The 54,977-nt window shown below is 47.7% G+C and carries 65 protein-coding genes and 2 tRNA genes (2 of these 67 running past the window's edge); 26 read left to right on the top strand and 41 right to left on the bottom strand.

Translation table 11 applies throughout. The features are described 5' to 3' along the window. The 3 genes in view from VFT49_04065 to VFT49_04055 are tightly spaced (at most 43 nt apart) and all read right to left on the bottom strand, a layout consistent with a single transcriptional unit that may run on beyond the window. A protein-coding gene (locus VFT49_04065; protein HEU5005232.1) for a ComEC/Rec2 family competence protein crosses the window boundary here: on the bottom strand, positions 1 to 112 show its 5' portion. Its footprint begins 1,319 nt before the window's first position; only the first 112 of its 1,431 coding nucleotides appear in the window; the start codon lies at positions 110 to 112; its stop codon lies beyond the left edge, outside the window. 43 nt (positions 113 to 155) lie between these two features. Beyond that, entirely contained in the window at positions 156 to 1,127 is a 972-nt protein-coding gene (locus VFT49_04060) for an AAA family ATPase (protein HEU5005231.1), read from the bottom strand. Next, positions 1,120 to 1,818, bottom strand: coding sequence for a nicotinamide mononucleotide transporter (locus VFT49_04055; protein HEU5005230.1), 699 nt, complete (start codon positions 1,816 to 1,818; stop codon positions 1,120 to 1,122). The genes VFT49_04060 and VFT49_04055 overlap by 8 nt, the downstream gene beginning before the upstream one ends. Before the next feature lie 130 nt (positions 1,819 to 1,948). Between VFT49_04055 and VFT49_04050 the strand changes: the two genes are divergently transcribed. Further along, a complete protein-coding gene (locus VFT49_04050; protein HEU5005229.1) occupies positions 1,949 to 2,617 on the top strand; it encodes an NUDIX domain-containing protein in 669 nt (222 codons plus the stop codon). Here the strand turns inward: VFT49_04050 and VFT49_04045 are convergent. Then, a complete protein-coding gene (locus VFT49_04045) occupies positions 2,614 to 2,913 on the bottom strand; it encodes a hypothetical protein (protein ID HEU5005228.1) in 300 nt (99 codons plus the stop codon). The two genes, VFT49_04050 and VFT49_04045, sit on opposite strands and share 4 nt — an antisense overlap. 156 nt (positions 2,914 to 3,069) lie before the next feature. Between VFT49_04045 and VFT49_04040 the strand changes: the two genes are divergently transcribed. Further along, positions 3,070 to 3,146 (top strand) — tRNA-Lys (locus VFT49_04040). A 66-nt stretch (positions 3,147 to 3,212) separates the two neighbouring features. Beyond that, the gene (locus VFT49_04035) at positions 3,213 to 3,407 is read left to right on the top strand and encodes a hypothetical protein (GenBank protein ID HEU5005227.1); all 195 of its coding nucleotides are present in this window, start codon (positions 3,213 to 3,215) and stop codon (positions 3,405 to 3,407) included. Here the strand turns inward: VFT49_04035 and VFT49_04030 are convergent. Genes VFT49_04030 through VFT49_04010 form a run of 5 tightly spaced genes read right to left on the bottom strand, consistent with a single transcriptional unit; the run spans position 3,404 to position 6,327 of the window. Next, the gene (locus VFT49_04030; protein HEU5005226.1) at positions 3,404 to 3,868 is read right to left on the bottom strand and encodes a hypothetical protein; all 465 of its coding nucleotides are present in this window, start codon (positions 3,866 to 3,868) and stop codon (positions 3,404 to 3,406) included. The genes VFT49_04035 and VFT49_04030 overlap by 4 nt on opposite strands. Positions 3,869 to 3,891: 23 nt before the next feature. After that, positions 3,892 to 4,350, bottom strand: a complete 459-nt coding sequence (locus VFT49_04025; GenBank protein HEU5005225.1) for a DUF192 domain-containing protein — start codon at positions 4,348 to 4,350, stop codon at positions 3,892 to 3,894. Between the two features lie 29 nt (positions 4,351 to 4,379). Further along, positions 4,380 to 5,291 (bottom strand): RimK family alpha-L-glutamate ligase, encoded by a 912-nt coding sequence (locus VFT49_04020; GenBank protein HEU5005224.1) that lies wholly within the window; start codon positions 5,289 to 5,291, stop codon positions 4,380 to 4,382. 5 nt (positions 5,292 to 5,296) lie between these two features. Next, positions 5,297 to 5,719 (bottom strand): RimK/LysX family protein, encoded by a 423-nt coding sequence (locus VFT49_04015; GenBank protein HEU5005223.1) that lies wholly within the window; start codon positions 5,717 to 5,719, stop codon positions 5,297 to 5,299. A gap of 41 nt (positions 5,720 to 5,760) precedes the next feature. Next, positions 5,761 to 6,327: a gamma-glutamyl-gamma-aminobutyrate hydrolase family protein gene (locus VFT49_04010; protein HEU5005222.1), complete on the bottom strand. Its 567-nt coding sequence runs from the start codon at positions 6,325 to 6,327 to the stop codon at positions 5,761 to 5,763. 165 nt (positions 6,328 to 6,492) lie between these two features. Here VFT49_04010 and VFT49_04005 point away from each other — a divergent pair, with 165 nt between their 5' ends. Then, a complete protein-coding gene (locus VFT49_04005; protein ID HEU5005221.1) occupies positions 6,493 to 7,287 on the top strand; it encodes a GGDEF domain-containing protein in 795 nt (264 codons plus the stop codon). On the opposite strand, the gene dnaJ is transcribed toward VFT49_04005, so the two are convergent. From dnaJ to VFT49_03965, 8 genes are all read right to left on the bottom strand, one after another. Then, a complete protein-coding gene (gene dnaJ / locus VFT49_04000; GenBank protein ID HEU5005220.1) occupies positions 7,284 to 8,393 on the bottom strand; it encodes a molecular chaperone DnaJ in 1,110 nt (369 codons plus the stop codon). The two genes, VFT49_04005 and dnaJ, sit on opposite strands and share 4 nt — an antisense overlap. A gap of 98 nt (positions 8,394 to 8,491) precedes the next feature. Then, entirely contained in the window at positions 8,492 to 9,004 is a 513-nt protein-coding gene (locus VFT49_03995; GenBank protein ID HEU5005219.1) for a hypothetical protein, read from the bottom strand. Further along, positions 9,004 to 9,159 (bottom strand): hypothetical protein, encoded by a 156-nt coding sequence (locus tag VFT49_03990; protein HEU5005218.1) that lies wholly within the window; start codon positions 9,157 to 9,159, stop codon positions 9,004 to 9,006. The genes VFT49_03995 and VFT49_03990 overlap by 1 nt, the downstream gene beginning before the upstream one ends. Next, positions 9,160 to 11,064: a molecular chaperone DnaK gene (gene dnaK, locus VFT49_03985; protein HEU5005217.1), complete on the bottom strand. Its 1,905-nt coding sequence runs from the start codon at positions 11,062 to 11,064 to the stop codon at positions 9,160 to 9,162. Continuing rightward, positions 11,064 to 11,285: a hypothetical protein gene (locus tag VFT49_03980; GenBank protein HEU5005216.1), complete on the bottom strand. Its 222-nt coding sequence runs from the start codon at positions 11,283 to 11,285 to the stop codon at positions 11,064 to 11,066. The genes dnaK and VFT49_03980 overlap by 1 nt, the downstream gene beginning before the upstream one ends. Further along, positions 11,285 to 11,749, bottom strand: a complete 465-nt coding sequence (locus tag VFT49_03975) for a nucleotide exchange factor GrpE (protein ID HEU5005215.1) — start codon at positions 11,747 to 11,749, stop codon at positions 11,285 to 11,287. Before VFT49_03975 ends, VFT49_03980 begins: the two co-directional genes overlap by 1 nt. Next, entirely contained in the window at positions 11,742 to 12,443 is a 702-nt protein-coding gene (locus VFT49_03970; protein ID HEU5005214.1) for a transcriptional regulator, read from the bottom strand. The genes VFT49_03975 and VFT49_03970 overlap by 8 nt, the downstream gene beginning before the upstream one ends. Positions 12,444 to 12,627: 184 nt before the next feature. Further along, the gene (locus tag VFT49_03965; protein HEU5005213.1) at positions 12,628 to 13,008 is read right to left on the bottom strand and encodes a hypothetical protein; all 381 of its coding nucleotides are present in this window, start codon (positions 13,006 to 13,008) and stop codon (positions 12,628 to 12,630) included. 227 nt (positions 13,009 to 13,235) lie between these two features. Here VFT49_03965 and VFT49_03960 point away from each other — a divergent pair, with 227 nt between their 5' ends. Beyond that, positions 13,236 to 13,850, top strand: coding sequence for a nucleoside monophosphate kinase (locus VFT49_03960; GenBank protein HEU5005212.1), 615 nt, complete (start codon positions 13,236 to 13,238; stop codon positions 13,848 to 13,850). On the opposite strand, the gene VFT49_03955 is transcribed toward VFT49_03960, so the two are convergent. The 3 genes from VFT49_03955 to murJ form a co-directional block, all read right to left on the bottom strand. After that, entirely contained in the window at positions 13,837 to 15,072 is a 1,236-nt protein-coding gene (locus VFT49_03955; protein HEU5005211.1) for a hypothetical protein, read from the bottom strand. The genes VFT49_03960 and VFT49_03955 overlap by 14 nt on opposite strands. A 163-nt stretch (positions 15,073 to 15,235) precedes the next feature. Beyond that, the gene (gene lepA, locus VFT49_03950) at positions 15,236 to 17,014 is read right to left on the bottom strand and encodes a translation elongation factor 4 (GenBank protein HEU5005210.1); all 1,779 of its coding nucleotides are present in this window, start codon (positions 17,012 to 17,014) and stop codon (positions 15,236 to 15,238) included. Between the two features lie 24 nt (positions 17,015 to 17,038). Then, a complete protein-coding gene (gene murJ, locus VFT49_03945) occupies positions 17,039 to 18,658 on the bottom strand; it encodes a murein biosynthesis integral membrane protein MurJ (GenBank protein HEU5005209.1) in 1,620 nt (539 codons plus the stop codon). 170 nt (positions 18,659 to 18,828) lie between these two features. Here murJ and VFT49_03940 point away from each other — a divergent pair, with 170 nt between their 5' ends. Continuing rightward, positions 18,829 to 19,149 carry a hypothetical protein gene (locus tag VFT49_03940; protein ID HEU5005208.1) on the top strand — a complete coding sequence of 107 codons (321 nt, stop codon included), beginning with the start codon at positions 18,829 to 18,831 and terminating at the stop codon, positions 19,147 to 19,149. Between the two features lie 382 nt (positions 19,150 to 19,531). Here the strand turns inward: VFT49_03940 and VFT49_03935 are convergent, their stop codons facing one another. From VFT49_03935 to VFT49_03925, 3 genes are all read right to left on the bottom strand, one after another. Beyond that, complete coding sequence (locus tag VFT49_03935; protein ID HEU5005207.1) at positions 19,532 to 20,758, bottom strand: ABC transporter permease; 1,227 nt, start codon at positions 20,756 to 20,758, stop codon at positions 19,532 to 19,534. A gap of 3 nt (positions 20,759 to 20,761) precedes the next feature. Then, positions 20,762 to 21,523 (bottom strand): ABC transporter ATP-binding protein, encoded by a 762-nt coding sequence (locus tag VFT49_03930; GenBank protein HEU5005206.1) that lies wholly within the window; start codon positions 21,521 to 21,523, stop codon positions 20,762 to 20,764. 83 nt (positions 21,524 to 21,606) lie between these two features. Further along, complete coding sequence (locus VFT49_03925; GenBank protein HEU5005205.1) at positions 21,607 to 21,804, bottom strand: hypothetical protein; 198 nt, start codon at positions 21,802 to 21,804, stop codon at positions 21,607 to 21,609. 181 nt (positions 21,805 to 21,985) lie between these two features. Here VFT49_03925 and VFT49_03920 point away from each other — a divergent pair, with 181 nt between their 5' ends. After that, positions 21,986 to 22,648 carry a hypothetical protein gene (locus VFT49_03920; protein ID HEU5005204.1) on the top strand — a complete coding sequence of 221 codons (663 nt, stop codon included), beginning with the start codon at positions 21,986 to 21,988 and terminating at the stop codon, positions 22,646 to 22,648. Between the two features lie 44 nt (positions 22,649 to 22,692). On the opposite strand, the gene VFT49_03915 is transcribed toward VFT49_03920, so the two are convergent. Beyond that, positions 22,693 to 23,274: a hypothetical protein gene (locus tag VFT49_03915; protein ID HEU5005203.1), complete on the bottom strand. Its 582-nt coding sequence runs from the start codon at positions 23,272 to 23,274 to the stop codon at positions 22,693 to 22,695. Between the two features lie 99 nt (positions 23,275 to 23,373). Between VFT49_03915 and VFT49_03910 the strand changes: the two genes are divergently transcribed. Next, positions 23,374 to 23,985 carry a hypothetical protein gene (locus VFT49_03910; protein HEU5005202.1) on the top strand — a complete coding sequence of 204 codons (612 nt, stop codon included), beginning with the start codon at positions 23,374 to 23,376 and terminating at the stop codon, positions 23,983 to 23,985. Positions 23,986 to 24,015: 30 nt separating this feature from the next. Continuing rightward, positions 24,016 to 25,473: a Mur ligase domain-containing protein gene (locus VFT49_03905; GenBank protein ID HEU5005201.1), complete on the top strand. Its 1,458-nt coding sequence runs from the start codon at positions 24,016 to 24,018 to the stop codon at positions 25,471 to 25,473. Here VFT49_03905 and VFT49_03900 read toward each other — a convergent pair. Continuing rightward, complete coding sequence (locus VFT49_03900; GenBank protein HEU5005200.1) at positions 25,470 to 25,976, bottom strand: hypothetical protein; 507 nt, start codon at positions 25,974 to 25,976, stop codon at positions 25,470 to 25,472. The genes VFT49_03905 and VFT49_03900 overlap by 4 nt on opposite strands. Further along, positions 25,976 to 26,623, bottom strand: a complete 648-nt coding sequence (locus VFT49_03895) for a hypothetical protein (protein ID HEU5005199.1) — start codon at positions 26,621 to 26,623, stop codon at positions 25,976 to 25,978. The genes VFT49_03900 and VFT49_03895 overlap by 1 nt, the downstream gene beginning before the upstream one ends. A gap of 60 nt (positions 26,624 to 26,683) precedes the next feature. Here VFT49_03895 and VFT49_03890 point away from each other — a divergent pair, with 60 nt between their 5' ends. Then, positions 26,684 to 27,319, top strand: coding sequence for a DNA-3-methyladenine glycosylase (locus tag VFT49_03890; GenBank protein ID HEU5005198.1), 636 nt, complete (start codon positions 26,684 to 26,686; stop codon positions 27,317 to 27,319). 121 nt (positions 27,320 to 27,440) lie between these two features. Here VFT49_03890 and VFT49_03885 read toward each other — a convergent pair whose 3' ends face one another. The 3 genes from VFT49_03885 to VFT49_03875 are packed head-to-tail and all read right to left on the bottom strand — an operon-like array spanning position 27,441 to position 30,515. Further along, the gene (locus VFT49_03885) at positions 27,441 to 28,016 is read right to left on the bottom strand and encodes an L-threonylcarbamoyladenylate synthase (GenBank protein HEU5005197.1); all 576 of its coding nucleotides are present in this window, start codon (positions 28,014 to 28,016) and stop codon (positions 27,441 to 27,443) included. 29 nt (positions 28,017 to 28,045) lie between these two features. Beyond that, positions 28,046 to 29,776: a hypothetical protein gene (locus tag VFT49_03880; protein ID HEU5005196.1), complete on the bottom strand. Its 1,731-nt coding sequence runs from the start codon at positions 29,774 to 29,776 to the stop codon at positions 28,046 to 28,048. 40 nt (positions 29,777 to 29,816) lie between these two features. Further along, positions 29,817 to 30,515: an NUDIX domain-containing protein gene (locus VFT49_03875; protein HEU5005195.1), complete on the bottom strand. Its 699-nt coding sequence runs from the start codon at positions 30,513 to 30,515 to the stop codon at positions 29,817 to 29,819. A 121-nt stretch (positions 30,516 to 30,636) separates the two neighbouring features. On the opposite strand from VFT49_03875, the gene VFT49_03870 reads away from it, so the two are divergent. Beyond that, the gene (locus tag VFT49_03870; GenBank protein ID HEU5005194.1) at positions 30,637 to 30,759 is read left to right on the top strand and encodes a hypothetical protein; all 123 of its coding nucleotides are present in this window, start codon (positions 30,637 to 30,639) and stop codon (positions 30,757 to 30,759) included. A 46-nt stretch (positions 30,760 to 30,805) separates the two neighbouring features. Here VFT49_03870 and VFT49_03865 read toward each other — a convergent pair whose 3' ends face one another. From VFT49_03865 to VFT49_03855, 3 genes are read right to left on the bottom strand one after another with little or no spacing between them, the layout of a single operon-like run. Continuing rightward, positions 30,806 to 31,603, bottom strand: a complete 798-nt coding sequence (locus tag VFT49_03865) for a hypothetical protein (protein ID HEU5005193.1) — start codon at positions 31,601 to 31,603, stop codon at positions 30,806 to 30,808. Positions 31,604 to 31,618: 15 nt separating this feature from the next. Continuing rightward, positions 31,619 to 32,719 (bottom strand): YHYH protein, encoded by a 1,101-nt coding sequence (locus VFT49_03860; protein HEU5005192.1) that lies wholly within the window; start codon positions 32,717 to 32,719, stop codon positions 31,619 to 31,621. A gap of 52 nt (positions 32,720 to 32,771) precedes the next feature. Beyond that, positions 32,772 to 33,605: a DUF1295 domain-containing protein gene (locus VFT49_03855; protein ID HEU5005191.1), complete on the bottom strand. Its 834-nt coding sequence runs from the start codon at positions 33,603 to 33,605 to the stop codon at positions 32,772 to 32,774. 53 nt (positions 33,606 to 33,658) lie between these two features. On the opposite strand from VFT49_03855, the gene VFT49_03850 reads away from it, so the two are divergent. The 3 genes from VFT49_03850 (at position 33,659) to VFT49_03840 (ending at position 34,517) form a co-directional block, all read left to right on the top strand. Next, a complete protein-coding gene (locus tag VFT49_03850) occupies positions 33,659 to 33,883 on the top strand; it encodes a YdeI/OmpD-associated family protein (protein HEU5005190.1) in 225 nt (74 codons plus the stop codon). Between the two features lie 133 nt (positions 33,884 to 34,016). Further along, positions 34,017 to 34,193 carry a hypothetical protein gene (locus VFT49_03845; GenBank protein HEU5005189.1) on the top strand — a complete coding sequence of 59 codons (177 nt, stop codon included), beginning with the start codon at positions 34,017 to 34,019 and terminating at the stop codon, positions 34,191 to 34,193. Positions 34,194 to 34,304: 111 nt separating this feature from the next. Further along, positions 34,305 to 34,517, top strand: coding sequence for a hypothetical protein (locus VFT49_03840; GenBank protein ID HEU5005188.1), 213 nt, complete (start codon positions 34,305 to 34,307; stop codon positions 34,515 to 34,517). 13 nt (positions 34,518 to 34,530) lie between these two features. Here the strand turns inward: VFT49_03840 and VFT49_03835 are convergent, their stop codons facing one another. Continuing rightward, complete coding sequence (locus VFT49_03835) at positions 34,531 to 35,064, bottom strand: GNAT family N-acetyltransferase (protein HEU5005187.1); 534 nt, start codon at positions 35,062 to 35,064, stop codon at positions 34,531 to 34,533. A 48-nt stretch (positions 35,065 to 35,112) separates the two neighbouring features. Between VFT49_03835 and VFT49_03830 the strand changes: the two genes are divergently transcribed. Beyond that, positions 35,113 to 35,925, top strand: a complete 813-nt coding sequence (locus VFT49_03830) for a nucleoside-triphosphatase (protein ID HEU5005186.1) — start codon at positions 35,113 to 35,115, stop codon at positions 35,923 to 35,925. Positions 35,926 to 35,943: 18 nt separating this feature from the next. Next, a complete protein-coding gene (locus VFT49_03825) occupies positions 35,944 to 36,363 on the top strand; it encodes a hypothetical protein (GenBank protein ID HEU5005185.1) in 420 nt (139 codons plus the stop codon). A gap of 27 nt (positions 36,364 to 36,390) precedes the next feature. Here the strand turns inward: VFT49_03825 and VFT49_03820 are convergent, their stop codons facing one another. The 5 genes from VFT49_03820 to VFT49_03800 form a co-directional block, all read right to left on the bottom strand. Continuing rightward, a complete protein-coding gene (locus tag VFT49_03820) occupies positions 36,391 to 36,939 on the bottom strand; it encodes a hypothetical protein (GenBank protein HEU5005184.1) in 549 nt (182 codons plus the stop codon). Next, complete coding sequence (locus tag VFT49_03815) at positions 36,893 to 37,099, bottom strand: hypothetical protein (protein HEU5005183.1); 207 nt, start codon at positions 37,097 to 37,099, stop codon at positions 36,893 to 36,895. Before VFT49_03815 ends, VFT49_03820 begins: the two co-directional genes overlap by 47 nt. Before the next feature lie 39 nt (positions 37,100 to 37,138). Further along, on the bottom strand, positions 37,139 to 38,878 hold the full coding sequence (aspS, locus tag VFT49_03810; GenBank protein ID HEU5005182.1) for an aspartate--tRNA ligase: 1,740 nt from the start codon (positions 38,876 to 38,878) through the stop codon (positions 37,139 to 37,141). A 159-nt stretch (positions 38,879 to 39,037) separates the two neighbouring features. Next, positions 39,038 to 39,565, bottom strand: a complete 528-nt coding sequence (locus VFT49_03805) for a hypothetical protein (protein ID HEU5005181.1) — start codon at positions 39,563 to 39,565, stop codon at positions 39,038 to 39,040. A 64-nt stretch (positions 39,566 to 39,629) separates the two neighbouring features. Then, positions 39,630 to 40,706, bottom strand: coding sequence for a CBS domain-containing protein (locus VFT49_03800; protein ID HEU5005180.1), 1,077 nt, complete (start codon positions 40,704 to 40,706; stop codon positions 39,630 to 39,632). 167 nt (positions 40,707 to 40,873) lie between these two features. On the opposite strand from VFT49_03800, the gene VFT49_03795 reads away from it, so the two are divergent. The 4 genes from VFT49_03795 (at position 40,874) to VFT49_03780 (ending at position 46,225) form a co-directional block, all read left to right on the top strand. Then, entirely contained in the window at positions 40,874 to 41,869 is a 996-nt protein-coding gene (locus VFT49_03795) for a hypothetical protein (GenBank protein HEU5005179.1), read from the top strand. A 46-nt stretch (positions 41,870 to 41,915) separates the two neighbouring features. Then, positions 41,916 to 42,632 (top strand): thioredoxin domain-containing protein, encoded by a 717-nt coding sequence (locus VFT49_03790; GenBank protein ID HEU5005178.1) that lies wholly within the window; start codon positions 41,916 to 41,918, stop codon positions 42,630 to 42,632. A gap of 254 nt (positions 42,633 to 42,886) precedes the next feature. Continuing rightward, positions 42,887 to 44,254 carry a divalent metal cation transporter gene (locus VFT49_03785; protein HEU5005177.1) on the top strand — a complete coding sequence of 456 codons (1,368 nt, stop codon included), beginning with the start codon at positions 42,887 to 42,889 and terminating at the stop codon, positions 44,252 to 44,254. 213 nt (positions 44,255 to 44,467) lie between these two features. Next, a complete protein-coding gene (locus VFT49_03780; protein HEU5005176.1) occupies positions 44,468 to 46,225 on the top strand; it encodes a cation:proton antiporter in 1,758 nt (585 codons plus the stop codon). On the opposite strand, the gene VFT49_03775 is transcribed toward VFT49_03780, so the two are convergent. After that, a complete protein-coding gene (locus VFT49_03775) occupies positions 46,222 to 47,772 on the bottom strand; it encodes a hypothetical protein (protein ID HEU5005175.1) in 1,551 nt (516 codons plus the stop codon). The genes VFT49_03780 and VFT49_03775 overlap by 4 nt on opposite strands. Positions 47,773 to 48,131: 359 nt before the next feature. On the opposite strand from VFT49_03775, the gene VFT49_03770 reads away from it, so the two are divergent. Both VFT49_03770 and VFT49_03765 read left to right on the top strand, forming a co-directional pair. Beyond that, positions 48,132 to 49,196 (top strand): hypothetical protein, encoded by a 1,065-nt coding sequence (locus tag VFT49_03770; protein HEU5005174.1) that lies wholly within the window; start codon positions 48,132 to 48,134, stop codon positions 49,194 to 49,196. 435 nt (positions 49,197 to 49,631) lie between these two features. Next, positions 49,632 to 49,706 (top strand) — tRNA-Asn (locus VFT49_03765). 221 nt (positions 49,707 to 49,927) lie between these two features. On the opposite strand, the gene VFT49_03760 is transcribed toward VFT49_03765, so the two are convergent. Beyond that, positions 49,928 to 51,331 (bottom strand): hypothetical protein, encoded by a 1,404-nt coding sequence (locus VFT49_03760; protein HEU5005173.1) that lies wholly within the window; start codon positions 51,329 to 51,331, stop codon positions 49,928 to 49,930. Continuing rightward, positions 51,328 to 52,050 (bottom strand): EndoU domain-containing protein, encoded by a 723-nt coding sequence (locus VFT49_03755; protein ID HEU5005172.1) that lies wholly within the window; start codon positions 52,048 to 52,050, stop codon positions 51,328 to 51,330. Before VFT49_03755 ends, VFT49_03760 begins: the two co-directional genes overlap by 4 nt. A 281-nt stretch (positions 52,051 to 52,331) precedes the next feature. On the opposite strand from VFT49_03755, the gene VFT49_03750 reads away from it, so the two are divergent. The 4 genes from VFT49_03750 to VFT49_03735 form a co-directional block, all read left to right on the top strand. Continuing rightward, positions 52,332 to 52,982: a Crp/Fnr family transcriptional regulator gene (locus VFT49_03750; protein ID HEU5005171.1), complete on the top strand. Its 651-nt coding sequence runs from the start codon at positions 52,332 to 52,334 to the stop codon at positions 52,980 to 52,982. Positions 52,983 to 53,030: 48 nt separating this feature from the next. Next, the gene (locus VFT49_03745; GenBank protein HEU5005170.1) at positions 53,031 to 53,762 is read left to right on the top strand and encodes a PH domain-containing protein; all 732 of its coding nucleotides are present in this window, start codon (positions 53,031 to 53,033) and stop codon (positions 53,760 to 53,762) included. A gap of 418 nt (positions 53,763 to 54,180) precedes the next feature. Next, the gene (locus tag VFT49_03740) at positions 54,181 to 54,732 is read left to right on the top strand and encodes a hypothetical protein (GenBank protein HEU5005169.1); all 552 of its coding nucleotides are present in this window, start codon (positions 54,181 to 54,183) and stop codon (positions 54,730 to 54,732) included. A gap of 29 nt (positions 54,733 to 54,761) precedes the next feature. After that, positions 54,762 to 54,977: the 5' portion of an NUDIX hydrolase gene (locus VFT49_03735; protein ID HEU5005168.1), read on the top strand. It continues 198 nt past the right edge of the window; only the first 216 of its 414 coding nucleotides appear in the window; it begins with the start codon at positions 54,762 to 54,764; the stop codon falls past the right edge of the window.

The raw sequence follows: 54,977 nt of genomic DNA, 5'->3' as shown, positions 1-54,977 counted from the left end.
AAATAAAAATCCACTCCGGCGGAAAGAATTGCAGCTTGCGCGCCAGACCCAGCCCGGCTAGCGCCGCCAGGCAGCCAACTGTTATCAAGGTGGTTCTTTTGTACCGCCTCATCTTGCTTTAAATCATGGCACGAAGCGGACTATAAATTAACTGCTTAAGCTTTGATGATTTTTTTAACTTGCTCTACCCGCTCTTCTACCGAGCCAGATACTTGATAATATTTAATTCCTCGCTTATCGAGATCCTTTATTTGTTCTTCGTGAAAATCGAGGGCCTTTCTGCCATGCAGTTCGCGGATGCCGTCATCAACCCAGCCAAAGTCGGGCGCGCAAAGAATCCAAACGTATTCATCTTTGGTTTTTTCTACCAGATCTATTAGCCGGCCGTCGGCCGCGTTGTAGGCCATCAGCGACCACTGCAGCGTAGTCCAGGCGTTGGTGTCACAAAACACAAAGCCGTGGGCCTGATGCATAGCTGCCTGTTCGCGGGCATACTGGCGATGAGCCATAGGCAAATGATCATGAAAAGTTCCACCTCCCTGCGCCGTCCAGAGCTCGCGCCCGTATTCGTGTGTCCAGACCGTATCGAGTTCTTCGGCCATTCTTTTGGCCAGCGTTGATTTGCCTGTTGACTCGGTGCCCACGAACACAACCTTTTGAATTAGAGTGCCGTATACTCTAGGATCCATCCAGCCGCGGTGCATATAAACGTCTTCGCGGATTTTTGTACCGGATATTGGCACCAGCTCGCGCGCGGCATCAACAATTACATGCCGCGCGCCTAGCGCCTGAGCGAATTTTTCATAGCCGGGTTCGCTGGTAAAAACCAGATCGAATTTACCCAAGAACGCCAGACCGTTGGCATATTCTTGAGCGTACTTTTCGTCGTCGGCGTCCGGCTGGCCACCATGCGGATCATACACGGCAACAATTGCGCTAGCTTCTGGATAGAGTTCGCCCAGCCATTTCAACCTCTTTGATACTGGCATCGGTGGATAGTCGCCTTTAGGCTTAGAATCGTAAACCACAATTGTTACATCGTCTGCTTGAGACAGCGCTGCATTGATTAATAGTTCGTGCCCGCGGTGCAGCGGCATAAACTTGCCGAATACTAATCCCCTACGCATTTTCAGCTACCTCCTCGGCCAAAATATTCTTTTCTTCGTTGAGCCAGACAAACCAACCCAAGACGTTTATTGCCTGATACATGAACAATGTTACGAACGGTCCCCACATTTTGCCATGCAGGAATAGCGGCGCAGAGAAAGCATTAGAAATCGTCCAGGCTAACCAGTTAAGTTTGTAACGATACGAGTCCATAGCTATTGCGGCTATCGAGGTAGCTACGCTGCCAAACTCCACCCACCACCAACTTGTCAGTCGATAACCCGGCATATTCCAATAAGCCGCAATCGAAGCTACAAAGACAACCGTCGCAAACAAAACTCCCCATTTATCTAAGTTGGTTCCCAGGTAGCCGATTATTTTACGCGAAACTAGCGCCCAGCGGGCCATGCCATAAATAGACAGTAATAGAATGCTTAGCTGCAGCCAGGCCAACATTGGAAGACCCTGGTGCAAGAATAATGTCATCCAAAGGCCGGCATTCACAATCATCCAAAACCAGTAACCCTGCGATTTGGTAACCAAGAAAGCGGTGGCGATCACCGCCGCGAACGACCCTCCCCAACTTTGCACAAAATTAAGGCCACCGAGATATAAATATCCCAGAATATTCCCCGCAACGAAGGTTGCCAGAGTGGAAATATGCAAGGCCCTATTGTGGGTAAATTCTTCTATCCTTTTTGACGTTTTCATCTTATGTCTCCTTTTCTTAGTTAGTATATTTTTTACACTAACTCTACATGCATTATTGTGTATATAACACTAAGTGTCAATTAGTTTTTGTATATTTTACATTAAGTACATTTTTGTTAAGATAATTAATATGGATCAACGACCGCCAAAAGCGAATCCAGAAATAACTGTCGATGTGGCTGTTTTTACTATCGACGACAGCAACTTAAAAGTTGTGCTGGTTAAACGCGATCAGTCTCCTGGCAAAGACAAACTTTCTTTGCCTGGTGGTTTTTTGTGGCAAAAAGAAACTACCGCCGAAGCGGCAGAACGAATTTTAAAACACAAGGTCAGTGTTAGTGGATTGTTCATGGAACAGCTATACACGTTCGACAATCCCAAGCGCGATCCAAGAGGACATATTATAAGCGTCGCCTATTTCGCTTTAGCTCCGATTGATAAGTTAAAGCACCTGCAGCCGGGAGTTGAAATTCTGAGTATAAAAAAAGGGGTCAAAGATCTTGCTTTTGACCACGACTCTATTATGACTTACGCTACCAAAAGGTTGCGCGCCAAACTTGGCTATTCCAATGTGGCCTATTCGCTTTTACCCAAACTATTTACACTAAGCCAATTGCAAGAAGTTTACGAGGTGATTTTAGGGCACCCGGTTGACAAGCGTAACTTCAGAAAGAAAATTCTATCCTTGGATATAATTGAGCCGACCGCCCAGCAGTTAACAGGCTTGCGCCATCGCCCTGCCCGCTTGCATAAATTTAAAAAACGAAGTTACAGCGAGCTAGAAGAGCCAATTTTTTAGCTATCTTTGTTAATGGTTTTGTTAATTAAATGACCCAGACTTATGCAGCTTAACGTAAGCCAAACTACCATATTGACTAAGGCTACCCACCAGATAACAATATAAACTCTGTCTATCGAAGTAACTTCTGCCCAGCTTCCGAACCTTTCGGCGTGATCCTGGCGAAGTAAGGCAAAAGAACTGCTAGCCGCCAGTACGGAAAGTAGTAAGGCAAGAAAAAATTTATTCAGGCGCATGAATAAATCATAAGTTGGCTTAAGCGTTTTGAAAAGCCGGACGGTTGACTTTTTGCCCAAAAAACAGATAATGTAAGGTGTTATTTTGCAGGCTCTGCAGCTAACCCAAGATTTTAAACCAAGTGTAGCTGTTTAAAATCTTGAGAGGAGAAGCGTAGCCATAAACCGAAGCTTTTGCCCACGGGCAAAACGAGGTAGTGGCGCAAGCTTCGACGAGGGCCCATAGCTCAGTTGGTTAGAGCAGTGGCCTTTTAAGCCACGTGTCGTGGGTTCGAATCCCACTGGGCCCTCCAATAAATACGCTCACCTATAGAGGTGGGCTGTTTTTTATTAGATAAACATAGTGGTAAAATATTGATATGAAAAAGACATTAGCAATTGCACTCATACTAGGATTTTTAGCAGTAGATTTCTTATTCTTTCATGACATCTTTAAAGCAGGAGAAAACATAACTGTCGCTCAGTACCTAACAGGAATTCTAAGCATTCCTGTTATTTTAGTTTCCGCCCGGCAATTCCTGCCGCCCACCCTCATAAAAACTCTAGATAATTAATGTTTTTTGTGATGACGGCCTGACCAAATCATAAGTAGGCTAAGTCCGGCGCCGGCGCCGATAATAGCAGCTTGGTAATTAGAAAGTTGTGTCCAAAATTTTGAATCAACAATATCAAAGTTGGAAGACGAACCGAAAAGCGGTCCGGCGCTTAGGGCCAGTAGTCCGCCGCCCAGTAAGGCGATTATCAAATTTAAATACAAAAATAGCCCTTTTTCGTGAACCTTACGGGTAACTAAAAGCGTCAACAAATACGGAGCAATTAAAAGCACCAGCGCCAGTGTATCACTGGTGACACTCAAGTTCGTTTCGCTTAAAAGATGTTTTAGGTCGCCAATAACAGACGTACTCAAAACAAAGCCGGCGCACAACGCCAGATAACTTAGCGCAGCGTTGCTTTTAAGAAAGAATGTGATGGCCGCCGGAACTAATATCAGGACGGCCAAGGCAATATCCGGCATACCGCCATTTTAGCATGAGCTTTTTAGAAATTGATTGTCTGTCCGTCTTGAAGACCCAGCTGGACGGCGCGGCCGACCTTCATTTCTAGAACATATTGCACCGGCTCGTCGGCACTAAAAGTTTCCGGGTAGGTACCCGGAGTAACGTTAGCGTTAATCTGTACCACCCGGTGGTCGGCATCCATCCAAACGATATCAATTGGAAACTTCATGCCCTTCATCCAAAAACGATAGTCTGCCGGCTTGCCAAACTCAAAAAGCATAGCTTGATTTTCGCCAATACAACTGCGACCACCCAGACCTTTGGCTTGCTCCTTAGTGGTATCGGCTATTTGAAGATTCATGGTTTGGTCGTTGATTGAGATAGTCTCGTCAGTACGAAAGCCCTGATTGCAATTTAGCGAAGCCAAGCTTACCGAGAGCCCAACTATCAAACCGGCAACGAGCACAAAAATCAGACCCATCAATACCGTGTTTTTCATGGGCAACCGGCGAGCCCCTTCCATGGCTTTTAGGCCCCTACTCTGTCTTTTTTGTGCCGGCCTTTGGCGTTGCGCTCAACATAATCAATAATCTTTTCGGCAACATTGCGCTTAGTGTACTTTTCGATACCAAAACCAGGACTAGAATTAACTTCGAGTACAAGCGGGCCACGGTTAGAGCGCATCATGTCAACACCGCAGATCGAAAGGCCCATGGCGCGAGCGGCTTTTACGGCAACCTTTTTCTCTTCGTCGGTCAGTTTAACAATTGTGCCTTCACCGCCTTGGTGCAAGTTCGAGCGGAAATCATCTGTTAGGCTTTGGCGCTTCATACTAGCGACTACTTGGCCGCCAACCACAAAAGCGCGGATGTCCGTGCCAGCCGATTCTTCAATATATTCTTGCAAAAGAATGTTTGTACCGTCGTCGTCCATTAAAGAAAAGCCTTGTAATACTGAGCGGGCGGCCTTTTTGGTCTCGGCCAAAACTACACCGCGACCATGCGTGCCACGAGCCAATTTGATAATTACGGGCGGGCCGCCAATCTCTTCGACAATGCTGTCCGAGTCGGCTAAACCACGAGAAAAGATAGTTTTAGGAATACCGATACCGGCGCGGGCTAGTAACTGAATTGAGCGCAGTTTATCGCGCGAACGCACAATAGCGATGGAGCTCGCCGTAGTAAAGACGCCCTGCATCTCAAACTGGCGCACAATCGCCGAGCCGTAACGCGTGTAGCTGGAAGCAATGCGAGGAATGATGGCATCGTAGCCTCTTAACTCTTCGCCGTTATACATGACGACCGGATTGTTCTTTTCGATTTGGGCCTCACATTGGACATAGTTAATAACATCAACCTCGTGGCCGCGCTTGATGGCTTCTTCTTTTAAGCGCTTAGTCGAATAATTTCCAGGACCCTTAGATAAAATCGCGATTTTCATAAGCTTTACTTTACCTCGTAACGATACTCAGCTCCGCCACTCGCGTCAACCAGAAAACCATGCTGTCTCAAAAAGCGGCGGCCAACGAGCACGCCTTTCATCATGTTACTGCGATCAGACAGGCTGATGTGAATGGGATACTGCACACCCCGAATAACAACTGTGGTTGCGATAACATAGCGTTCTTCGGATTTGCCATTAGAGCTTTTGACTAGTTTTTTCTCAAAATCGGCTACCTCAACGCGTGGCTCACGGCCGTATGGCAAAAAACTAACGGCTTTCTGGCCCGTAGGTAAATCTACCTCGGTAATACCAGTAGCGTGCAAAGCGCCGCTGAGCGCGCCTGTATCGATTTTGGCCACAAGATCAACCAGCCCGAAATCCGGGAAGCTAACTTTCTCAAAAGCACCTATGATTTTGCTATCCATAACCCGCAGACTATAACACTTTTTTGATAAAAAATCAATATCTAGATCACCCGCGCAATCAGATGATCTAAACCTATGGTACCGTCCTTTACTTCTGGATGAAACTGGCTGGCGATTAGCTTTCGCTGCTTGTGCTTGATCATCTCTATGCCCGTGTCAGAATAAGCCATAACCTCGAAATGCTTTTCGGAAACCGCCGGAATGGCGAATTGGTGATGTTCGTACTGTTTTAGCTTAGGGTGAATAAGGTGTTTTTTGCCTACCGGCGACACTCTGTGAGTGTGAAATCCGGTTACCCGGCTGCCAAGATCGGTAACCCTGGAACCAAAAGCGGCGCTGATAACTTCAAAACCCATACAAATGCCAACCAGTGGTTTGTTGCAAGTAAGCACAAAGTTCATCTCGTCTTCGTACCAGTACTTGTTACCGCGCTTATCTTTAAGTTCGTAGCCTTCGCCGCCGCCCCCCGATAAAACTATCAGGTCTTTGCCTTGCCAATGAAAATCTAAGCCAGGTTCGTATTTTTGAACTTCAACTTCATGGCCGGCAAGAGCATTAACGACATTGTGGAGGTAATCGGTGTGGTTGTTGATTAAGAGAACTTTCATTTTTGAACACTGGAAACATGTTTGTAGCTGAGCCAAACTACGGCGACTATAACCAGGGCTGCGAGAATGATCAGTGTAAAGAAACCGTTTTGGTTTTTAGCTTTTGTCATTGCTCTTATTTTATTACCGTTAGCATTAAGCTTCAATAGAGCTATAATTAAAGTAATGACCGAAAAACAAACAGAAATATTCGGCGGCGAACAACAAGGCCCAGCTCTGGTGCCATTTAAAGCCTATGTCGATAAAGAAAGGAAGCTGGGTGAAATAGAAGCGAGAGCCACTATCGACGCTCCGACAGGCTTGGTTAATAAAACTGCTTTTGAAGATATTCTCTCCAATAGAATTACCGAGGCTAGCGAACAGGTTGAAGACGAGCCAACCCTGGCGCTTATCAAAACCGATACCGACGGCTTTAAAAAAATTAACGATACGTTGGGTCACGAAGCCGGCGATAAATACGTCGCTGATTTAGCGGCTGCGCTGCCAGGCTGGTTCAGGCCAGAGGACGCCATCACCATTATCGGTCGTGTTGGCGGCGACGAAATTGATATCGTTTTAGACCTAAAACCCCGTGAAATTTATGAAGCCGAGCACCAGGAAGAAGTTGAGCGCACTAAAAAATATAGTCCTGAGGAGCGTTTAGTCGCTGTTATTGAACGTTTTAACGAGTGCAAAGAGGCTTTCTTCGCCACCCAACCGGAGGGTATTCAGGAGTTACACCGAAAAAAAATAGTCGATTTAGCTATCGGCGCGGTGCTTTGGAAACCGGGTCAAGACGCAGGCGAGCTTTCGCGCGAGGCTGATGTTCTTCTTTACAACGCAAAGAACAGTCACCACACTGCCAGAGACGAATTAGAGCGCCAGGAGCCTAATTTCGAAGCTGAATCCATTGCCCGGGCAAAAAAAATGCTAGAAGATGCTGGCCGACACGATTTAGCCGAAAGGCTAAACGACAGCTAGAGACCAAACCGTTTTTTGCCGCTCTGATCGCGTAAGTCTTCTAGCAGTTCTTTTTGTACTTTGGTTAGCTTGGTTGGCGTATCTACTAAAATTGTCACAATGTGAGCACCGCGGCTAGATTTATTCATGTGCGGCACGCCGTGGCCAGATAGCTTAAAATCGCTGCCGCTCTGGGTACCCGCTGGAACCTTCATGCGAACCAGGCCGTCAACGGTTTCTACCTCTACCTCCGCCCCCAATGCGGCATCTACCATGCTGACGTGCTCGTTAGATAAAATCAGGTCGCCTTCACGGGTGAATTTTTTGTGTGGTTTGACGCGAATATTTACATAAAGATCACCCTTGGGGCCTTCGGCGATCGCTTCGCCGTGTTCACGCAAACGAATCACCGCGCCATCATCAATGCCCGCCGGAACCTTCAGAGCAATGGTTTGAGTTTTGCGTTTAGTGCCAGCTCCGCGGCAAACACTGCATTCTTTTTCTGGGATTTTGCCACGACCTTTGCAGACTGGACACGGCGCGGCCTGCTGAATGTTGCCAAAAACGGTGCGCATGACATTAGTAACTTGGCCGCTGCCTTTACAATTATCGCAGGTTTTCAGTTCGTAGCCGGGTTCGGTACGGGTGCCTTTGCAATGTTCGCAAACATCTTCGATATCAAGTCTTAGATCTACTTCTGTACCAAACACCGCTTGTTCAAAACTGATTTCTATATCTGTTTCTACATCGCGCCCACGGTTGCGCTGTTGGGATCGGCCGCCACCCTGTTGGCCGCCAAAAAAACTACCGAAAATATCGCCCAGACCAAGATCGCCAAAGTCAAAGTTCATGTTCTCTGCATTAAAGCCGCCGAATCCGCTACCGAATGGGTTGCCGTCGCTGGCCGCGCTTGAACCTACGCCGGCGTGACCGAACTGATCGTAGCGCTTGCGCTTAGATTCATCTTTTAAGACTTCGTAGGCTTCGTTGACCTCTTTGAATTTTTCTTCGTCGCCACCACGGTCAGGGTGGTGCTGCACGGCTAAACGGCGAAATGCCTTCTTGATTTCGTCGGCGCTAGCGCCTTTAGGTACACCAAGTACCTCGTAGTAGTCTCTTTTAGTCACTTGCCCCTCCAAAACTTCGCCTGCCCCGCACTAAAACCTGAGCGAAGCAGTCTGCAATCAGATTGCGAAACATCAAGTTTTTAGTGCTGGGGTAATAATCACGCTTTGCCATCAAGCCCATCCTCCTCTACTTTGCCGGTGGCTTTGAGTGTTTTAGCAATCCACTCTTGGCCGGCTAGAGCGCCAGGGTACGATTTTTCGATTAGCCTACCCTTTTTATAGCGCCCGAACCAATTGGTACCATCCACCCGGCGGCCCACCCATTCGGCATCTGGCAGACTGTTGATGCCCCACCTGGCAGTATGGACTACAAATTTGCCGCCAGTAGACATAAGCGGATGCCTTTCTACGGAAATTTCTCCAAAATCTTCTACGAAATGTTCGCCTGTGCCACGAGGCAAGCCAAATTCGCTAACCGTTAGTCCGTAGTGAACTCCATCAACAACTACATTATCTTTGTACTCGCGGGCGACGCCGGCAATGCATCCGTGATAAAGGGCCGCGAAGACAGCTGCGTCCGCCAGGATATCGTGGGCATAAAAAGTCAGCCGATCCACATGCGAAGCAACTTCTAGCTGTTCGGTAAAAGTTTGCCTGTCTCTTTCGGGCATTAGTCTATTCTATCCTTATTTACTACTTTACCTTCGATAAACTTTTTATCGCGAACCACGTAATGATCTTGTGAGTATTTGAAACCTAGCTTAACTCCCGCGGCTAGCGCCGCTATTGGCAGCAGCACATAGCGCAGAAAGTTGGCTGGCTTCACTTAGTCTTCTTTCTTGTCGTCGTCGACGACTTCGCCTTCAATCGGTTCTTCCTTATCGGATTGTTTCTTGTCGTCGGATTTTTCTTCGGTGGACTCGCCTTTTTCAGCTTGTTCGTACATCTTGGCGCCAATTGGCATGATTGCATCAGTCAAGGCCTTAGCGGCAGCCTCTAGCTCTTCTTTGTCGGTGGCTTCCAGGTGTTTCTTGGCCTCTTCGACTGCAGAGTCGATCGCCTTTACATCGTCTTCACTGATCTTGTCTTTGTAGTCAGACTTCATTTTATCGGCTTGGTAGATTGAGCTTTCGAGCTGGTTCTTGGCCTCGATAGCCTCGCGCTTTTTCTTATCTTCTTCGGCGTGCGCTTCGGCTTCTTTGGCGGCCTTTTCTACCTCGTCTTTATCGAGATTACCGCTACCTTGGATAGTGATGGACTGCTCTTTGCCGCTGCCTTTATCTTTGGCGGTAACGTTCAAAATACCGTTAGCGTCGATGTTAAAGGTAACTTCGATCTGCGGAACGCCGCGCGGGGCCGGCGGGATGCCGTCGAGCACAAAGCGGCCAAGACTCTTGTTGTCGGCGGCCATTTCGCGCTCGCCCTGCAAAACGTGGATTTCTACACTGCTTTGATTATCGGCAGCCGTGCTGAACGTTTCGTTCTTACTGGTTGGAATAGTTGTATTGCGTTCGATCAGTTTGGTAGTGACGCCGCCCAGAGTTTCAATACCTAAAGAAAGCGGAGTCACATCAAGCAGTAGAACGTCTTTAACATCGCCCTGTAACACGCCTCCCTGAATGGCGGCACCTACGGCAACAACTTCGTCTGGGTTAACACCTTGCAATGGGTCTTTGCCAAAGATGCTTTTAACCTTTTCGATCACGGCTGGCATACGGGTCATACCGCCGACCAAAACAATTTCGTTAACGTCTTTCGCGTCTAATTTGGCGTCTTTCAAAGCCTTTTTGACCGGTTCGGCAGTCGCATCAATCAGATCTTGGACCAACTCAACCAGCTTGGCGCGGGTCAATTTATATTCAAAGTGCTTCGGGCCTTCGGCGTCAGCGGTTAGGAACGGCAGATTGATGTCGGCCGTCTCGGTTGTAGACAGTTCTTTCTTGGCCTTTTCGGCCTCTTCTTTAAGACGCTGCATAGCAGCCTTGTCGTCTTTGACGTCAATACCGGATTCCTTTTTGAACTCTTCTACGAAGTGATTGACGATCCTAAGATCGAAGTCTTCGCCGCCGAGGTGAGTATCGCCGTTTGTCGAAAGAACTTCAAAAACACCATCTCCAAGCTGGAGAATTGAAACGTCAAAAGTACCGCCGCCAAGGTCGAAGACGGCAATCTTTTCTTCTTTGGCTTTATCTAGACCATAAGCTAAGGCAGCTGCGGTTGGCTCGTTGATAATACGCTTAACTTCCAGGCCGGCAATTTTACCAGCATCTTTGGTGGCCTGACGTTGGGCGTCGTCAAAATAAGCGGGCACTGTAATCACGGCTTCGGTGACTGGCTCGCCTAAGAAGCTCTCTGCATCGGCTTTGAGCTTAGATAGAATCATAGCGCTGACTTCCTCAGGACTGTAATCTTTATCGGCCATGGTGACTTTTACGCCACTGCCGCTTTTAACGATCTTATAAGGCATCAGCTCGATGTCGCGCTGGACTTCTTTATCTTCGAACTTGCGGCCAATCAGACGTTTGACGCCAAAGATCGTGTTGGTCGGATTGGTGACGCGCTGACGATTGGCCACTTGGCCAACTAAACGCTCGCCGTTTTTATTAATCGCAACTACGCTTGGCGTTGTGCGATTGCCCTCGGAATTAGCGATGATTTCCGGCTTGCCGGACTGCATTACCGCCATCGCGCTATTAGTCGTTCCTAAATCGATTCCAATAATCTTTGCCATTATTCCTCCTTTTCAATTAATCGTTGCCAGGCTGGATCGTCAGCAAGGTCCAGATCGCTAATTTTTCTGTTGTCGACATTTATCAAGTTTAAAATTTCCTCTTCAGGCAAACCAGTTTGCTGAGCTTGAAGAATCAATCCGTAGTATTCATCATCATCTCCCGACTCTTCCGCTCGCTTTAATTCTGCCGCCCAATCTCGTATCTGAATTTTCCTCTCCATTACTCCTTCTCCATCTTTACTTTGACCATGGCGTGGCGGATGATTTCATCGCCAAGTTTGTAGCCGGGTTGAAGTTCCTCGCAAACAATTTCAACGTTGCCGTCGCCATCTTCCATATGCACAGCCTCGTGCAGTTTGGGATCAAAAACTTCGCCGACAGTTTTGATGCGCTCTACGCCAAGCGAATTTAGCACTGAGTCGAACTGCTTGACTACGCCCTGCACGCCTTTAACATAATCATGCTCAGTCAGATCCTTAGGCGCATGTTTCAAGGCGCGTTCTAAGTTGTCCAGCGCTGGCAAGAGTTCACGTACAACCATCGCTTTGTAAAATCCCGCCATTTGGATTCGCTCTTCTTCTGTGCGGCGGCGAACATTAATTGCATCAGCCCGCTCGCGCTGCAGCGCCTCGGTCAGTTCGGCGATTTTTTGCTCAAGTTCAGAGACCGTCGGGTTTTTAGACATAAAGCGTTTCCTCCAGGGCGCGGCCGGCGCGGCCAACCAGGCTCATCACATCACGATAGCTTTGGCGGGTCGGGCCTAAGACGCCGATGTAGCTTCTATCAGAAAACGGACTGCGGAACCGGCTGATAATTAAGCTGGCACCGGCACTGCGGCCGATTGGATTTTCCTGCCCGATGTAAACAGAAAGTGGTTTGTTGGGGGCGGCTTCGTAAAGCCAGGGCTGCAGATTATCTAGCAAGCGAGCAACTTCTTGAACCTGGCCAGGATGCATAAATTCAGGCTGGCCAAACAAATTAGAAAGGCCACTCATATAGAACTGGTCGCCAATGGTGGCCAGGCCAAGGTTGTGAGTTAGTTCCACTAGAGTATCCACGGCATTGCGGATAGTTTGATCGGCTGCGCCAGCCGACTGTACGCGTGCGGTCAACGCCCGTTGCGCGCCCGGTGAATCACTCAAGTGAGATTCACTGAGGGAGTTTACATAATAACGATAGCCCTTGTCGGTCGGCACGCGGCCGGCACTGGTGTGCGGTTGATGGATATAACCCAAACGTTCCAGCTCGGCCATCTCGGCACGTATGGTAGCGCTAGACACATCAAAAGCCTTGGCAAGCAAACTTGAACCTACCGGAGCGGCGACTTCGGCATATTGTTCAACTATGGCCTGTAATATTTTTTCTTGTCTTGGGGTCATTTAGCACTCTACCCTTCTGAGTGCCAGTTTACTTTTTTAGCAATTGTGTGTCAAGACTGCTACAAGGGTCCCTAAGCTTTGAGAATAAAGCTTAGGGGAAGCAGAAACCGCCCGTAAGGACAAAAGCCGAGAATATTTTTCGAGGCTTTGTCATAAAGGGCGAGTTTCTGCGCGGTCAAGAGTGCTAGTAATAAGTTCTGTGGGCCGGATCTCGAGTTAAGTTTAAATAGTGAACGCCCGTATAAACTCGACTGGATCTTTCGATAGCCAACTCGGTTTCAGCTATGGCGTCCAGGCAAAAAAGCAGGGCCTGAGGCGGAGCCGAACCGGAATCTGGCAATACTAGTTCGACAGTAGTGCCGGAGTCTTTCCACTCCATGAATATTCGATCTATTCCTTCTTCGCTCAAACCCACTCGGGCTTTTGCCTCAAAGCTTCGACCGTGCTCCATTTTGAGATGCATTCCTACGCCGTTGAATTCTGTTTCGGGCCAAATAAATATACCTTGATCAGCTAATTTTGTTATGGTCGGATCTTCGTCGGCAAGTTGCTTTGTTAATTCCAAGCACGCTTGAGTCGCCAGTAACCGCTGCCTCGGGAGGGGCCTTTGCAGCTCAAGAGCGGTCGGGTGACGGCGAGCCTCCCGGTAGCGTTTTTCTTCCGGCGAAAGCATCCAGGGAGCAGCAGACTCTGCTCGTAACGGCCTCATAATTTCTAACAATAGTCCTGCTCGCTTATAAGCGCAAGCGTTTTGCCGTGGCACGACTTCTAGCCGGCTGCTATAGTTAATAAATGGAAAAGCAAATACAAAATATAAAAGACTGGCTCGGTGAAGGTTCGGTAAATATTTTCGGTCGACCGTTCACCGGCAAAGACACCCAAGGCAAAAAGTTAGCCGAACTGCTTGGCGGCGTATTGCTGGGGGGTGGAGATATCTTGCGTGGCAGCGAAATCCCTGAGCATGTAAAAGAACTGATGCATGCCGGTAAGCTAGTGCCTACCGAAGATTATCTAGAGATTGTGCTGCCTTACTTAAAGAAGAATGATTTTAGAGGCAAGCCTTTAATTCTGAGCTCGGTTGGCCGTTGGCACGGCGAAGAAGCAGGCTTTTTAGAGGCCATGGCGGCGTCTAATCATTCCCTGCGGGCCGTTGTGCACCTAAAGATGGAAGAGGCTGAAGTCTGGCAACGCTGGGAAGTGGCCCCGCCCCGCGAAAGCCATGGTTTACGTGCCGATGATACGCTGGAATCTTTACAGATCCGTTTGCAAGAGTACCGCGAAAAAACTCTGCCAGTAGTCGACTTTTACCGTAACCAAGGACTGTTAATAGAAGTAGACGGCACAACCCCGCGCGACGAGGTCACCGCGGCAATTATCGCCGGTCTGGATGAATTTAGTAGAAGATAGTCGCTTTAAGCTCACCAGCTGGAGTTTTGATTTGGCTAACGTTGCCGCCCAAGCTTAGTTTGTCAATTTGGACCTGAGGGTTAGAAAAGTCATTAGCTTTGGTTGAGGTATCTTGTTCATAAACAACCGCATCGTCGTTAAGCCAAGCGGGATTAACTACTTGGTGATGGGTAGAATCTTTAACAGATGGAAGTTTGGTTATCTGATTACTAGCCGCATCTAAATATCCAAAGTTAACATCATATGTCGAAGTAGTTTGCGCGCCAGGCAATAAGGCATTGGAGCCAACAATCAAAACTTTTCTGCTGTCCGGTGACCAAACAAGCGAATCTGGCGTGTCAGAAATTTCGCCGCCCGTCCATTTGGCAGTAGACGTCTTATTGTTGCTTAAGTTTAGGATACTGATGCTTATGCCAGATTTGGCCTCAGTTATAGATCCGCTGATTTTATAGACAATTTGTTTGGTATCTGGCGAAAGCACTGGAGTGTAGTCGGCATTGCGCGGCATCGACCAGCTGTTCGATACTTTGCCCTTTGAGTCTACGGCATAAACGGCGGCGGCCGTTTTGCCGAGTTTGTTATCCACCGTTGTTCTAAGATAAATAGTTTTGTCATCGCTACTCACACCCAGCGGATAAATCGGTGGCAGACCGGTGAATGCTGGCTTAGCACCCGTATCGATAACTTGCTTAGCTTGGTTACTAGATAAATCAAGATTCATAAGTTTGCAGGTGCCGGTCTGCGGGCAGGTCACGTAAACCAAGTTATCTTCGCCTAAGAAGAAAGAATGATGAGAGTTGTCTAAAACAATCGCTTGGTGCAAAGCTTTAGTCGCGGCGGCCGATAAGGTCTGCGCCTTGCCATCAGAAATAATCGAAAAGTCCTCGGCAGCGGTGGTTATGCCGCGCGACAAAAGCACTTTGCCTTTGGGTGAAGAAGCTTCAAAGTTCAAGTAACTGAACTTGGGATAGCTCTGCTTGTACTGCTGTTTGCCGTTAGCGTCGCTCAAATATAGAGTGCTGGAATTATAGTCGTCAATAACTAAGTGTGGTGATCCAGACGACGCAGAAGAGCCATCGTCACGGCTGGCCAACCATAGCCCGCCTATCACAACGATAATCAATAAGATAAAGGGCAAAATAACGTGAATAATATGCCGCTCGGGCCAAGCCGGCGACAAAGATTTAGTGGACGGTTGCAACGATTCCTTAGCTTTTGGCATAACGCTAATGCTATCATAGCATTTTTTTAATCTCTGCGGAGCATCACAGCGAACGCCTCGGCGGAAATATCAACCTTTCCAAACCTTTTCATGCGCTACTATCACCCCACAAAATAAATTTTGCGGGGACCCCGATTGAAAGAACGCATAAAATTATGTCTTGTTAGTCCCGTTTTAACATCACAGCGAACGCCTCGGCGGGGATATCAACCTTTCCAAACCTTTTCATGCGCTCTTTGCCTTTTTTCTGCTTGGCTAAAACTTTTTTCTTGCGCGATACATCGCCACCGTATAGGCCGGAAGTAACATCCTTGCGATACGCGCTAAGGTCTTCGCGGGCGATAAATTTGCCGCCAATGGCCGCCTGCAGGGCTACTTTAAAGTTTTGACGCGGAATAACTTCTTTGAGTTTGGCCACAGCCGAACGAGCGATGCGATCAGCTTCGGTTCGATGAGTCATAATGCTAAGCGCGTCGACCCGGTCGCCGGCCACGTAGAAATCGAGACGCACCAGATCTTCGGGCCGATAATCAGCCAGTTCGTAATTAAACGACCCGTAGCCGCTGGTTATACTTTTGAGCTGGTCGTAAAAATCGGTCAGCAGGTTGGCCAGCGGCGCCTCAAAATCAATCACCGCCAGGTTGTCCATGTAGCTGATGTGCTTTTGCCGGCCGCGGGCACCAACCACCAGCTGCAAAATGGCGCCGACGTAAGTTCCGGGTGTCACGATTTCGCCTTTGACCCATGGCTCACGAATTTCCGCGACTTCGCTCATATCAGGCAATTCGGCAGCTGATTTAATATCCAGTTCGGCGCCACCAGAAGTCGTCACTTTATAGTCCGTACTCGGATTGGTAACGATTAATTCAAGGTTATATTCCCGCTCCAACCGTTCGCGAACGATGTCCATATGTAGCAGTCCAAGAAAACCAATGCGGAACCCAAAGCCCAAGACCGGCGAATTTTCCGGAGAGAACTGCAGTGACGAATCACTTAAGCTGAGTCGCTCCACGGCGTCTTTTAATAACTGATAGTTTTCGTGACTATCAGGGAAAAAGCCCGCATAAACAAATGGCGTGACGTTTTTATAACCGGGCAGTGGTGAAATAGACCCATGGATACCTAAGCTCACCGTATCGCCAACCTTAGCCTCACGCGTAGTCTTGAGGTTCGTGACAATATAGCCGACTTCGCCAGCCGATAGCTTATCAGCTGGTTTCATTTCTGGGCTCAAAGATCCAACTTCCAAGGCAATGCCGGTGGCACCAGTGGCCATCATTTTAATCTGCGAATTTTTCGCGATTTGCCCATCGACTACGCGCAAATACAAGATTACTCCCCGGTAATCGTCATAGTAGCTATCAAATATTAGCGCTCGGGTTGGTGCCTCGGGCTTACCCATTGGGGCTGGAACCTGCTTCACGATTTGATCCAACAGAATGTCTACGCCCTGCCCGGTTTTGGCGCTAACCTCTAAAATATCTTTGCGTTTGCAGCCCAGCAGGCTTATGATTTCAGTGGCCACGCGGTCCGGGTCGGCGGCCGGCAAGTCGATCTTGTTCATAACGGGGATAATTTTTAAATCGGCTTCCATAGCCAGGTAAACATTAGCAAGTGTTTGAGCCTGAATGCCCTGACTGGCATCAACAACCAGGATGGCTCCTTCAACCGCCTCTAGGCTGCGGCTGACTTCATAACTAAAGTCCACATGCCCGGGCGTATCAATTAGATTCAGCTCGTAGTCTTTATATTTCATACGGACCGGCGCTAGTTTGATGGTAATTCCCCGCTCCCGCTCCAGTTCCATCTTGTCGAGCACCTGAGCCTTCATTTCCCGCTTCTGCACCGTATTAGTTAATTCTAAAAGCCGGTCGGCCAAGGTCGACTTGCCGTGATCAATATGGGCTATTATGCAAAAATTCCGGATATGGTCTTGAGTCATTAGCCTAGATTATAACAGAGGTAGTTATTGGATACGAACAGGAGTTAGAACAAGTTTGCGGAGCTTGCGGATCACTGGCCGCACCTCATCCAGTCCAAATAGCGACGAAATCGCAATGTGCACCACCAGCGTAGGCACGACTATAAACAATACCTTGGCCGTTAGAGTTATAAAGCCTTTGTCGGACGTCTCCAGCGGCACCAGACTGATCATTATGTAGGCTGTTATAACGGTAAACCCTGTTACCGAGAATATTCTGGTCAGGTCGCTCCAAAACTCCGCCGTAAACAAACGGTGATCACGCCAAATCATAATAACCAACAATGCAAAAACCTCCACCATAGCCACTAGCGACTGAGCCATAGCCAGGCCCTCCACGCCGTAAGCGCTGGGCTTGCTGAACAGGTACACTAAAACTACGTTAAGACCAATCGAGAATAGCGAAACATATAAAGGCGTGCGGGTATCTTTTTGGGCGTAAAACCACCGGCTGATGATTGCGTAAAGTGTTCTAAAAATAATTGCACCTGTTAAGTATCCAAAAATGCGAGCAATAACTGGCGCGTCGTTGGCAAAGATCAGGCGGGCCAGATAGCCGCGACAGAAGAAACAAAGGATGGCTACCGGCAAAATTATCCAAATCATAGCTCTAAGTACCATCAAAAAATCCCGTCTGAACAGATCTGGGCGTCCTTGCGCCAGACGGTTGGTCAAGCGCGGAAAAGCAGCCGTTGAGATTGCTGTACCAATCAAAATTATCGGAGCCGTCTGCAGAATGTAGGCATTGTAGTAGTAACTAATATTTCCCTCGCCGAGCCGGCGAGCGAAGTTAGTTTCTACAATTGACTCAATCTGATCCATGCCTTGGTCAATACTGCGCGGAGGCAAGTTGCGCAAAATCACTCGAAAATCCTGATTGCGCCACATGATTTTTGGTTGCCAGCGGAATCTTAGGCCCAGCACACCAACGGCTATCACTAAAAGTTGTAGTACGGCACCAATTAGGGCGCCTATGCCCAAGCCTTCTATGCCAAGATGCCCCGGACCGCCATAATGGCCGCGCGCCTCACTAAAAACCATGGTGCTAACAATGATGCTGGCGTTATAAAATAGCGGCGCGATGGCAAAAAAGAAAAACCGCCCCATGCTTTGCTGGCTGCTGGCTAAAATACCGGAGATTGTGAACAAGAGCGGATTGAGCGCCAAAAAACGCATGATAGTCGCCGCTGTGTGCAACTGAGCGGGCGAGAGGTCAGGTGCCACGATGTAATGAATTAGCTGATTTGCGAAGACCAAGACAATAATGGCTACGACGCCCATAACTATAGCCAAGAGATTGAGCAAACTAGAGGACAACTCCCACATGCCTTTGCGATCGCCTCTTTCTAGACGTTCAGCGAGCACCGGCATAAAAGCTACGCCCAAGGCACCGGCTGCCAAGGTGTAAAAGAAAAAGTCCGGGATGTTAAAGGCAGCAAAGTACGTATCAGTGCTATGCGGGCCAACGGCTGAGAAGTTGGCGTTAACCAGCTTGGTTCGGAGGAAACCCAAAATTTGCCCCAGGAACGACGAGGCAATAAGTAATGTAGCAGCGCTTGTGAGCGATAAGCGCCCCGTGGCACGACTTTTGAACCAGTTAGCCATTACCAATCAATTATAAAGACAGGCGTAAGCTTTTAGAACCCAAAAATCTCCTTAATTTTATTGCTATTTAAGTAAATTTATTGTAGAATAAGTATATCACCTCGATTCGTCAACCGAACTAATCTTCGGCTTCGGTCGAGGTTAGTTCATCTTCAAGCGGAGGTTCTGTGTTGGACTTGGTAGAAACTCTCGAGCACAGCGTTCGCGAGGGCGGTGTCTTCACGCTCATCGGTCAGGGACCGTCATCGGACGGCAAGGCTGACACGGTGATGGTGCTGAGGTCGACCAAGAACGCGTGCTCAAGAGAGGCGTTCAGAGAGGCGATCATCGCCAGCTCGCCGGGAGACGGTTCGTTTCGCTGGCGCGAAGACCCCGAGCTGAACAAGGACGGCTTGCTCGTCGCAACGGCTCTTCATGCCAACGACAAGCAGCGTGTGATGTTGCACTTCTTCGTGCCTCGGCCGAGACGACGTAGCCTGCCAGACGACTGATCGCCAACGACTCCTCACGAAGAATCTGGCGGGAGACCAAATCTTGGTCTTCCGCCACAGCGCCATGGGCGCGCCTGCATTTTATGCGGCCGCGGCGCCACCTATCATGGCGCTTACTTCATGCCTAAAGAATACTTAACAAGTCAAGTAATAATTTACTTTCTCAAACATCTGGCTTATAAACAGCTCCTGTTCGGATAGTGGGTCCGGGCGTGCTTTAGCGGCCTGAAAGGTTGCGTAAAACAAACAACTAATTAGGCGAGGACTGCTTGAGGGCAAAAGCCCGAGTTCCGCAGCCTGTTGTTTGTTTGACTAGCAAGCTTATCAAGCCAGGAAAGCGCCCGGCGGCTTTGCTACTTTGGCCGCCCAAAGTATAGTTGCCCTACTCCCAGCGGAACACTCGGAAAGCAATCAAGTAAACGATTACCAGCCAGACCGTCATAATTCCTAGCTGGCTACCCAAATCAAGCAACCCTTTACCTTCGGTCAAAATCATACGCGCGCCATCAATTACTGGTGTTAAGGGCATGTAGGTCGTAATTCCCTGCAGCCAATGAGGCATCAAAAACCTTGGGAAAAACACACCCGTCAAAAACATCATCGGAAAGACAATGATATTACCGAGAGGCGCCGCCTGGCGCTCGTTCTTTGCCCAGCCGCCCAGAGCTAGACCAATGCCTAAGATTACGATTATTCCGTAAGCCAGGAAGACCGCCAGCTCAAACAAGTTGCCGACGACTTTAAGATTAAAGACCGCCATAGCCACGACGAACATTACGGCTATGCTCATGAGTCCCGTAACGGCGTTGCCTAGCATATTGGCCAAGAAATACTGCCAAACGCGGATAGGCGTGGTGTGCAAACGTCGTAAAATACCCATTTTCTTTAGCTCTGGAAAAACGTTCATTGGACCGAATATGCCAGCGCCCAAGATAGAGAAACCTAATAGGCCGGTAAAGGTATAGTCAAAAGCGCTTAGAGCGTGTTCGTTATTTTGCTTACCGACGACTTTTAGGGGGTCGGCGGTTTTTACGTATTTAGCGCTAATACCCTGGAACTGACTGGTTAGCACGGATATTAAGGTCGTAGCCGCCGATTGATTATTGTTGGTGTAGTGCACTATGGCCTGGCCGCTTGGTACGCCATTTTTAAAATCGCCAAAGCTAGGCGGCAGTTCGATGGTGGCATCAATTTCACCGCGGCTCATTTTTTCGTTAGCTTGAGTAAAGTTAGCCACGTCTTTATCTACCTTAAGTAGTTTTTGATCCTTAGACTGCGCGTTAGCGACGAACTGGCTAGCCAGTTGCGACTTGGATTCGTTAATTATAGCCACATTGAAAGATACATCGGAAGTATGGCTATTGAGCGAACCAAAAACAAACAAAAAGATTAACGGGAACAAAAAAGTAAAGAACAGCGCCAATCGGTCTCGAAACAAACGACGCAAGTTGATCGTGAAAAATGTCCAAACCGTGTAGAGTTTTTTCCAACGGGCGTCGATTGGCTTAAGGCCCTTGGTTTGCGGCTGTTTGCCCCGCGGAAAAACCTTAAAACGCATTGCCAGCCTGATTATTACGAATAGCGCGATTAATATCCAAAGCCATTTCATAGATTATTCCTCGTGCAAGCCTTTCCCTGTCATATCTATAAACACATCCTCTAAGTTAGCTTGTTCGACCCGCTGCTCTTTCTTAAATCCACGCTTTAAGAGAGCCTTGATTAAGTTTTTTGGTGTATCCAGGGCGATAATCTCGCCTTGATCCATGATGGCTATTCGGTCACAAAGGACTTCGGCCTCGTCCATGTAGTGAGTCGTTAAAATCACGCTGATACCACGGTCGCGGACCTCTTCGATTAAGCGCCACAAGTTACGACGGGCCTGCGGATCGAGGCCAGTAGTTGGTTCGTCCAAGAAAAATACTTTAGGATTGTGCACCAGCGCCGCGACGATCGAGAAGCGTTGTTTCTGACCACCAGACAGGTTCTCTACGTAACTGTCGGCCTTGTCGCCCAGGTTGACTTCGTCTAAGAACTTCCTGGGGTCTACTCGTTCACCATAAGCAGCGGCAAACATTTGAATAAGCTCGGTTAGCTTGGTTTTGTCCTGAAAGCCCGGTGTTTGCGGCTGAACGCCGATCATGCCGCGAATTTCATAAGGGTTCGTCGCCACATCCACGCCGGCGATTTCGGCGCTGCCGCCGTCAATCGTGCGCAAAGTTTCGATCATTTCTAGCGTGGTAGTTTTACCAGCACCGTTGGGGCCCAAGATTCCAAAGATCTCGCCCTTTTTGACCTCGAAACTTATGCCTTTAACAGCTTCGTGCTCACCGTATTTTTTTCGCAGGTCTTTTACTTTTAAGATTACGTCGGACATATGCCCTTTATGATAACCAACTCAGTCCTTAAAACCAAAACCCGCCTCATTTTGAGGCGGGCCAGGTTCTAAAAAGGCAAAAACTATTTGCGCTTTAGAGTCAAGAAACCGTTGCGTGGATTCTCGTTGACAGTGCGGTCAGCTGGCAGATCTACGCCAGTGTCAGCACGCTCGTCCTTAGAAAAGTAATAGATTGTTTGTGTCTTGCCCCCGCGCAGTGTAACCTGCTTTGCGTTCAGGTAGTAGGTAACACCCTTACTGTTAGTGTGTTTATAAGCCATTGCTTATGTCCCTCTCCGTTAAAGTTAATGGTACCCCTAAAATACCCCTATAAGAATTTTCTTGTCAACAAGTATTTAGTACAACAACCTCTTTTGCGTATTTCGCTAATGGCTATTGCAAGGCAAAACGCTTATGCGTTAATATATGGGGGTATTTAAGTAAATAAGGTGGAACAAACATATGGAATTTATGTCCCGCGGCAGGGGTAATGTAGCGCCTCAGCCATCCGGCCCAGCTCCTCAGGGCGCACGCGGCCGAAGCCGACACATCGACTGGGAAACCCGCTCGGTGCGTATTGAACTATTTATATTAACTTTGGGCTGTGCTTTGATCTTGGCTGTAGTCATTTTGTGGGCAATCTTTGCCGGTAACGTTGGCTACACCGAAGGTAATCAAGTAGATAAAGGCAAGTATCAAGCAGTCTTCTTAAATGGCGGCGCCACAAGTGGTTCGGTTGCTTATACGACCTACTTTGGCCATGTCACAACTTTGAACGACAAGTACATGATTTTGAAGGATGTTTACTACCTGACCACCGACAATACCAGCACCAGCTCTAGTGCTAACCCACAGTTGACCAAGCTCGGCTGTCAGCAATTGCACTCACCGTTGGATGAGATGGTCATCAACCGCAATCAGGTGGCCTTCTGGGAGAACCTACAAGACAGCGGTAAAGTGGTACAAGCTATCAAGCAGTTCCAACAGCAAAATCCAAATGGTCCTAACTGTAACCAAGCAAGCAGCTCAACTAGCAGCAACTCCAGCGCTCAGAACAGCACCAACACCAACAACAACGCTACAACCAACACTAGTACTAACAACAGCACTAGCAACAAGCAGTAATTTAGAACTTGCTTGAGAAACAACCCTGGGAAACCGGGGTTGTTTTATTTAATTAACCGATTAAATCGGCTGGCTGTAAAGGTTATAAGAAAACCAACTAAAGTAAGTGCGCTGACTACCAAGCTCCAGCCAGCAAGGTCGGGACTCCAGCTAGGGCTGGCAAAATCAAATTCGTAAAGGCCAGCCGGTATGGCCGCGGCCTGGGAGCCGCCATGGCTCATAATGTAGTCCTGGACGCAGCTTATGCGGTAGCGGCCAGAAAAGCCGGTAGGAATTTGGCTTTGGCAATAATTTTCGGCCGCGGTATAAAGCCCGCTGTTGTTAGCCGCCGCTTGGGCTTGGGCCTCTAGCCGCTCGTAGGTGTATTTGAGCTGGATTGGAGGCTTAACGGCGTTGCCGCCACTGGAAAGATTAGTGTTCATATGGCCGTACACGTATTTGCGCAGGTTATTTAGGGCGGCATTCACATCGCCGCCGTCTTTGTCGGCAGCATAGACTTTGTCGCGCAAGCTAATCATTGTTTCGTTATTGTGGCGTAAGGCAAAGATGGCAGTTAAGCTACTAATGATAAGAAGTAGTAGGAATAATTGATAAGTCGCACGACGGGAATGTCTAAAGTTACTCATGTTTATTTTTATTTTACTGCCTTAATGTTTACACGCGAGCGTCAAAACGTCAAAAAGCTGATACTTGCAGTTTGTAAAAAGCAGACTTATTATTAGCAAGTGATTTACAAAGATGGTGTTATAGGACGAAAGCTGTTCCAGGAACTAGAATCAACTGAAGCTGGATTAAGCGAAGTCGCTTACCGTTTTCCCAAATCGCGTGAAGAATATATGGCGCTTGACGTCGAACAGCGCATGCGAGTTGCCATGTCTATACTGGAACAATACGCTAATAACTCCAACGCTCCATATCGTTATAACCACGCCGAACCCTCTGCGAGCGAGTCGGCCCCAGCCACTATTGAGACTAGTGAGCCAGGAGTCGTGGCGGAGGTGCGGGTGGAATATAAAATCCACTCAAATAGAGATATATTGAACACCCCGTGGACGCGACGCGAAATATTACCGTGGGTCAGCCTAGTAGACAAAAATAAGGGTGTTGCTACTCCTTATAAACAAGCCGGAATAGTCCTTTCAGAGATAGGGTTAGCTAGGATGGACGGCAGGCCTTTCTATCGGACGGATCACTCCGACTTCGGCAGTCACTCTCTAGAAGAAGGAGAAACGGCAGGAATAATTGCAATAGTCGACGAAGCTGTCTGCGGTTTGATTGACAGAATAATTAGCAAGCATCAAAATCTGGGGCAAGTTGCAGTCGAAACAGCTGGCTAATTATCTGTTTTAGTTGGTAAACTTTAAATTATGCATATTTATGTTTCTGGTATTGGCGGCACGGCCATGGCATCGCTGGCCCTAATAGCACACGAAGCCGGATTTGAAGTAAGCGGTTCGGACGCCCGGCCCAGCGGGTACTTAGAGTACTTGCGCGATCATGGAGTGACCGAGACGCATATAGGCGTTGACGATGAGTTTATCGAGCAGATTCATGCTAAAAATCCTATTGATTGGTTTATATATGGTTCGGCCCAACCGATTGATTTTCCAGACCATCCGGAATTTAAATTTTGCAAGACCCACCGTATTAAGCAGTCCAAGCGCGATGAATTTTTGAGCCATTTGATAAAAGAGAAAGGCTTGAAGCTGATCTCAATCGCCGGCACCCACGGCAAAACTACCACCACCGCCATGGCGACCTGGGTTTTCAAGCAAATGAACATGCCCGTGAGCTACTCTGGCGGCGCTAAGCTAAGCTTTGGCGACGTGGCTGAGTTTGACGCAAAAAGCGAATACTTTGTATATGAAACAGATGAATACGACCGCAACTTTTTGAGTTTTTATCCTGAGGTCGCCATGATTTCAGGCATTGATTGGGATCACCCGGACATTTACCCAACCCGCGAAAGTTATTATCAAGCCTTTAGTGAATTCCTGGACCAGTCTAGCCGGGCGATGGTTTGGAGCGATGATGCCGAAAAACTGGGCATTAAAGCGGCGGAAAAGTTTGTGATTTTAGACAAAGACGACCCAGAAATTAACCAGGTTAAACTGGCTGGCTTAGTGAATCGCCAGAACGCTTGGCTGGTAGCCTCCGGGCTGGCCGAACTGCTAGATAAACCGCGCCAAGAAATCGTTAAAGTACTAAATCAATTTCCGGGCGTCTCACGACGCTTTGAGCAAATTGCAGCTAATATTTATAGCGACTCTGCCCATACACCCGGCAAAATTCGTGGCGCCCTGCAACTAGCGTTTGAGGTCATCAATCAGCGCTCCAGGGTCTCCGGCTTGGATGCAGTGCAAGGAAGTAGCGAGGAGCGAGCGAGCCGTACAACTGGTACGGTGAGTGAGCGAAAGAGCGTTACTGACAAAGCACTGCGCCAAGAGCATCAGAGGGTTATCGGCTCTGCCGATAAGCAGTCTGATGCGGCCGGCGGGCCTGGCGTGGTGGTGGTGTACGAAGGTCTGCATAATTTACGCCAACACTTTATAAAAGATGACTTAGCTAACTTATTTGACGATGTTAAAAAGCTTTATGTCGTGCCTAGCTACCTAGCCCGCGAAGATCCCAATTTGCCAACCCTCTCCCCTGCCGATTTAGTTAACTTGTTAAGTAAATCGTCTAAGGAGCATGCCGAAGCTAGTCAAATAAATGAGAAGCTAGCCGCTAAAATCAAAGACCATGCTACTGATGACGACCTAGTTCTCTGCCTGAGTGCCGGCGGGGCTGGCTCGCTCGATGAGTGGCTTAGACAAAATTTCTAGAAACCTATGGCTTGGGCGCTCAGTGCGTTAGCCGAAAAATCTTGAGTATCGTCTAGATTACTCAGGTTGCCTATATCGTTAGAGAGTTTATCAATATCGCTGGCGGTCAGCGGAGTAGCTTGGCTTGAGTTGCCGCTAGATTGATTCGAGTTATCACTAACCGGATTATTGATGGTTTTAAGCGCATAAACCGCAGCAACTGCCAGCACGGCAGCAACTGCAAGCGCGGCCAAGGCCGGCCATAATCTCTTAAGATTAAACTGTTTTTTGGGCGCCGAGACTTTGGCTGGTGGTTTTTGATCAGCTGCTGGAGTCTGTGTGGGCAACTGAGCTGGCGGGGCGTCAATTCCGCCGCCTATTGGATTTGCTGGCGCGGTTTGGCGCACTGGGATGGTTTGGGCCGGCGCGGACACAACATCAATGGCAGCTGGCGCGGGAGTGGTGGTCGGCTGGTCTGGTGGCTGCAATGGGTTGCTTGATTGGCTTACGGGGTTAGGATTCATTATTGGTCTCCGCTGTTTTCTAGCTGTGTCTTTACCGTCTGCAGGGCGGTTTGCAGAGGACCAATGTTACTTTTTATCGTAGAGGAGTCGATAGCCAACTGAGCACGCAGCTTCCTGGCGTCAAAAACCGTTGCCTCGAAACCGGCCGGATCGGCCGCACAGTTGATGGTGCCAAGATCGTCAATAGCCGCCTTATAATTTGAGTGGTCGGTCAAAAAAGTGTCAACGTCTTTGTAGTATTTTGCGGCAGCGTTGCTTAAATCAGTATTGCTCACGCCCTGGGCCTTTAGTTCGGTTATGTCGTCGGCTATTTGGTGGGCTAGTTGATCGTAAGTCGCGAGGCGTGTGCTATAAACTACCTCGTCTTGAGTAGACACTTTGCTTACGGCGCTTTGGGCTTGGCTGCATTTACTGACAACTTTCGAGGTAGGAACGGTGGGCATCTCTACTTTATAGGCAGTTTGGCGTTGAATAATACGCTCGGCCTGGGAGGTCGCTTGTTCGGGATCGGGCGGCACAATAATCGGATTTTCGCTACTAGTGTCGGCCGCCCAAGCTACGCCGCTCAATATTAAAACGGCAATCAAACCTAAGGCTATTTGACCGATAAAATTACATCGCCGTAGCACAGTCCCTACCCTTTTCATCTAAAGCAAATTATAACATAACCATTAAGCTAAGTTTGCCCTGTCTGTTTTAATAAAAGCATGGGTTTTTCTGACGATTTAACCACTGCTGCTAAGTACCTCAGCAAGAGCGATAAGCGATTGGCTGGAGTCATCAAGCTTAGCGGTCCGTGCCGGATAAAACCACACAACGACCACTACGGCGAACTTGTAGGCAGTATAGTTGGGCAACAGCTATCTGCAGTGGCAGCCGGCACCATATGGCGCAGGGTTTTAGATTTGTTTGACGGCAAAATGCCAACACCAAAACAACTTATCAAAATTGAAGATCAGAAGCTACGCGATGTTGGCTTATCTTGGGCGAAAGTTAAATACGTTAAAGATTTAGCTCAGCACATAATTGACGGCCGGCTAGATTTGGACCATATAGCCACCATGCCCAACGATCAATTGATCGAGCAACTGACCGCCGTGAAAGGTATTGGCGAATGGAGCGCGCACATGTTTATGATTTTTGGCCTAGGCCGATTGGACGTTTTACCAGTCGGCGACCTGGGTGTCAGAAAGGCTATTCAAAAACTATACGGGCTCGACAGCTTGCCGACACCAGAACAAATTGTCACCATCTCTAACCAAAACGGCTGGCATCCGTACGAGAGCATAGCGGCCTGGTACTTGTGGCAAAGCTTGGACAAACCTTCGAGACATGGAGCTTAAATTCAAGATGAAAATACAGTTCAAATTTGCTTGGTACGACCTATGGATTGGGGCTTATATAGATAAAACTAATGGAATCGTTTATATGTGTCTTTGCCGACACTATCGACAGTTATTAAGCTTAAATAATCTTCAAAGCACCTTGGCGCAAGACTTCGAACTGGCTGTTTGCTAACCGAGCCAAGGTAGAACTAGCGCCGCTTGTGATTTCGCCGGCGTCAACGTAAAAATCTAAGCCTTCACCAAAATAATTTTCGGCTTCTTTGACTGACTTGGCCGGCTCTGCACCTTCCGGATTGGCGCTGGTGCTAGTTATTGGACCGACCTTGTTAATAAGCTCAACTAGCTCCGGTTTGTCCGGCATGCGAATAGCGAATGTTTCGCTGGCCGGGTGCAGCCACGGCGGGCTTTTACGCGCGTCCCACTCCAGACTTAGCGGCCCTGGCCAATACGCCAGGGCTTTCTCTAAACCGGCTGTTGGCATGCCTAAATCAGCCAGCTGTTCAATGTTTGAAAACAAAACGATTAGCGGCTTATGCTGGCTGCGGCTTTTGAGGTTGCGTAAGCGCACGACGGCTTTTTCGTCCAGCGCACGACAAGATAGGCCGTAAATCGTGTCGCTGGGCACAAAACCAACACCGCCGTTTTTTAGCAGCTCAATAATCTTTTCGTCAAAACTATTAGTCAAGTAACTCACGGTTTAGGAGTTTGCCATAAAAATAAACTTTAGTAAATGTAGGTAGACTGATAGTCGGAAATTTTGACAGGCTTACCACCACTGGCACTCAAAATGTAGAGTTCGTTTTGATCGTCATTTGTGGCTAACACGTATTTGTCAGTGTACCAACCCGCAGCCTCATAGCCAACGGATAGGATCTTTTGGCTACCAGCACTGCCGTATGCATCAGCCGTGATGAGAGTGGACTTACCATCGCGCCGTTCCGACCAATAAGTCTGGTTGCCCTGCGGCGAGAAATAATAAGTAGGATTGCTGTAAAGCTGATCACTGGTGGGCGCGTTGATCTTTTTGAGGCCGCCGCCTGGTATATAGTCGTAATAAGTTGAATCGCCCGTACCGGAATCGTCCGATTCTATATAAAAACCGTTGGGGGCGTACTGGAACATTAAGATATTAGTACTGGATGCATCGTAGTTGCTTACTGTTTGCTTATTCTGGCCAGTTGGATCAGCGATCATAACAGTATTTTTACGGCCATCTAGGGTATCACTGCCGTTACTGCCCCAGCTTTTGTCAAAAACTACTTTGCTGGCCGTCAAGAAAACTTCACCATAAGATTCACCGGCCGATTTATCCGGATCTGTACCGGCGCTGGAGTCAATGATGTATGTCTTGCCAGTCGAAGCATCGTAGCTTTTGATCTTTTGTTGGCCGGCTTGCCAGGCAGGCGCTTCGTTGTTACTCACTCTATATACCAAGTCATCTCCGGACCAACCTACGATAGAAAAGTCAAAGTCGCCGGAGTCGAAAGTTAGAAGGCGATCATCAGCGGTCGAAATTACGTAAAGCTGCGGCACCTTGTCTGCTGCACTACGCTGGGTTTCTAGTGCCACGTAACGGCCGTCGGGGGACTGACTAAGGGCCGATGAATCTACTTGCTCCTGGCCGGTCGCCGCTACGACAACTTCAGGATCAGTGCCATCCAAGTTAGCCTTCATAACGTTTAACTTTCCAGTACGTTTAGATAAAAAGTAAACCTTGCCGACTGGAGTCATGTTTAACGGGTTGTCTTCGATATTTTTATCGGAAATTGTTAAAGTAGCCGTGGTATCGTTGTAGCCGGCTAAACTTAGGTTCGCCTGTTCTTTGGAAACTCCCGCTGGAACCACTAAAAGTGCCTTGCCATCAACGTCTGTCCTGGCACTGATATCGGCCACTAGAATATCAACATCGCTTAAAGCTTTGCCGCTCAAAGTATCTTTGAGTGTCACCCTAACTTGCCGGCCGGTAGCCACCAGCTCCAGCTTGGTACTTTTACGACCAAAGAGCGGGACCGTTGCCGCTACATGCCCGGTAATGTAATACTTTTTGGTTACTTTAAATTGATGCTTGCCCACCGGCAAATGCAAAACAGCTATTCCGTTGCCGTTAGTTTGACCGCTCTCGTTGCCGCTGGCAACTGCCGCTCCACTGACTGGAGTACCGGCAGTTTGATCCATTACCTGAATTTGGAAATCTTTCTTAATAACGAGTCCGGCTAATTGGTAGCGGCTCCAGGGGATTGCCGCCAATATAATAATTAGGCAGAGTAGAGCAATTGGGATGGATACTTTTTTATGCTCTACTATCCAGGTTTTGATTTGAAAAAACCGCGAAGGTTTCTCGGGCTCATTTGGAGGTTCCGGCAAGGTCAAATCTAGATTGTTAGTTTCTGGCTCAGCTTTTGGCGGTGTAGGAACCGATGATTGTGGATCGGTATTCGACTGGTCGTCCTGCATAAATTTAAGCTTATGCTTAAAGCCCACATTTAGGCAAGTTTTAGAACTGGTCTTTAGAATATTTAACGGTGCGTTCAATAAAGTTAAGATTGCCTAAGGCAATATCGAGCTCGTGTTTATAACTTTCGAACTTTTTGGGTTTGGCGTCCACTTCTGCCAGGTTCATCCAGCCATTACTGCCGCCTTCGAACTCTGCCTTTAATTCGCCGCGAGGCTTGGTACACAAGACTACATGAAAAATTTTATCTTCTAGTTGCTCGCCGGTTTCGGCTTGTAAAACCTGTTCGTGATATACACCTTTATATTCGTAGTCAGCAGCTAGGCCGGTTTCTTCTTTTAGTTCGCGGGCAGCGGTTTCTATAATGGTTTCACCCCAACGAATTTTGCCGCTCGGAAAGCCGTAAAAACCAAAATAAGGATGCTTGAGGCGCTGCTGGAATAACCACTTATCGCCGTTCTGAATTGCCAAAATCACCGCCGCTTTTGGCTGACGTTCTATGACATTGGCATCAGTATCTAGCTTGTTGGCGTATTCTTTACCGCGCGGCGTCAGCCGATATTTGCCGCGCGAAACTTTCTCTACATATCCGGTTTCGACTAACTGCTTGATATGAAAATTAAAATGGTCGCTGGTTAGACTGGTTGGCTTTTGCAGCTGCCCATAGCCGGCCTCGGGCTGGAACAGCAACTCGCGCAAAATACTTATTTGCGCTTCATGAATTTTTGCCTCGTATGCCATGTCTCTCCTCTTAGAGAAAAACTATAACCATCAATAAACTGCCCGTCTAGTAAAGTCGGCTTTAGTTATGAGCACGCCTATCCCGCTTGTGCTACTATCATAGCTAGGAAGGATAACCAATATGACAGATTGGAACCAGGTTCTTGGTTGGGGCTCACCAATTGGCCTAGGCGTATTCCTGGCTGGATTGGGCATTTTCACCAGAAACTACATGCGTAGCTGGTGGGATCGCCGCAACAAATAGCATTCGAAGAAGTAACTATCGTAGCACCCTTATCTTAGGGTGCTATTCAATTGAAACTCAAGGATTCAAGCATTTTGGTGATCGGCGCTGAGAACAAACTGTCATTCCAATTGGACGAAGCAATCGAAGTAGCCGTGGTCGTGCCGGCTGGGCAAGCCGTGCTGGCGCATTTCAAAAATGAAATATTAACTAGAGGATCAATGCCGGCAATGTCAGTTTTCGGAATATCTTGGCCTTTTGTGTAACCATAGTTACCGGTTATATCAATGGCGTCGAGCGCTCCGGCGGCCGTAGTGTTGGCATATTGCAAAAAGCTTAAATAAGTATCGGCGCGCTGGTTTTGGGTAGGTTTAGTATATGAGATCTTTTGGCTACCAAGTACAGCAACCGCACTACCGGCATTAAAAACACTCAAGTTCTGGCCTTTTGGCGCGATGGTCATTAGCACCTGGGCGGTTATGGTTTGCCCGCTAGCCGTAGTCAAGTTCATGTTGGTAGAACGCACCGTCAATTGATTGTTGCCGCTATCGGTCACCGTCCAATCTTTAGGATAATCAAAGCTCAGATTAAAGTTCGACGAATCAAAGTGAGCCGTAGCTGGAGCGGTTTGCTGCACGGTTTGATTGGTTTTCTGGTTTGCGTTAGTGGTTGGAGTATTAACTGGCGTAGATTTTTTAGGGTGTTGCCACAGCCAGTAAATTACCCCGGCTACGACCGCAATCAAGAGCACTATCAAGCCGTAGCGTAGCCAATGGCGCTTAGGTTTTTGCCAATAAGAGGGACCGACCGGTTCACGAGTAGGCTGGCTCTCTTCGGTGGATGGATTATCTGGTTGCTCATCCATAATTTTATTTTACTCCTAATGTGGCTGAGGCTTTTGACCGGGCGGCTGAATTGGCGTAGCCCTAAAGCAGCTGACGCTATAAGGAAAATCTTGAGTCATCACATAGTGATACATCGTGACGGGCTTACCGTCTAAAACTATCTGGCTGGTTATACCGTGGCATTCGTCCAGATCGTCCGTAGTCAGAATGTTATTGTCGCTAATTTTCGGCCCGGTAATTGGAAAGCCATCTAGCGCATAGCCAATTACGGTTTTGCCGTTTACGTCTTTAATGCAACTCGAGAGTGTATGGTAGTGATAAATACCCTCGCTTTGCGGATGACCGTCGCAGCTGTCTTGAATTTCCCAGGCGCCGGCGTCGCGGCCACCGGCATCAAAGCCGTTAAATAATGCTATGCCGGTAAGCATTATGCCCGACTGGCCGCCCATACATTGTGGCGTAGCATTATAAGTAGGATTAGCATTAAGCGAATAAGTCAGCGTTTGGCCTTTGATGCTATTTGGATTACGATCGTAAACATAGGCTGGGTCGTTAGGGCTGATCGGGAAAGTGCCAGTGGGGTGACTTGGTAAGTCATTGGTAACTATCGTACGCACATTGCCGTTAACTTGGTTAGAAAAATCGGCCTGCCACATCACACTGCCCTCGACGTGGATCTTTTTGTTGATGTCGTACTGAGTATTGTTATTAGTGAACCACGGCCCGCGCTTGCCAGCACCGCCGCTTTCTACCTGGATGTTGTTGGCGTAACCGCTGCATGTATAGATATAGCCGGTTTTTGGAGCACTGGTGACATATCTGCCATCACCAACTGGCAGCAAACCGTCGGCGTATTTGTTACCGTAATTTTTAGTAGGATCCAGCTGCAAGCCCGGCAAGTTTGCCGTAGAGCTAGTTGTTTGATCAGATTTGCTCGACGAGTTGGTAGGGTTTGAGTTCGCCGGTTTTGAATTTGAGCGGAAATGCCAAAATGCTCCGACGACGACCACTATGATAACAAGAGCTGCGACTGCCCAAATCGGTAACTTCTTCTTGGACTTTCCCGACACAGCAGAAGGGTCGGTAGTATTTACCGGTGGTTCAGGAACTTGGCTTGCCGGATTATCATCAGGCATATGCTTATTCTACAACATCCGGCTCTAACAAAAACTAAGTCGGAATCCTTCGCTAGCGCCCAGCCGACCAATCTTCGTAGTCCCACGGGCCGACTTTTATAGAAGCAAGCCAGCTCTTAGCTTCTGCCGCCCTTGGTAGCGGTACAAGAATCCGGGCGCCGTTCTTATACTTTCTATATTCAGCGCTTTTGCCCCATTTTTGGTCAGCGTATTTTTCAAGTCTCGGCACACCAGTCACACGCAGTAATAAATAAGTAATGAGCAAAGGGCTGGCAAGCCCAAAGAATCTTTGACCAAAATCCATAAAATCAAAGCAATAAATGTAAATGCCGGCCCAAACCATAATTTCGCCAAAATAATTTGGGTGCCGGCTCAGGCGCCACAAACCCGAGCGAATAAACTTGCCGTAGTTGTCCGGCTCAAGGTTAAAGTTGTATTTTTGAGCATCGGCAACACTTTCGATTACTAAACCCAGAAAGGTGATAATCCAACCCACAAGCGTCAGGGCGCCGAAGCTATTTTGGTGGCTGCTCAAAACAAAAATTGCCGGCAGCAAAATAATCCAAGCGGCGACTGCCTGGCTAATCCAGAGCGTGCCGAACTTGTTAAAGTCTTCACGTATTCCGTCAAAACGGTGGTCGCGATTAATTCGCAAAATTCTGAGCACCAAAAAGCCAGATAACCTAACGCCCCACAAGCATATCAAAACCAACAGAAGGGTCTGTGCTGAGTGATGATCGCCGTTCAAAAAGGCCAAAATCGACAAAATTATAAAAGTCGCGCCGTAGCTAAAGTCGGTGAGTTTATCACTCGCCTCGCCGTAGGCAATGCCAAAGCCAATAAGATTAAAGCCGATGGCTGCGCCTAGTAAGCTCCAAATGTTCATATGAGAATATTGTAACTTACTAATTGCGCGTAAATATTTGTTAATTTAAAACTATGCCAACGACTAATATCGAAAATGCTATTGCCGAGCTAAACCGTGCTCTGGCTGAGCGGCCCGTCGCAAGGCTCGCATTTGAGCAAATGCCCACCAAGCGCAAGCACAAACTAATTCACAACATTGCAGAAGTTAAAAAGTCTGCCGACCGTAAGCAGCGGATTGAAAAAGCCCTTGACGCTCTTGAAACTTGGTGGGCGATTAATAGAATAAAAAACAAGTAAGCAAACATTTTGTATAATAAAACTAATCTTAGTAGAATTGTTGCGCGCTCGGACCGCTAGAAGCGACACACCGCAACCTAAGAACATTGATAAATAAGCGGACCTTTACTAACTAACGTTTGAAAGGATTCGTATGGCTCACGAAAAAATGAGCACAGAAGACGCCATGAAGTACCACGAAAACTCCATGAAGCACTGGCGTGCGTGGGGTTCGTGGTTCAGCTGGGGTTCGCCAGTTGGATTGGGATTATTTTTTATCTCAATCGCCTTCTGCGTCTGGCTGCTTGGCCAAACCTTCAACTGGGGCTAAGCCCCTAAAAACAGCGCCGGAAACCTGGCGCTGTTTTTTAAAGAACCGCACCCATTTGTAAAGTATTAATTTTAACTGTTCACCCTGCTCCTTTAGCCTATATTTTGATTCATGAGCGAGGAGAAACGACGCACGTTCGCCGAAGAAAACCGCGAAGAGGCTCAACGCATTCTCCGGCTGCTCGAAGCACGCCGTAGAGAAGCCGGGCTGGCCAGTCCAATCGGCCGCATTGGCCTAATCCGTGGCGCCGGCGTTAATTATTCCGAAGTGCAACTCCGGCCGCCACCGCCACCAGCACCGCCCGAGGAATCCGAACCCTCGTAGCTTTCTTGCCAAATTAGGAGCCTTCCCTTTGTGAACGCGACTTCGTTGTTATAAACATTCTTTTTTGTTCTAAAGCTGGCCGGCTTTCGGCGGGTATAAAACCGGCATTCTCTAGAGTCCGAACACTGGCTTGGTTGTCTTTATCGACTATCGCGAATATGTAGTTCCAGGGTTCGACCGCAAACGCATGTTTAACTAAAGCTTGCGTCGCTTTTGCGGCATAGCCGTGGCCCACGTGTTGTTTGCCAATCCAATAACCTAGTTCCGCCGTATCTTCTTGAGGAGTCAGGTTAATGCTACCCACCATCTCGCCGTTGACCCATATACCAAACCGCTGCTTTTCGCCTGGATTTGCTAGTCTTTCTCTGGCTTTTTCTAGACTGGAGTAATTCTGAGCTGTCGGCTCACCGTGTTGGCTGAGGTGATCACGGTCAAAATCAACCAAGTCAAAATAGCGTTGAGCGTCGTCAACAGTCAGTTCTCTAAGCACAACTCCATCCGGCCCATGAATTTCTATTAGCCGTGATGACTGCCCTTGCTCGTGCATAACTTAATTCTACCCTGTTCGTTTATTTTTAGGGCGTATAATTCGGTTATGAAACTTTTGCTAACCGGGTTGCCTGGCACAGGCAAAACCACTCTTTTTAGAAAAATCTTGCCGAGCCTTGACTGTGATTTGTGGATTGTTTCCGAAGAACTAAGAGATTTGGGCGGGCAAAGAATTGGCTTTAAAGCTCGCTCGTCAGACGGAGCAAGCAGTGTATTTGCCCATAAGACTGAAGTCAAGTCCGAGGCTACGCTAGGTGATTATCTAGTTGATATCAAAACAATAGATAGGCTTTTTACACAGCTAATTTCCAAGGTACCAGAAGATAAATTTGTGGCCATAGATGAAATTGGGCGAATGCAAATGCTGTCTCCGACGTTTAAAAAAGCAGTTTTAGATCTTTTCTCAAAAAACTTTAATATTCTAGCCACGATTCGCTACGGCGATGATTGGACCCGGGAGTTCACTGCCAAAAATGACGTAATTACTTTCACCCTTGCAGGCAATAATCACAAAGAGATTGAAGACTGCCTTGTGGCTGCCGCGAAGGCCGCAGGTCTATTCAATAATCTAAGCGACGACCAAAAAAGAATGATCATAGCAATGGCAAAACAATATCTTGCGAGATCGGATTTCACTCAGTTTAAAAAACTATTTAATAACGCTGTCGTTTATTTGGCCGAATTTAGAGTCGAGCGCACCGACGATAATCATTACAAAGTCAACGGCAACCACGCCAGCCACCGTGTAGTAAAAACTGGCGACGACTGGGCATGCGATTGCGACCTATTTAATGGCAAAGGCGCGTACGCGGGCCGTCCTGGCATTTGTTCTCATATTCAAGCCGCTCAGTTACTTTAAAGTGTATAATCTGAAGTTATGATGAAAATGTCAAGTTACCGCTTCCGAATGTTATCTTTGGTCTTTTGGATAATAGTGGTTGTCGGACTTAGACAATCTGCGGTAATTAGTTCTTTATTTAGCCACAATACAAGCTGGTCTTCCTGTTTTTGGGACATCTTAGCCCTTTGGCTGTTCACCATACTCGCTTGCATATATATAAGCACCTATGGGGTCAAAGGTGGCACGGGCAAACTTTTTAAAGATTTGTTTTTGAGCTTATTGCAGCATCCGTTTATGGTTATAGGCGTCGTGGGCGGCTTGGCTTTAGCCATGGTTGGGCTCCTTTACTCTTGGCCGATATTAGTGATTATCGGCGCGCTAATCAATTTTACTAGCATCTGGGTGATCAAATGGCCCAAAAAAGAATGGTACAAAACCAACCGAGCCAAAAAATAAGCTGCTCGGTTGTTTTGAGCGGTATTGTTAAGTTTTCTCTAGCTCTTCTAAGAGCTTGGAGAACTTGGATTCTGAAAATTCGTACAGGGCCTCGTTTTGGAGACCTCCAGAAATATCAATGGTAATAAGCTCCGTACGATCAAAGATACTTTGGGGAATGTCCTTATGATTAGCCGACAGAATTAGCGGTTGCATATGCTTAAATCTGTAGGCCATGGCGCACAGAAGCGAATCAGTATAGCTGGGACCGGGATTCCTTTTGTTGAATGTACGATTGTAGGCCACTAGAAAAATGCTGTGTTTTTCTATTTCCTCCTCGACACGGTTAAGAACCGCAATTTTGAGCTCCTTAATAAACTCTAATCTTTGTTTGAGTTTTGCTGGCGTATCAGCAGAACGACTATACTCGTAAACAACCGATGGGATCGTAAAAAGAGTGCAGCCAGCTCCGACAATATCTGTTAGTAATTTTAAAAACTCATCAGAATAAGCAGCATGTATTAGTGCCGTAGAGTCGACCAATATGTATCTAGTGCTGAGGTCGGTAGGTAAGGTCGCTGTGTACTGAAGCTTCAACTGAATATTCCTCAAGGTTTTTTCGGATATCGTTAGCTAATTTCTTGAGTTTTGCTTTATTTGGTTTTGAAGCAGTTTGTTTTTTTTCAAGGGTATCGGCGCGCTCTAGAGCGACGTCTAAAAGTTTTTCTAGCTTTTTCACCCTCTCGTCATTGCTCATAGCTTGTCTCCGACTTTATTGTAACATGCACACCAGAGCTTATTGTAACGGCTTAATACCAAGTTCTTTGAGCTGAGAATCCTCTACCGTTGATGGGCTGTTCATCATTACGTCGGTCCCACTTCCATTTTTGGGGAAGGCGACGATTTCGCGAATGTTAGATTCGCCCATAAGCTCCATGAACATGCGGTCGATACCGAACGCACAGCCGGCATGCGGTGGCGCGCCGTACTTAAAGGCGTTGAGCATACCTCCGAACTTAGCTTCTACGTAATCTTTGCTAAAGCCCAGCACCTGGAACACGCGGTAAAGCACGTCTGGGTTGTGGTTGCGCACGCCGCCAGAACAAATCTCGTAACCGTTCATGACCATGTCGTACTGGTCGGCCAAGACGCTTAGCTTGTCTTCTGACTCCAACGCTTCTAGGCCGCCTTTTGGCATGCTGAACGGGTTGTGACCAAAGTCTAGCTTGCCAGTTTTTTCATCAAGCTCGTAAAACGGAAAGTCGACAATCCAGGCCAGGGCAATAACGTTCGGATCTTTTAGGTTAAAATGATCGGCAAATTCGCTGCGAAGTTTGCCTAGAACTTTGTTGACCACGCCGCGGCGATCGGCGCCAAAGAATACGGCATCGCCGTCCTGCGCACCAGTCTTTGATTTAATAGCAGCTAGTTCTGATTCATTCAAGAACTTAGCGATCGGCGAGTTAGCCTCACCGTTTTGGTAAGTAATGTAAGCCAAGCCGCCGGCTCCCTCATTCTTAGCAACTTCGGTAAACTTATCTATTTGCGAACGGCTTAAGTCTGCCCCGCCTTTAACGCAAATGGCTTTAACGCACTCGGCATTTTTAAACACGCCAAACTCGGTGCCGCGCAAATCCTCGGTTAGTTCTACTAGCTCCATGCCAAAGCGCAAGTCTGGCTTGTCGGAGCCATATTTATCCATGGCTTCTTGGTATGGGATGCGTGGAATATCTTGGAACAATAATTTCTTGCCGGCAAAATCTCTGACTAGCTCGACGATCAGCGGCTCCATCAGGCTGCGGACTTCTTCGCCGTCTTCCACAAAGCTCATCTCTAGGTCGATTTGGTAAAACTCGCCGTACAAGCGATCTGCCCGCGGATCTTCGTCGCGAAAACAGGCGGCCAGCTGGTAATAGCGCGGAATACCGCCAACCATTAATAGCTGCTTGAACTGCTGCGGTGCCTGCGGCAAAGCGTAAAACTTGCCTTGGTGGATGCGCGATGGAATCAAAAAGTCGCGGGCGCCCTCTGGGCTGGAGTTAGCTAGAATCGGCGTGGTAACCTCTGTAAAATCGCGCTCTTCCATGAATTTGCGGATTATCTGGTACATCTCGGCGCGCTTTTTTAGCATGCGCTGCATCTTAGGCCGGCGTAGATCCAAAAAACGGTAGCGCAGGCGCATTTCTTCGTTAACGCCAACGTCGTGAATTGGAAACGGCAAAGCCTCGGCACGGTTTAAAATTTTGAGTTCGTCTACGTAAACTTCTACCGAGCCGGTTTCAATATGCGGATTTTTCAAATCTTCGGCGCGTTCTTTTACGGTGCCGGTTGCTTGAATTACGAATTCGTCGCGCAGCTGTTCGGCAATCTTAAAAGATTCGTTAGTTGGCTGAATTACCAACTGCACAACACCAGTGTTATCTCGCACATCTATAAAAATCAGACCGCCGTGATCGCGCCGCGAGTTTACCCACCCGGCAATTGTAACTTGTTCGCCTACTTTATGAGTTGTTTCGGTCGCTAGTGTTCGTTTCATAATATTCCTTAGGAGTTATGGTTGATAAGTTGCCTGAAATTTGGACCGAAAGCGAAACTTACGCGGCGATAGTAAGTTCGCCGGTCCGTAAATTCAAGTTGTTATCAACCAAATAACGCATCGAAGTTATTTTACCACCTCTGATAAGCGCAGCAAAACTTAAGCAGCCAGTTGCTCGATCTGCAGATCTACTTGCGGTTCTTCTTGTTCGCCTGGCAACGACGTTCTGATCAGGCCGGCTAAAACCTGGATTTCAGCCCACACTTCAGTCGGCTTATCCAGCTCAATAATTTGTTTGCGGCCGTAGCGATCCAGCGGAATTGCTTTTTGGGCAACCGGTGGCCGTCCATCTTCGAATAAGGTTATGGCAGTCGTTTCCTGGTGTTGGCCGCCGGGCCCAAAGAACGCGTGAAAAGCAGCTGTCTCGCCGGGATAATAAGTCGCCACCATATAACTGCCCTCGCTATTTGCGTGCAGCTGTTGGTAGCCGGCAGAATTTAAATAGACTTGGCCAAAGTTGCAGCCAATATTGCATATTTCTCTAGCAATATCGTAGTCATTTAAAAATCCCCGGAATGTTTCCGGGGAGATTTGATCCGATACTGGGAAGTTGATAATAAAGTCGAGAAACCTTTTCGCCGATGTGGTCATAGCCTCTGACGGCGGCATATTTATTTTTTCGCCCATTTTTCCTCCTAATTCAAGCCAAATTGGTAGCAGTATAGGCGCTTAAACCGCTTATGGCAAGCAACTATTCGACGGCGGGTTCGGGTTCGGCGGTTTCTTCCGCAGCTGGCTCGGGCTCTATTTCTTTGTGCGCAGCCTTTTCGCGTTCGGCTTCAATGTTGGCGACAGCCCGCAAATTATCGTATTTATCAAACTCATCGAGTATCGGCTGGCCGATGATTTGCTCGAGTACGTCTTCGAGCGTAATCACACCTACCATTTCTTCGAAATTGTTCACTACAACCAGTTGGTGGTGCTGGTTTTTTAGAAAAGCATCTAGTGCCTGGTTTAAATCGCAGCTTTCGTTGATAAAATAGGCGCCGCGCTTCATGCTGTCTTTGACTTTGCCTTTATCTTCTTGGCTAATCTCTACAATGTCTTTCAAAAACAAGGTGCCGACGACATTTGGCATATTAGACTTAGTCGAACCGTTAACTACCGGAAAGCGGCTAAAGCCGGTTTTGTGCAACTCGTCCATTAGCATTGGCCCAACAACATCGTTTTCGCCGACAAACTTAACCTTACGGCGCGGCGTCATAATTTTGGATACTTTAATATCGCCAAAGCTTAGAGCGCCAAAAGCGATTTTTAAATCTTGCTCTGAAATGCGGTTATCGGCACGATTATTCTGAGCGTTGATAAGTTCTAGCAAATCTTCTTTGTCGTAAACCCCGCTGTGAACGTATAGTTCGCCGTGGCCCGGCAAAAAGTTAGCAATGAGCGACAGGCCTGGCTGTAGCCACGACAGGATTTTAAAAGTATACGGTGACGCCCAGACGCTGAACCGCCAAAGCAAACCGCCGACCTTTGGCTTGGGTGCCCAGATGGACAGCCAAGCAATAAATAAAATAACAATCGAAGCCCACCACCAAGAATAGCCAGCGGCGGCAATGATTAAGTAAGTTGCCGCCGCAAAACCAACAATATATAACAGCACGTCGAGTGGTTGGTCGTTGGCAGCAACTTTATATATGGCTGAGGCCTGGGGATCATGCGCCCGGGCGCGGCGCCTTAGCTCATAAAGCGGCAAGAGGTGGTAAACGCGGTAAAGCAGAACCGATTTCAACAGGGCTAAGAGGGCAAGAATAAACACTAGCTTCATCGTATTTCTAATGTATCACATCTGGTGCAATGTAAGTTTTACCCTTTACAAATTTTGGCGCTGGGAGTAACTTAAAAAACTGTTGTTCTAAAACAAAGGTCCGAGTAAAAAGCCCGAGCCTGAATAATCGAGGAGATTTATTTTTAATGCCGAAAGAAAGGTTCCCTATGGGCGAAGATCATGAATTTGACCAATCACCGGTAAATATTGAATGGAAAGGACCGGTTGGCGGCGAAAATCCTCATCCTAACATTTGGCAGGGACCCATATCTGCTAAGCCCGAAATTGTAGCCAAACGATTCGGCAGCAGCGAATCTGAGGTCCCAGCAATTATGAATCGCTTAAAAGAACTGGCCGCCAATCGTTTTCGTCTGGCAGATGTTCTTTCTAGCGTCCGTTGCATAGATGGCCGCAGCGAAAGCCAGCGCCCGGCACGTGAACCTCTGGGCCCGCAAGTCCCTGGCGGCACGCCAGTAATGGCACTCTGCTATCGACTAGCCAATTGGAAACCCGGCGCGACTATTGAAAGCGATCTAGAAGAGTACCGCCAACTTATAGAAGGCTTGCCCTTCCCGCCGGGCGCGCACGAAGACGAAACTAATGCTGCTAGCGAAGAAAAAACCGGCTGCGGCGCCATTGATAAGATGATCGGCATCTTGGAACTCATGTGCGACCGGCAAGCAATGTTCGCTTATGCCAGAGCCATTGTGGAGCCAGAAGTCAGCGACGACGCCCTAGCAGATGCAGTAGAAGAAGTTATCGCCAATGCCGAGATGATTCTAACCGAGCTGCGAGATAGCTATTTGCCAAAGGGTCATGGCAAAGAAAGCTTTGGTAAGCGCTTGCTCAAGAAAGTGAAGTCCATTGGCCACAAGCAAAACATTCACACCGTAGAAAAATTAGCCGGTGAACACCGTGAGGTTTTACTTACTGTTAATAAAATTCAAGGCACGACTTTCGACCGCGACGGCTTTGCCGAAGATACCGAAGGACTAGCCCAATCTTTCAACTACGACTACTGGCACGCGGTGGATCGGGCCCGAGCCGTTTACGCCAGCGACGAGGGCGCCCAGCGCAGAATGATAGTTGCCAACGTCATGTACGCCGTAGGCACTGCCATGGCTCTAACCGACGGCACTTTGGAACTAGGCATCCGCGGTTAACCCAGTGTGCTAGACTATTCCTTAGAAATAGGGAGATTTAACTTAAATGGACAGACGTTTCTTAGGCATACTGGCGGCTATCGTCGTTGTATTTGTCGTGATATTCGCGGTTACCCAAAATTCCAACAACGGTTCGGGCGGCAGCAGTAGCAGTAACCAGCCGACTAACCACGTAGAGGGCAAAGGCACTACCGGCGTAAAACTAATCGAATATGGCGATTACGAATGTCCGGTATGCGGCAGTTATTACCCGTCTGTCAAGCAAGTAGCCAGCCAATATTCCAACCAGATTTACTTCCAGTTCCGCAACTTGCCACTGAGCCAAATTCACCCCAATGCCTTTGCTGGCGCTCGCGCCGCCGAAGCCGCCGGCTTTCAAGGCAAATACTGGCAGATGCATGATGCGCTTTATGAGAATCAGGATCCAGCCGGTGCCACCGGCTGGGTAGCCTCTAAAGACCCTCTTGATAACTATTTTGTAAAGTTCGCTCAAGATATTGGCATTAAAGACATTAATAAGTTCAAGCAAGATTACTCAAGTGATCAGGCCAACAACGCCATTAACGCCGATCTCAACGCTTTCTCTAAAACCGGCCAAGCCATGGCCACGCCTACCTTCTTCTTAGACGGCAAGGCTTTAGACAACGCCAAGCTAGGCGTAGTCAACAGCCAGGGCACCGGGCTAGACACCACGAAAACCGTGGCCAACTTCGCCAAACTAATAGACGCCGAAATCGCCAAAAAACAACCGGCTAAGCAATAGTTAGTAAACCAAGAATCTCTGCCAGCCTTCGCGTACTATTCGCACGCGGACGACTACTTTTTGCGGCCTGCTAGGCCGGAATAATACCTTGATAGGCATGTTAGTTCCCCTGTTTGTTTTATTTTTTGTTTACCGGTAGTTCCCAAAACTACTAATGGTACTTTGATAATGCAAGACGCTTATGCAAAAGTCAAGTTTTTGGCATGGCATATTGTTTAGCGGCTCAAGAACATATAAGATTAAGCTTAAGAATTATGGCTAACAAAGACATCGTTGAGAAAGTAGCCGAGGCACCGGCCGCGCTACTTGATACAACTCTTCAAAAAACCGAAGAAGTGGCCCACAAAATGCCAACCGCCAAAAGCGGCCAAAAAGCCAGGCAATACTGGAATACTTTGGGGCCGGGCCTAACTACCGGCGCGGCCGACGACGATCCGGCTGGTATCGCAACTTACAGCCAAACGGGCGCCCAATATGGTTTTCAACTTCTATGGTTAGCTCTTTTCTGCTATCCGTTAGCCGGAGCAATCCAAGAAATGTGCGCCCGCATCGGTATCGTTACCGGACGAGGGCTGGCCTCCAACCTGCGAGCCCATTTTTCTAAAAAGGTTTTATACGTCTGCATGCTGTTGGTCTTTGCGGCCAACTCGTTTAACATTGGTGCCGACCTCGGCGCCATGGCCAAAGGCGTACAGCTACTAGATAAAGGTTTGAATTTTACCCTTTTGGTTATTGGGTTTTCTGTTGTGATGCTGCTTTTGCAAATCTTTTTGCCTTATGCCCGCTATGCTCATTATTTAAAGTGGTTAGCCATGGTTTTGTTTGCCTATATCGCCTCGGCCCTGATGGCGCATTTGGATTGGGGCCATGTACTACAAAAAGCTGTCACGCCTACGATTCATTGGAATAAAGATCAGCTGCTCTTGATCTGCGCTATTTTAGGAACAACTATCAGCCCGTATCTTTTCTTTTGGCAAACTAGCCAAGAGGTTGAAGAGCAAATTATGGAAGGTAAAACATCCATTGCTTCTCGCCAAGGCAGCAGCCCAGAACCGGTTAAGCGTATGCGTATCGATGTTTGGAGCGGCATGCTTTTATCCGAACTGGTGATGTTTTTTATCATTGCCGCCTGTGGTGCAATTTTGTTCCCGAAGGGCATAACTCAGATAGATTCGGCGGCTCAAGCTGCTGATGCCCTAAGGCCGTTCGCTGGAAACTTAACATACTGGCTATTTGCCGTTGGTATCATTGGTACCGGTTTACTGGCTATTCCTGTGCTGGCTGGCTCATCTAGCTATGTGGTTAGCGAAACTTTTAAGTGGAAAGAGGGCCTATATCGCAACTTGCGTCAAGCGCACGCTTTTTACGGCACCATAATCATTGCCATGCTGGTTGGCTTAGGCATGAATTTTATAGGCATGAACCCCATAAAAGCACTTATCTATTCAGCGGTTGCCAACGGCATTGTTGCGCCAATAATTCTGGTCTTTATAGTTTCTTTGAGCAGTGACAAGAAAATCATGGGTGAATGGGTTAACCGGCCATTTACCACCTGGTTGGGTTGGGCTATCACCGGTTTGATGGCCCTGTCCGGTATTGCCGCCATCTGGGCGCTATTTTAGAACTTAAGCATTTTTAAGGTAAAATAGAGAGGATGAAAAGTAGCCCGCAATCCTCGCGCTTGAGAACTATGCTAGGCAGTCGCGAGGCACGGACCGAAATGTATATTCAATACTTTGAGGGAGTACCACAGCGACTAACGCAGCAGAGTTCCAAGAGCGTTGGCAGAGTTTACGGCTTGGCCGTAAAGCAGGCCAACGCGGCGCGAGGTTGCAGTGGATAATATTTTTTCAGGATTAAGCCTAATCTTAGTCATCGGCACCTTGATGGCGCTCGCTATGCGAGCAATCCGCCAGCCGCTAATCATCGCCTACATTCTAACGGGAGTTATTGTAGGCCCGGCTGTTTTACATCTCACCAAAGATCAACAAACCTTCCAAGTTTTTTCTGATATTGGCGTTGCCTTACTGCTCTTTATCATTGGTCTTGGACTTAATCCGCGAGTTATTAGGGAGGTTGGCCACACCGCTACCGTTGTGGGCCTTAGCCAGGTGGCAATTATTACCGTGCTTGGCTGGCTGATCGGCCTGGGCTTTGGCTTATCTAGCACGCCGGCGGCTTTTTTGGGCGCGTCACTCGCTTTTTCTAGTACCATTATCATCTTGAAACTTTTAACCGACAAAAAAGAACAAAGCCGCCTGTACGGCAAAATTGCCATTAGTATTTCGCTGGTTCAAGACCTCGTAGCTATTGCTCTGGTGGTTATTACTAGTGGCGGCAGCGATCAGAATTTAGCCATCAGCTCGGTGCTGGCATTGACCGTCAAGGGCGCCCTAATAGCCCTTGCTATGTATTGGTTTACATCGATGATTTTGCCATCGTTGCAAAAAACCATCTCAAATAACCAAGAGTTTTTATTTTTGTTCGCTATTGCCTGCGGACTGGGCGGCGCCAGCCTGTTTGCCAAGGCTGGCCTGTCTAGTGAGATTGGCGCCCTGCTGGCCGGAATTTGCTTAGCCAGCCAGCCTTATGCTCAAGAAATAAGCTCGCGACTCAGACCGTTGCGCGATTTCTTCTTGATCGTCTTCTTCATAACTTTGGGCGCCGGACTTACCTTTTATGACTTCAGCGCCATGCTTGGCCTAGTGATAGCCTCGGTAACTGTGGCCGTGATCGTAAAACCATTGGTGGCTATGGCCGGACTTGGCCTGCTTGGCTACACCAAGCGCACTAGTTTTAAGGCGTCGGTAGCGCTAGCTCAAGTCAGCGAGTTCTCGATTGTATTGATCGTGCTTGGGCGTAACCGCGGCTTGATCAATAGCGACCTGGCTTCGACTATCACGCTTATTACCCTAATTTCTATTGCTGTCTCGTCCTACTTGGTAACTTTCAGTGACAAGCTTTTTGCCAATTTAGAAGTACATTTGGATTTGTTCGAACGCCGCAAAACCAATGCCGAGCCACGAGTCCAAGCCAACTACGAGCTGGTGTTGCTTGGCTACCAAAAGGGCGGCCACGAATTTGTGCGTGTTTTTAAGCAAATCAGCAAGAATTTCGTAGTCATAGATTACGATCCAGAGGTAATTGACACTCTTGAGCAACGAAAGATTAACCACCTATACGGCGATGCAACCGACATGGAGCTACTCGAAGAAGCCGGTGTCGATAAGGCTAAACTAGTAGTTTCGACAATCACCGACTTTGAGACGACCAAGCAATTATTAAATTTCTTAAGCTCCAAAGAGTCGGATGCCGTGGTGATCGCCCAGGCAGATAGCGCCCAGCAAGCAGCCGAACTTTACCGCCACGGCGCCAGCTACGTAATTTTGCCGCACTTTATCGGCGGCGAACAAATCGGTGCTTTCGTTAAAAAATCCGGCCTAAAGAAAACGGCCTTTAAAAAGTTCCGCGACGAACACCTTAAATACCTAGAAGACCAGTTCGGCATATTGGATGAAGAAGCAATCGAACATCAAAAAATCGGCCACACGATTGTCGAAAGCATGGCCGCCCTAACAAAATCCAAGTCTTAAGCGGGCTGAGCCGAAAAGCCAAAGAAATATAGCCGCATAGCGGATCTACCAATGCGGCCGGCATGCATGATAGCTTTTTTAATCTTGCTTAACATGACAATAATTTTCTTGATAATTTCGTGCGTGCCGTCTTGAGCCCGCAGCTCATCACCCTCTTCTTTTTTGGTTTTTTTGATTTCATCTATTAAGTTCCACTTGAGAGTGAGCTTTACCAAAGCTTCAACCAGCTCGGGCGTATATTCAATCTGCATATACTCAAATAATTCCTCATATAGCTCGATTAGTTCGGCTTCGGCTTGCTCTTCACTGATAAGCTCTTCTGTTTGAGACTCGAGTCTGATAGGCACTTCGATAATTTTATTTATGATTTCGTTGGCTATTTCTATTTCTTCCGGTTCGCTCGATTCAATTTTTTCTACCAGCTGCGTAAATGGCTCTTGGACTGCTTCGATCATGGCAGCTGTCTCAACAAGCTGCTCGGGCCGTTCGGTTCGCACCTCTACCTCCATGCTTAAAAAGTTTTCCTGTAGCTTTTCGAATTCGAATACGCCATCTTCAGCCACCAGTATTGGATCCTCAATCCGTTCGTCTTCTGGTTCACCAAAGTGCTCGATCCAGACCTCTTCGCCTTCTATAAAACTGGCAAACTTGTAGACTTCTGCTTGGTCGGCTTCGATTTCTGCTTCCAGATTTATCTGCAGGTCGACCTCTGGCGCAAGAATTTCCGGATCTGATCTAGTTTTCTGAGATTCTAGAGCTTGATCAATCTTTTTTGCCGCTTCGTGCTCAACGACAGCAGGCTCCACCGTGGAATTTAAATTGCCTGTTACCACAGGCTCTTCTGCCGCTTCTTGATTTGCGTGAGTAGTCTTTAGTTCGGCAGTAAAGGCTTCTGGTTGCACAGCGTCACGGGCAGCTTTGTCCGTATTTTTTTGGTTTGCCGGCGGCGTCGGTTTGGATCCGTCTATTGCAGCTACTTCTTCGATTTGCCCTGGCTGGTTAACTTCTGCTTCTAGCTCGGCTAAATTTTGGGCCTCTTGAGTCTTCTCGTTTTCAATAGCCACCAACTCTGGTTTGGCTTTTGATTCTTGAATATCATTTTTCTGCTTCTTGTCTTCAACTATGTTCGCTCTTGCCTCTTCAACAGCCTCTTCCAGTTCCTCTTCGACCCCAACTTCCTCCAGCTTTTCTTCTTGAGTCTCTTTTGCCGTCGCTAACATTCTTTCAATTTCTGCTCTAACCGAGCCTACGCCTTCCTTAATCATGGCACCAGTAGCTTCGGGGGGCCAAATAGCATTTACGGCCGCACCAAGAGTCATCTCGGCGCCACCCAGACGTTCGCAAACAACGATTTCATTAGCATACTCAACCACAATAGACAAAGCAGATTCTAGCTCTGCTGCGGCGGCATCTACTTCCGCCTGTGTCATTCCTTCTATCTTGCTGCCAGTCGAATATTCATCAAGCTCAGCAGGCTCCAGAATTAAATCCGATGACGGAGCAACTCGACTTTCTGTAGCTATCGCGGATGGAAAACTTTCGCTCAAATTAAAAACCCCTGTTCCCGGAGTTGCAGGGGTTTTCAATTGCTTAACAAGTTAAGCGTTTTAGTGCTCCTGCTCGGGAGTCTTTTCTAGCTGTATCGGACTTACGGCTTCGCCTTATGAGGACAAACCATGCGGTTTTTCCTCATCGCGCCGGGTCGCGGAATAAATCCGCCGACTCGGGCTGCTCTTTTTCCCTAGAGCAACAAGCTGATTACCGTTGCGGCACAGTGCTAGATTCTCACTAGCTTCCAGCTCTTGTTTGTTAATAACTTTATAATACACCCATTGTCTAGGCAGTTTCGTAGTAGTTTTTTCATTTTCACTAGTTGATTGTCTTGATATAATTCGCCTACCGAGTCATGGCCAGAGCCGAGCATATTACACCAAGAGAATTAGCGAGCGAAGATGAGCAACAAGCTCGTATTAAGGCTAATATTGAATTGTTCTTTTCTGTTTGGGCAAAAAAGCATGATAACGAGATCGCCGAAGCCGGCGTCTTAGAACACCACACAGCTCAAGATCCAGACGTACCGATTACCCCTGCCGCCATGCCCGAGGCAGGAGAAAGTCTGGAGGATTTTGCCGAGGATATTCGAATGCGCGTCGCTTTCAGCTTTAAAGACCCCGAAAAAGCTCAGAGGTTTTTAACCTCGCTTGACCGACCCTACCCGGACAACAGCGGACGTAGCTATTTGGAAGTACTGGATCAAGACTACTTAAGCCATGGCATAGGCGTAGCGCCGTTACTTGGTCACCTAGACAACGGTCTTACGGATGTTCCGCGGACGACTGGTTTGTTGCGTTCATCGCTAATTGCAGCATATGGACCCAAATACCTCGACGCCGTTGGCGAAGTAGTCAGCAAAACGTTGGCTTTCGAAACAATCTACGAAGCGCCGGTGCCGGAAACACTCGCGCCATTTGGTGAGGTGGCCTACGTGGCGCCGTGGACCAAAAGCGTGCCGACTATTTTAAAGCTCGCCGGGCTCAACGAAACTGACTATCAAGAAATCGCCAGATATATAAACAACAAAGGTGCCCGACCGATTGCCGAAGCACTGCGCGGCGGCAAAATAAGAGTCTTCGCTAGCGGCAATCGCACCACTTTGGTGCGGGATGATAGCGGCAACATAATTAGCGGCCAAATGGATCCAATAGATGAAAACGCCGCTAGGCTAATTGGTTTTGCCGGCGTTGGTTTACCTATAGCGATTGTAAACGACGAGATTCTGGCTGGAACATTTATGCCTATTCAAAAACCGGCAAAGGGACTCAACCGTGAAGAAAAGTCCCGCTTTATGCTCTGGCAAGTAGAAAACATGATGGACCAGGTCGCGGAACTCGGAAATCAAATTATTGATCTGGGCGCCAGCAGCTCCATCATTCACTACAGCAGAAGTACCCCGCGCCTAAGTCAAGCTTAAATCGTTGACCAAACAGTGGTGGCCGGCTATAATCAATCTGTTATTTTCCGTTCTTGATTAAAGGGAAAAGAGCAGCCCAGCTTGCCCGCAAGGGTCGGCTTTGCCGACTGGGCGATGAGAAAAACCGTAAGGTTTGTCTCATTAACGGTCCGGGGTAGTCCGGCAGCTGCCGGACGGGTGGCTGTTAAAATTGAATTGTGTATGTAGTTTACGCAATTTATAATCTCCAAAGTCGTAAAACGTACGTTGGTCAAACCGAAGACTTAAGTAGGCGTCTGGAAGCAATAATCGTAAGGTGGGTGACCATTTTAACGCTAAGTTTCAGGGTGAATGGAAACTGATTTACAAAGAGTCTGTTGCCACTCGTTCTGAAGCTCTAAAGAGAGAAAAGCAGCTCAAGAGTCATCAAGGGCGAGAGTTCATAAAACAATTTATTCCGGGGTAGCTCAGCGGTAGAGCGGGTGGCTGTTAACCACTAGGTCGCTGGTTCGAATCCAGTCCCCGGAGCCATACAAAAGCAGTCCACTTCGTGGGCTGTTTTTGTATTATTCTGGGCTGATTTGGTTCAGCGACTAGACAGCTTGCTGGCGATAGTCGCTGGTGCGATAGCTAGGAGCACGCGCAGATGCCTGCATCGAGCATGCGACGACGATAGTAGCGAAGCGTCACCCAGTCCCCGGAGCCAAGCATAAGCATTTTGAAAGAAGTGCTTATTTTAAGTTTTTCAGGGCTTAGTCGTTCCAATCTTCGCCGTATATGTACCTATCTAATAACTGGTCTCTCCCCCCACCATAACCTTGCTCGAAAGCGTTCTCAATGCTCTCGTGCAATTCGTCTTTGACTCCAGTCTTAGCATATGAACTACCTATATTTGGAAAGGCTGTTGCAACTGATTCTCTGAGAGCATCCCAAACTATGTGCGATGCTTTTGATTCAGCATAAAAGTATTTAGCTTTTGTGTCATCATCACCACCTGATAAACTTCTCACACCATCGAAATCAACCAATCTGCAGTCCAGGGTAACATTGCCTTCGTGCAAAGACCCATGCACATAGCCTAACTCATGTATCTTTCTCATATTCTCCCCAAGCGTTTTGGCAAACCAGATTAGGTAGTCTTCGGGGCTAAATTCATCGGGCTCAACCCCAATTTCTGCGGCTACTAGTGATATCGCATCCTTAATTAGCCCTTCACCGTCTGAGTCAAACAGAAGGTCTCTCATCCGGGCTCTTGTACCGAACGCCCTCAGTTCAAGCACAGGAGAAAATCGGTCATCTATTAAACCTCGTGATTTTGCTTCATTAGGAGTAATTTTATTTCCTTCGTCATCAAGTAGTTCATTTAACTCAACAATTGCTAGCGTTCTTACGGTTCTTATGCCAGCCTTGTAGAAAGCCTCTCCATTTTGTAAATCTCTTTCGGCTTTATCTAAATTTAATAGACCTCTGCCGCGGGTGACTTCCCATGTGTTTGTTCCATGGCCCTTCAACACCCCATCGACAGGCAGCACAAAGCCAGAGCCTTTCGAGTCAATGTCTCTGTAGACCACTCCTTGCTTATCCGTAAATTGAACCCTTTCCAATAAGACACTACGTCTGTGATTAAAAAGTCCCAGCACAGTAGTGTCCTTTTCCAAATCCGAAATGTGCGGTTTAACCATTACGCCTAGTGGTGTTGGTTCATCTACATGAAGATTGAAGGGGTGGTTAAAGTCTGGATTAACCCACGTCACTCTATTATCTACTCGGACAGCCTCAAGCGGTTTTTCGTTTTCAGACACTGCTTGGAGCTCGTTAAAGCCAGGCTTACGACTTTCCTGTGAATCATGCGTAATCTGATGCACAAGGCTAGAGAGGGAAACGCTTGGAACATTATAAAATTGAGTTTCGGGGCCGGTCTCGTCCCTTATTGTCGTCTGGTCCTTGCCCACACTTAAAGATCTTAGCTCGCCTTCATCCTCGATAATGAATCCTTCGCCGTGCTCACCTCTGATTACTTGATCAAGTTCGCCAGCTAACTTAGATGGATCGTTATGGTAAATTTGGCCTACATTTTCTTGTATTATTTCTTCTGCAATTCTTAGACCCTCTTCTAGCTCTGGGTCTGGAGCAGCAGTTCTTTCGTAATCGCTCACTTTGGCCTCCAAAACGGATCGGGGAATGCTGCGATGATCTTTCCGTTCGCTTTACGCGTTTTGACAATAACCAACACTCCATCGACTGCTGCTTGGTGCTTCCAAACTGATTCATTTAGAACATCATTTGTTGGCTCTGCTTTTGATACTTCTAGAATTGAATTGAGTACTTTTTTGGTCGACCAGTTATCGGGGAACATGGCTGAGCCCCGCTTTTTTTCACGCCCATTTATATCAATATGAAATGCCCAATACGCCCCATTTGGTTGTACAGTCTGTTTTTTTCTTAATTTTTTTGCTTTATTGCCCCCAACAGGTGAGCCAACTCCTCTGTAGAAGGTTGGGGGTCGAGCGCCCCTTGATTCATCTAAGGCTAGAATTGTTCGAAGGTGATGACATCCACCATGTCTATCGCCAAGCAATATATGTTCTAACGAGTCTACACATTTTTTACGATCCCTGCTCGCAGTTATATTGAAAGCTTCAAGTCTACTTTTGAAGCTCTCATCTATTAAACCCTGTTGGATTAAATCGTTAACTAGCGACTGGCGCCGATCCTGCATTCTGGCTTCAGCAGTAGCTTTTAAAGGATCTAGTTCTCCTAAGAGGTTTTTAGACGCTTCAACCGACTCCTCTAACACGACTTCGCCAACACTTACAATCTTGTCGGGATTAAAGGGTTCTTTGTGCTCGGCGTGGGACGAAGTTTCGAGAAGCATTTTTGTTTTTTAGGTTACATCCATAATTAACCATAAGAGTTAAGGAAGTGCAATAGGGTCATAGTCTGCTAGGAATTCAAAGTTCCGAAGTGCGTCCACTAGCGGGAGCCAGAAGAATATTTTTAAATGCTTATCAATCCCAGCTCAATTTTCCTGTGGCAATTGTCTACAGACCAGAACTAGCTTCTAAATTTCTGAATTGGTAGTGCTCTTATAGAGCGTGGGGTTTGTGCACGCAGGTGGCACTTGATTAATATCGACGCTGGCATATAGTCGTAATTATGGAGGCAGACACGCAAAACAAGATCGAACAGTTTTTTTCTAGCTACCCTTCCGCCGACTACAAGAAGGGCGAAGTGATCATTCAGGCTTATGACAGTCCCACAAAAATCATCCATCTTCTCGAAGGCCAAATAGAGCAATATGATATTTCGCCGGCTGGTGAAAAAGTTATTGTGAACATATTTAAGCCTCCCGCCTTCTTCCCAATGAGCTGGGCAATAGATAAAACAGAAAACGATTACTTTTTTGAGGCCGCTACCGATGCTTCCGTCAAATTAGCCCCACCAGACGATGTCCTAAAATTTTTAAAATCTAATCCGGACGTAATGCTTGATTTGCTAGCGCGCGTTTACTCCGGCGTCGATGGAGTCCTGCGGAGAATGGCGCACCTCATGGGCGGCACCGCCAATACACGGTTGCTCTATGAACTTATTAATCAAGCAAGGCGCTTTGGTCAAATTGAGGCTGATGGCAGAATTGTTTTAAAGCTAAATGAAAGAGAGCTAGCCAACCGAGCTGGCCTCACCAGAGAAACTGTTAGCCGAAGTCTAAGCAATTTAGGCAAAAGGGAGCTGATTATCAAAAACCGGCAAGAGCTTCAAATTCCCAATTTGGAGAAACTAGAGGAATTTCTAGGCAAAGATTTGTAAAAGCGTACGTGATTTAAGACATAGATAGCAACGTCTGCGATTCCCATAATGGCAGTGGGAGAAGATGTAGTGGCAAGCGCTCAAGCAAGACAAATCATATTTTTGCCGGATGAGGTGTCCATCGATATAGTCGAAGCTGTAAATAAAGGGTTAGACCGGCTTGGCAAAGTCAGCCTTCGTATAAACAACAGCGTGGCAAGAAAAAGACCTGCCCTTCAGTCCGTGAGTCCTTTACGCTACCGCAACCCACTTCGTGAAACACCCAAACAAAAAGCAGCAAGGATCAGGCACGAACTTTTGGATGCCGGCGTTACAGCCTACGGACTGCTCAAGTCCGAGAGCCGTTACCTGCCAAAAATACTTCACGACAACGAACATATCGAAGCCGCAATTTACGGCCAGCACGGACCCAACTCGGCCATGTTAATCGCTACGTCAGAAAGGATTGTCTACTTGGATAAAAAACCAATGGTCGAACTGTTCGACGAAGTCAGCTACGATGTCATCTCCGGAGTTGAGTTCGATGTCCACACGCTATTTGCGACCGTGATACTACATACACCCGTCAAAAACTATGATTTTAGATTTGTTAACCTTCACTGCGCCGAAAAATTCGCCAGACACATCGAACGGCAGCGCTTGGAGCATGAAAATAAACGCGAGCAACCTTCTTACGTACCAGCCCATACCATGGCAAAAAATGATATGGCGGGATATTCGTGGCTGCCAACCGAAGAAGATGAACGCCGGAGAGTTCAGAACGTCTTGGGAAGTCGTTAGCCAACCCCGACTAGATATATTAATCTTTCCAGAGAAAGAAAGTCCGTAAAAGCGATCTGTTGCCTTAAGGGATAACTTAGTATTCCAATGCTGTGTGGTCTTATCGGTTGAGAAACCTCAGATAGAAAGCTACGGCAACCAGCGCGATTCCGGCGTTTACCATTAGCCTGTACCAAAAGTGGTGTCTAAAAAACGCCATGTCCACGGCAATTATAACGGCCGCCATTATTAGTACAAAAATTATATGTGTTACGATTTTGTCCATTTTTAATCCCTGTTTTAAGAATATAGGCCTGAGATAGCTGCGGGTCAACTAAATCTGCCTGTATGAGCCTAGAACCTGCAAGCGATGTGGTAAAACTTACTGCCCAAACAAGTCAAGCCAGCTAAACTTTTAGCAAGACCACAGGAGGTCAAAATGGTACGCAAGACTAACTTGGACAGCGGCTCTCCTGAAGACGTAATTGATGTTTTTGAAGCTATCAAGCGGGCCGTAATGCGACGTGGACTTATTCGTCAAAAAACACCGGATAAAGATAAGTCCCGAGGCCAACCAAGTCCCAGGAAATTGATTGGCGTAGCGGTAAAGTCCCACGATATTCTGTTCAAGGCCAACACTGTTTTTCCTTTTACTTTGTTCCCGGATACAATCACCCTAGACCGCGAAAAACTAACCATCGCCACTCGCGCCTTCTTCAAGGTAGCTACAATTACCAGTACACCCATTCGAGACATCTTGAGCGTCGAAGCCAACGTCGGGCCGTTTTTTGGATCGGTGCGAATATCTTCGCGTTACTTTGTGGCCAACCCCTACTCGGTAAATTTTATGTGGCGGGGCGATGCCTTGCTGCTGCAAAGACTGCTACAGGGATATATTATCGCCCACGAACAGGAGATTGATTGCGCTGATATAGAAAAGGACCGGCTGATAATCCTGCTCAAAGATTTGGGCGTGGGCGACACCGGTTAGCCCGCCCGCCATGCTGCTATACTTTTTAGATGAACGAGCAGTGCTATTACCGGGTCAGCGTAAAAGCTTTACCCCTAGATGAAACCGGCCGCTTTTTATTATCAAAAGAAAGTAACGGCAAATGGGAACTATTGGGAGGTGGGCTCGACCACGGTGAGGATCCGATAGTCGGCCTTAAGCGTGAAGTTCACGAAGAAACCGGCTTAGTGGTTACCTATGTTTCGCCGTCGCCCAAATACTTTATT

This window comes from Candidatus Saccharimonadales bacterium, from assembly GCA_035758565.1.
Taxonomy (GTDB): domain Bacteria; phylum Patescibacteriota; class Saccharimonadia; order Saccharimonadales; family UBA10212; genus DASTXL01.
The sequence above is the reverse complement of the archived record's forward strand: the minus strand, read 5'-3'. Positions and strand labels throughout refer to the sequence as shown.

Coding starts and splice junctions, on each gene's coding strand:
- VFT49_03960 (HEU5005212.1), top strand. CDS start 13,236: ATGGAAAAGCAAATACAAAATATAAAAGACTGGCTCGGTGAAGGTTCG.
- VFT49_03805 (HEU5005181.1), bottom strand. CDS start 39,565: ATGGGCGAAAAAATAAATATGCCGCCGTCAGAGGCTATGACCACATCG.
- VFT49_03845 (HEU5005189.1), top strand. CDS start 34,017: ATGGCTCACGAAAAAATGAGCACAGAAGACGCCATGAAGTACCACGAA.
- VFT49_03785 (HEU5005177.1), top strand. CDS start 42,887: ATGGCTAACAAAGACATCGTTGAGAAAGTAGCCGAGGCACCGGCCGCG.
- VFT49_03925 (HEU5005205.1), bottom strand. CDS start 21,804: ATGGCTTATAAACACACTAACAGTAAGGGTGTTACCTACTACCTGAAC.
- VFT49_03755 (HEU5005172.1), bottom strand. CDS start 52,050: ATGCTTCTCGAAACTTCGTCCCACGCCGAGCACAAAGAACCCTTTAAT.
- VFT49_04020 (HEU5005224.1), bottom strand. CDS start 5,291: ATGAAAATCGCGATTTTATCTAAGGGTCCTGGAAATTATTCGACTAAG.
- dnaK (HEU5005217.1), bottom strand. CDS start 11,064: ATGGCAAAGATTATTGGAATCGATTTAGGAACGACTAATAGCGCGATG.
- VFT49_04050 (HEU5005229.1), top strand. CDS start 1,949: ATGGATCAACGACCGCCAAAAGCGAATCCAGAAATAACTGTCGATGTG.
- VFT49_03975 (HEU5005215.1), bottom strand. CDS start 11,749: ATGTCTAAAAACCCGACGGTCTCTGAACTTGAGCAAAAAATCGCCGAA.
- VFT49_03890 (HEU5005198.1), top strand. CDS start 26,684: ATGGGTTTTTCTGACGATTTAACCACTGCTGCTAAGTACCTCAGCAAG.
- VFT49_03825 (HEU5005185.1), top strand. CDS start 35,944: ATGATGAAAATGTCAAGTTACCGCTTCCGAATGTTATCTTTGGTCTTT.
- VFT49_04035 (HEU5005227.1), top strand. CDS start 3,213: ATGAAAAAGACATTAGCAATTGCACTCATACTAGGATTTTTAGCAGTA.
- VFT49_03875 (HEU5005195.1), bottom strand. CDS start 30,515: ATGGCATACGAGGCAAAAATTCATGAAGCGCAAATAAGTATTTTGCGC.
- VFT49_03955 (HEU5005211.1), bottom strand. CDS start 15,072: ATGCCAAAAGCTAAGGAATCGTTGCAACCGTCCACTAAATCTTTGTCG.
- VFT49_03860 (HEU5005192.1), bottom strand. CDS start 32,719: ATGCCTGATGATAATCCGGCAAGCCAAGTTCCTGAACCACCGGTAAAT.
- VFT49_03865 (HEU5005193.1), bottom strand. CDS start 31,603: ATGGATGAGCAACCAGATAATCCATCCACCGAAGAGAGCCAGCCTACT.
- VFT49_03850 (HEU5005190.1), top strand. CDS start 33,659: ATGCCAACGACTAATATCGAAAATGCTATTGCCGAGCTAAACCGTGCT.
- VFT49_03980 (HEU5005216.1), bottom strand. CDS start 11,285: ATGGAGAGGAAAATTCAGATACGAGATTGGGCGGCAGAATTAAAGCGA.
- VFT49_03740 (HEU5005169.1), top strand. CDS start 54,181: ATGGTACGCAAGACTAACTTGGACAGCGGCTCTCCTGAAGACGTAATT.
- VFT49_03745 (HEU5005170.1), top strand. CDS start 53,031: ATGGCAGTGGGAGAAGATGTAGTGGCAAGCGCTCAAGCAAGACAAATC.
- VFT49_04030 (HEU5005226.1), bottom strand. CDS start 3,868: ATGCCGGATATTGCCTTGGCCGTCCTGATATTAGTTCCGGCGGCCATC.
- VFT49_04010 (HEU5005222.1), bottom strand. CDS start 6,327: ATGAAAGTTCTCTTAATCAACAACCACACCGATTACCTCCACAATGTC.
- VFT49_03855 (HEU5005191.1), bottom strand. CDS start 33,605: ATGAACATTTGGAGCTTACTAGGCGCAGCCATCGGCTTTAATCTTATT.
- VFT49_03840 (HEU5005188.1), top strand. CDS start 34,305: ATGAGCGAGGAGAAACGACGCACGTTCGCCGAAGAAAACCGCGAAGAG.
- murJ (HEU5005209.1), bottom strand. CDS start 18,658: ATGGCTAACTGGTTCAAAAGTCGTGCCACGGGGCGCTTATCGCTCACA.
- VFT49_03750 (HEU5005171.1), top strand. CDS start 52,332: ATGGAGGCAGACACGCAAAACAAGATCGAACAGTTTTTTTCTAGCTAC.
- VFT49_03915 (HEU5005203.1), bottom strand. CDS start 23,274: ATGAGTAACTTTAGACATTCCCGTCGTGCGACTTATCAATTATTCCTA.
- VFT49_03935 (HEU5005207.1), bottom strand. CDS start 20,758: ATGAAATGGCTTTGGATATTAATCGCGCTATTCGTAATAATCAGGCTG.
- VFT49_03835 (HEU5005187.1), bottom strand. CDS start 35,064: ATGCACGAGCAAGGGCAGTCATCACGGCTAATAGAAATTCATGGGCCG.
- VFT49_04055 (HEU5005230.1), bottom strand. CDS start 1,818: ATGAAAACGTCAAAAAGGATAGAAGAATTTACCCACAATAGGGCCTTG.
- VFT49_03900 (HEU5005200.1), bottom strand. CDS start 25,976: ATGAATCCTAACCCCGTAAGCCAATCAAGCAACCCATTGCAGCCACCA.
- VFT49_04025 (HEU5005225.1), bottom strand. CDS start 4,350: ATGAAAAACACGGTATTGATGGGTCTGATTTTTGTGCTCGTTGCCGGT.
- VFT49_04005 (HEU5005221.1), top strand. CDS start 6,493: ATGACCGAAAAACAAACAGAAATATTCGGCGGCGAACAACAAGGCCCA.
- VFT49_03895 (HEU5005199.1), bottom strand. CDS start 26,623: ATGAAAAGGGTAGGGACTGTGCTACGGCGATGTAATTTTATCGGTCAA.
- VFT49_03870 (HEU5005194.1), top strand. CDS start 30,637: ATGACAGATTGGAACCAGGTTCTTGGTTGGGGCTCACCAATTGGCCTA.
- VFT49_03830 (HEU5005186.1), top strand. CDS start 35,113: ATGAAACTTTTGCTAACCGGGTTGCCTGGCACAGGCAAAACCACTCTT.
- VFT49_03795 (HEU5005179.1), top strand. CDS start 40,874: ATGGGCGAAGATCATGAATTTGACCAATCACCGGTAAATATTGAATGG.
- VFT49_03905 (HEU5005201.1), top strand. CDS start 24,016: ATGCATATTTATGTTTCTGGTATTGGCGGCACGGCCATGGCATCGCTG.
- VFT49_03800 (HEU5005180.1), bottom strand. CDS start 40,706: ATGAAGCTAGTGTTTATTCTTGCCCTCTTAGCCCTGTTGAAATCGGTT.
- VFT49_04015 (HEU5005223.1), bottom strand. CDS start 5,719: ATGGATAGCAAAATCATAGGTGCTTTTGAGAAAGTTAGCTTCCCGGAT.
- VFT49_03970 (HEU5005214.1), bottom strand. CDS start 12,443: ATGACCCCAAGACAAGAAAAAATATTACAGGCCATAGTTGAACAATAT.
- VFT49_03815 (HEU5005183.1), bottom strand. CDS start 37,099: ATGAGCAATGACGAGAGGGTGAAAAAGCTAGAAAAACTTTTAGACGTC.
- VFT49_03880 (HEU5005196.1), bottom strand. CDS start 29,776: ATGCAGGACGACCAGTCGAATACCGATCCACAATCATCGGTTCCTACA.
- aspS (HEU5005182.1), bottom strand. CDS start 38,878: ATGAAACGAACACTAGCGACCGAAACAACTCATAAAGTAGGCGAACAA.
- lepA (HEU5005210.1), bottom strand. CDS start 17,014: ATGACTCAAGACCATATCCGGAATTTTTGCATAATAGCCCATATTGAT.
- VFT49_04060 (HEU5005231.1), bottom strand. CDS start 1,127: ATGCGTAGGGGATTAGTATTCGGCAAGTTTATGCCGCTGCACCGCGGG.
- VFT49_03995 (HEU5005219.1), bottom strand. CDS start 9,004: ATGCCCGAAAGAGACAGGCAAACTTTTACCGAACAGCTAGAAGTTGCT.
- VFT49_03790 (HEU5005178.1), top strand. CDS start 41,916: ATGGACAGACGTTTCTTAGGCATACTGGCGGCTATCGTCGTTGTATTT.
- VFT49_03770 (HEU5005174.1), top strand. CDS start 48,132: ATGGCCAGAGCCGAGCATATTACACCAAGAGAATTAGCGAGCGAAGAT.
- VFT49_03930 (HEU5005206.1), bottom strand. CDS start 21,523: ATGTCCGACGTAATCTTAAAAGTAAAAGACCTGCGAAAAAAATACGGT.
- VFT49_03920 (HEU5005204.1), top strand. CDS start 21,986: ATGGAATTTATGTCCCGCGGCAGGGGTAATGTAGCGCCTCAGCCATCC.